We start from the raw sequence: 56,801 nt of genomic DNA, 5'->3' as shown, positions 1-56,801 counted from the left end.
AGCGGATTGCACAAACTCACCTCGCCGCCGACGCGCAACACCGTGCGAAAACCCGGCATCAACGGCAAATCACGCTGCGCTGCTTCCCACGTCTGCACCAACTGGTTGGCAAACACCACAAACGCCTCACCGTCGGCCGTCAACTTGGCACCGGCTCGGTTGCGCACAAACAGCTTGCAGCCCAGCTGACTCTCCAGGTTCTGCACCCGCGCGGTAATGGCCGTTTGCGTCACATGCAACTGCTCGGCAGCGGCCACCAGGCTGCCGCTGCGAACGATCTGCAAGAAGGTGCGGGCGAGTTCGATGTCCATGGGCAGGCTCGGTGGGGAGTGTTGGGCGACATTGTAGAGAGGCCGGTCGGTATTCGGGTACGACCGATCGTTCCCGGCACTGACGACCTTAGCCATTTGCTGCGCTAGTTTCTTCCACGCGAATAAACCCTGGAGCGAACCATCATGCCTACGCAACGTATCCCGAGTGTCGAACAAAGGTACGACGACTTTACGACTGGTGTTGACGAGCTGTTAAAACTGGTCGGCGACGACGAAGACCATCCCCTCGCCAGCCTCGCCTCCAACATCGGCAATCTGCTTGAAGCGTACGACGAGGCCCATCTCCCGATGCCGCCGGTATCTGGAGCCGACGTGCTGCAGTACCTGATGCAAGAACACCAACTGTCGCAAAGCGAGCTGCCGGAAATTGGTGCGCAATCGGTGGTGTCAGAAATTCTGGCGGGCAAGCGGCAATTGAATGTTCGCCATATTCGCGCGCTGGCCGAACGCTTCAATGTGCCGGTAGAGGTGTTCTTTTAGTCGCGATGTTGCCTTCTTGGTGACCGCTCAGCACCGCAAACTCCCCCTTCGCCATGTCCAGCGCGGCGCGAAACGCAGGCTCGGCCTGCAATGCCGCCACTACGGCCGCGCCCATCACCTGGCCTTTGTCCACATCGCTCTGCCAATGCGCCCCGCACACCACGCGGCTAATGCCAAAGTCATACCCACGGCGCAGTAGGTCGTTTTTTCGTGCGGGGTTTATTTCGGTTAATACGAGCGCGGCGGCCAAACCGAACGAGGCGTGCCCCGAGGGATAGGAGCCGGTAGTCGCCAGTTTTTGGTCTTGCTCAGGCGTGCAGGTCGCGTCCTTGTAAAACACAAACGGACGTACGCGGTGGTAGTGGTCTTTGGCCGTGCGCATGGCGTAGTCATGGCTGTCTTGCAGCACCGCCATCAGCAACCGATACAGCGCCGGCGTGTGGGTAGCGGAGATGTTCATTCCGAACGCCTCGGCGAAGGCTTGGCCGACACTCTCGTAATCGGCATCACGCCGGGCCAGGGCGACGCGCGCTGGGTCGCGCAACACGCGGCCGGTCTCGTACTGGGCTTTATCGGTCTGGAAAGCCACCGAGTTTTCTGCCGGGGGCGGCGGCAGTACGGCCAAACTATCGGGAGAGCTCTGCGGGGTTAAAAACCCGCTAGTCTCTTGCGCAGCCGCTGAAGAGCCACACACCCAAGCGCCTACCAACAGCGCCGCCACCACTCTTTTCGACGTCATCATAATCACCTCGCACGTTGAATGAATGACGTAGCTGGCCTGAAAAATAGCGCCGCATTAGAGGACCGCCCGCATAAGCCAATCAGCCGATTCCGGTTTTCCCCTGACAGCGCGCGGCAAATCACTCAGCTAAGGTAATTCGCACCACGCGGCCCAACGGCGGTTGCCACACAATCGGCAGCCATCCAACCACTTGCTCGGATGCACTCTTATGACCGCTCCCGCCTACGACCTCGTCGTATTCGGCGCCAGCAGCTTTGTTGGCCAACTCCTCACCCGTTACCTGGCCGAGTACCTGCCTGGCGAAGCGCCAAATTTGCGCTGGGCCATTGCCGGGCGTTCAGCGGCCAAGCTCGACGAACTCAAGCGCAGCCTCGGTGCTGCCGGCCAAAACCTGCCTACGATCATCGCCGACGCCGCCAACGAAGCTCAGCTTCAAGCGCTGTGCGCGCAAACCCGGGTGATTGTTTCCACCGTTGGCCCTTACGCCCTGTACGGCGAGCCACTGGTAAAAGTCTGCGCGACTACTGGCACCGACTACTGCGACCTCACCGGCGAGGTGCAATGGATCAAACGCATGCAAGACAAATACGAAGCCGCTGCCAAGCAGTCCGGCGCACGTATCGTCCATTGCTGCGGGTTCGACTCGGTGCCGTCCGATATGGGCGTCTACTTTCTCCAGCAGCAGGCGCAACAACAATGGGGGGCGCCGGCCACCCAGGTGAAGATGCGGGTTAGAACCCTGAAAGGTGGCGCCTCGGGCGGCACCATCGCCAGCATTATCAACGTGGCGCAAGAAGCCGCCGCCGACGCCGCACTGCGTAAGGAGTTAATGAACCCCTACTCCATCTGCCCGCCCGGCCATGGCTTTACCGCGCGCCAACACGCCGTGCGGGGCGTCGAGTACGACAGCGACTTTGGCGTGTGGACCGGCCCTTTTCTGATGGCCGCCATCAACGAGCGCGTGGTGCACCGCTCCAATGCGCTATCCGGCAATGCCTACGGCAACACCTTCACCTACAACGAAGCCACCCTGACCGGCCCCGGCCTCAAGGGGCGGCTGACGGCTTTTGCGTTTGTCTTCGGCCTGGGCTTTTTTATGCTCGGGGTGATGATTGCGCCGATTCGCAAGCTGCTCGAACGCTTTGTGCTACCTAAACCAGGCGAAGGGCCAAGCCCCGAAGCGCAGCGGGCCGGGCGTTATGACCTGCGGTTTCTGGGCCGTTCGGCAACCGGGCAGGTGCTGAATGTGAAAGTCACCGGTGACCGCGATCCGGGTTATGGCTCAACCAGCAAAATGCTTGGGCAGGCAGCCATCAGCCTCGCACTCGACCATCCGCAAGCAGCGGGCAAAGGCGGCGGCTTCTGGACGCCGGCAACGTTGTTCGATCAGCGCTATATCGAGCGCCTGACACGGCATGCAGGCTTAGGGTTCGAGGTGGTCTAAAGCCAGCGTAGAAGCGACCTTGGCCGCGATGCCCACCATGCGCCATACGTCCCCCCTCACCCGCCTGCGGGAGAGGGGCTGGGGGTGAGGGGCCGTTGACGTTGATCCGACCACTCCTCAGAAATCACCGCACAGCCCCCCGCCACCCCACCAAAAAACCTGAACCCCCTCCCACCACCCCCAGTCGGAACTAGTACTGGGCGCTCTACCCGCCCGCCATTTTTTTTGCCGGGAGGCCCGCCCATGCTCACCTACCCAACAAAGCCGAGCTAACCCATGGCCGCCATTCGAATCGGGATATCCGGCTGGCGTTACGGCCCCTGGCGTGGCGAGTTCTACCCCAAGGGTCTCGTGCAGAAGAACGAGCTCAAATTCGCCTCGCGTGCCGTCAACAGCATCGAGATAAACGGCTCGTTCTACGCCCTGCAAACTCCCGAACGCTACCGCAACTGGGCCGCCGATACGCCAGACGACTTCGTGTTCAGCATCAAGGCGCCGCGCCTGATCACCCATATCAAACGCCTGCGCGATATCGAAAAACCCCTGGCCAATTTCTTTGCCTCGGGCCTGGGCCAACTCAATGGCCGCCTTGGCCCCATCCTGTGGCAATTCCCGCCAAGCTTTAAATTCGACGCCGCGCTGATCGAGGAATTTTTCCAGCAATTGCCCGCCAGCCGCCGCGCCGCCAAACGCCTGGCCAGCCACAGCGACGAACGCCGTCAGGTTGAAGGTTTTCAGGATTGGCCCGGCAAAGAACCGCTGCGCCACGCCATGGAAATTCGCCACGAAAGTTTTGTGAACGACGCCTTCGTCGACCTGTTACGCCAATACAAGGTGGCCCTGGTGGTGGCCGACGCCGCGAAAAAATGGCCCTACGCCGAAGACCTCACCAGCGACTTCGTTTACATGCGCCTGCACGGCGACAAAAAGCTCTACAGCAGCGGCTATTCCGCACCGGCGCTCAAGCGCTGGCACGAGCGCATCGACGCCTGGAGCCACGGCAAACAACCGGCCGACGCCCACCTCATCAGCCCCGACAGTAAGCCCGCCCGCGGTGCGCGCGATGTGTACTGCTATTTCGACAACGACATCAAAACCCGCGCGCCTTTCGACGCGCGAGCGTTGTTGCAGTCGTTCGACCTCACCGCCGCGCTGGCCACCCGCCCCGGTGAATTACCGCAAGGAATCGAGTTATGAGTACCGTCACCTCCGTGCCCCTACCCGTGAATCAGCTGCGGCCTGCGGTGCACAGCCTGCGCATTCTCACGGTGAACATGCACAAGGGTTTTACCGTGTTCAACCGGCGTTTCATTCTGCCGGAGCTGCGCGACGCGGTGCGCACCATGGAGGCCGATCTGGTCTTTTTGCAGGAAGTGCACGGCACCCACCAAACCCACGCCAAGCGCTACAGCAACTGGCCGCCGACGCCGCAGTACGAATTCCTCGCCGACAGCATGTGGCCGCAGTTCGCCTACGGCCGCAACGCGGTGTACCCGGACGGCGACCACGGCAATGCCCTGCTCTCCAAATTCCCCATCCTGCGCCACGACAACCTCGACGTATCCGTCGGCGTGCACGAGCAACGCGGCCTGTTGCACAGCGTGCTGGACGTGCCCGGTCACCGCGAGGTGCATGCCATTTGCGTGCACCTGGGCCTGCGTGAAGCGCACCGGCAAAAGCAGCTGGAACTGCTCTGCACCCTGCTCGACGCCTTGCCGCAAGACGCTCCGGTAATCGTCGCCGGCGACTTTAACGACTGGCGCCTGCGCGCCGACGCCGTGTTGGCCAAGGCCGGTATGGAAGAAGTGTTTATGCAGCACTACGGCATGCCGGCGCGCAGCTTTCCGGCGCGGTGGCCGCTGCTGTGCCTGGACCGCATTTATATCCGCAACGCGCAAGGCCATGAGCCGCAGGTGTTGTCGACACGGCCGTGGTCGCACTTGTCCGACCATGCGCCACTGGCTGTGGAGATCCGCCTATGAAATACGAGTGGCGCGAAGGCAATGAAGTACAGCTGCTGATCAACGGCGAAGAGTTTTTCCCGCGGGTGTTCGCCTGCATTCAGGCGGCCCGTAAAGAGGTCTTGCTGGAAACCTTCATCATCTATGAAGACAAGGTCGGCAAAGAGCTGCAACAGGTGCTGATCGCGGCAGCCAAGCGCGGCGTGCACGTGGAAGTGACGGTGGACGGCTACGGCACCGCCGACCTTGGCGCGCCGTATGTGGCGGCGCTCGTTGAAGCTGGGGTCAAGCTCAACACGTTCGACCCGCGCCCCCGCGTCATGGGCCTGCGCACCAATCTGTTTCGTCGTTTGCACCGCAAGATTGTGGTGGTCGATGCGGAAACTGCCTTTGTGGGCGGCATCAACTTCTGCGCCGATCACCTGGCCGATTTCGGCCCCATGGCCAAGCAGGATTACGCCGTGCAAGTGCGTGGCCCCATCGTCACCGACGTGCACCGCGCAGCGCTCGATTTGCTTGCCGTGCGCCGTGGCGAGCGGCCCGGCAAACAACCGCTCTCCCCGGCCAACCACTTTCGCGGCAATGTGCGCATGCTGATGGCACTGCGCGACAACGATCAATACCAGGACTGCATCGAAGCCGAATATATGCAGGCTATCCGTTCGGCCAATTACCGGCTGGTGGTGGCCAACGCCTATTTCTTTCCCGGCTACCGCCTGCTGCGTGAACTGCGCAACGCCGCACGCCGCGGGGTGAAGGTGACGCTGGTAATGCAAGGCATGCCCGATATGCCGCTAGTGCGCCTCTGCACTCGCTTGCTCTACAACTACCTGCTGCGTGACGGCGTGGTTATTCACGAATATTGCCAACGCCCGCTGCACGGCAAAGTGGCGCTGGTGGACCACGAATGGGCCACCGTCGGCTCCAGCAACCTCGACCCGCTCAGCCTGTCGCTAAACCTGGAAGCCAATCTGATCATCCGCGACCACACCTTCAACCAGCAGCTTTACAACCACCTCACCGACCTCGGCGCCAACAAGTGCAAGAAGGTGACTCTGGAGCGGGTAATGCGCGGCTACTGGTGGCGCGCACCGATCATCTTTTTAACGTTCCACTTTCTGCGCCACTTCCCCGCCATCGCCGGTTGGTTTCCCGCGCATTCGCCACGGCTTAAACCACTGACCCCGGCCGACGCAGTTGGTGTTGTCGAAGAACCCACCGCCCCCGTCTGCAACGCCGAGGAAAGCCGATGACCGCGCAAAGCGCCGCCGCAGAGCAGGACAAACCGCAACCCGCCTGGAAAATCTGGGGAAAACGGCTGCTGAACATTTTCTTCTTCTGTCTGGTGCCGGTGCTGTTGTATCTGATGGTGCGCAACCTCAACTGGCAAGAAGTGAAAACCGCCCTGCACGCCTACAGCGCGCAAACGCTGCTGCTGGCCCTGGCCGCCAGCGCCGCGAGCTACGCCGTATACAGCTGCTTCGACCTGATCGGCAGCCACTACACCGAACACAAACTGCCGCCACGGCAAACCATTCCCGTCACCTTCGTGTGCTACGCCTTCAACCTCAACCTGAGTTCATGGGTAGGCGGCATCGCCATGCGCTATCGCCTGTATTCGCGGCTGGGGCTGGATGTGCCGACCATCACTAAAGTCATCAGCATCAGCCTGCTCACCAACTGGCTGGGCTATATCCTGTTGGCCGGCGGCGTGTTTTCCCTGCGTCTGGTCGACCTTCCCGAACACTGGAAAATCGGCGAAACCACCCTGCAATACATCGGTTTTGGTTTGCTCGCCGCCGCCTTTATCTACCTGTTCGCCTGCAAATTCAGCAAACGCCGCAACTGGCACTTCGGCAAACAGGAAATCACCCTGCCAAGCCTGCGCATGGCGTCGGCGCAGATCGTACTGGGCACACTGAACTGGGGCCTGATGGCAGCGATGATCTTTATTTTGCTGCCGGACAAAGTGTCGTACTGGGACATTCTCGGCATTCTGCTGATCAGCAGTATTGCCGGCGTCATCACCCATATCCCGGCCGGGCTGGGCGTGCTGGAAGCAGTGTTTCTGGCGCTGCTGCAACACCAAGTAGACAAGGGCAGCATCGTGGCCGCGTTGATTGGCTACCGGGTGATTTACTTTCTGATTCCGCTGGGCGTGGCGGTGATTGTGTATGCGGTGCTGGAAAAGCGTGCCAAGCATATTCGGACGTCGCAGGACGAATAGCCGCGCAACCGCACGGCACACGCGAGGTATCTTCGCCCCCGATACCTCGCATCCCCACTCACGATTGGCCAACTACATCGCCCTTCCTTACCGTGCCCAAAGCTCGGGCCTGCCTGGCCCGCTTTCCTAGGCCCGCATAAGGACAACAACAATCATGTTCCGCTACTTCCCCACTAACTACGTCTGGAACCTCTCGGTCGACCTGGCCATTGAAATGGGCGCCCGCATGGGCGAGATCGAGGAGATGTGCGCGCCGCTGCAAGAGGCCGCCAAGCAGCCCGACGCCGCCGGCACTAAAGCCTTTCGCGAAACCTGGCAGAAGATGGCCTACAAACTCTGTGGCCTGGCCGAAGAAGATGAAGCGGCCGGCCGCCTGCTTTCGGCCGGGGAAAAATACAACCGCGCCGCCACGTACTACCTCACCTGCGAACGCCTGCAAGCCCACGGCGCCGAAGGGCGTACCGCGCTGTACCAAACTTTTCTGCACACCTTCGCGCGTGGCATCGAGCTGTCCAAAGAGAACTGCGAGCGAGTGGAAATTCCGTATGAAGGCAGCGTGATCTCCGGCCTGCTGGTACGCGCCGAAGGCGTAACCGGCCCGCAGCCGATTCTAGTGCAGGTAAACGGCCTGGATTCGACCAAGGAAATGAAATACCGCGTCGGCCTGCCAGCCTGGTTGGCCAAGCGCGGCGTGGCGTCGTTGATCATCGACCAGCCCGGCACCGGTGAAGCGCTGCGCCTGCACAACCTCACCGCCCGCTACGACAGCGAACACTGGGCCAGCCGTGTGGTGGACTGGCTGGAAACCCGCAGTGAATTCGATGCCAAGCGGATTGGTCTGGAAGGTGTGTCGCTGGGCGGTTACTACTGCCCGCGCGCCGTGGCCTTCGAACCGCGGTTTGCCTGCGGCGTGGTATGGGGCGCCAACCACGATTGGCGCGACGTGCAAAAACGTCGGTTGGAAAAAGAAGGCAGCTTCCCGGTGCCGCACTACTGGGCGCATGTGCGCTGGGTATGGGGCGCGAAGGATCAGGACGACTTTATGGCCATCGCCGAAAACGTACACCTGGATGGCGTGCTCGACCGCATCACCGTGCCGTTCCTGGTTACCCACGGCGAGAAGGATTCACAAATCCCCCTCAAGTGGGCACACCGCACCTATGAGCAGCTGGTGAACAGCCCGAAACGCGAGCTGAAAATCTTCACCGAACGTGAAGGCGGTGTGCAGCATTCGAGCTTTGATAACAGCATCAATGCCGGGCAGTACATTGCTGATTGGGTGGCGGAAAACCTCGGTGGAAAAACGGCGTAGGTTGGGTTGAGTAAAGCGAAGCCCAACGCGGTTTATCTATCGATCGCAATGTTGGGCTTCACCTGCGGCTCAACCCAACCTACACCTCGATGTTTTAGGCGGGAGATCGCGTCGCGTGAAACGACGCGATCTGCCAGCCGCTCTCCCCTAATGCCCACACCTGCGTCGCAAACCCCTCCCCTCTGATCGGCTGATCACCGCCGCGCTTCTGCAGCGTGTTGCATTGCGGCCCGGTCATCACCGCCAACCCGTCGCCATAAAACCGCACCTGCAACTCGCCGCGCTCAATCGCCAGGTATTGCACCGCCGTGCGCGCGTAGTCGAGGTAGTCGGTCTTGCCTTGCACCAGGCCCGTGGTGTGCACGTACACCAGGTCGTCGGCAAACAGCTGGGCCACGCTGGCGTGGTCTTCTTCCACCAGCGCGCGACGACGGTCTTGTTCCAGGTCCAGCAGGTGTTGTGTGGTGCTCATGGGTACAGCTCCTTGGTTAAGAGCGCGCACCTTAGGCGCGGCCAGGCGCGTGGAAAAAATCGTGGATCACGATGCCTCGCATCGTCACTTGCGATACCTCCCGCCACTTTCTTTCTTACCGACGCGGCGCCCGCCGCCGTTGCGTTCCACTCGGTATTGAAGCCATCGATACCTGGCCATCGATGCAATCTGTTGGTGTCCAAACCCGGCACTCGGCAGCCTGCCAGCACAACCATAAGCACAGTGACCCAACCGTTATGAGCACCTTGCACCTGCACTGCCAAACCCTATTCGACGGCGCCAGCCTGAACACCCGCCAGCAGCAAACTCTCGTGGTGGAAAACGGCCTGCTCACCTATGTTGGCCCGCGCAGCACCGCTCCGTTGCCGTCGCCCGGCGCGCAGGTGGTGGATGCCGGCGACAACTTCGTCATGCCAGGTTTGGTGGACGTGCACACGCACTTGGCGTTCGGCAACGCGCAGAGCGAAGAAGACATTGATATCTGGACCACCGATGAATTTCGCGCCCTGCGTGGTCTGTTCTTCGCCCAGCATGTGTTGGCCGCCGGCGTCACCAGCATGGTGTGCCCCGGCGACAGCGGCCAACTGAGCATTGCCGTGCGCAACTCGATTGCCGCCGGCATGTTTGACGGCCCGCGTATCGCCGCCAGCAGCCGGGTGATCACCAACCGGCAAAGCTTGAACGACTGGTTTCCCAGCAGGGTCGGCGCCCCCGAATTTTTCACCGCGCGATTGGTCACCAGCCGCAGCGAAGCCATCGCAGAAGTACGCAAGCAGGCCAAAGACGGCGTGGACCTGATCAAGATCGCCATGGACGGCACGCACCGCCGCCCCAATGGCGAAATCATCGCAGCCTTCACCGCCGATGAAACCAAGGAGATGGTCGAAGAAGCCCACCGCCTGGGCTGCAAAGTCGCCACCCACGCCTACGGCCGCGAGGCGGTGATGTACGCCGCCAAAGCAGGCGTCGACCTGGTATTCCACGCCTTCTATATGGACGACGCCTGCATCGAAGCGCTGCTGGAAGCCGGCAGCATTCTCGCCCCGACCATGACGTTTCCACAGAACACCGTGGACTTCTGCCAACCCCACGACCCGGCCATTACCACCGGTTACGCCGGCTACTGCGCGCGCACGCTGGAGGTCGGCAGCCAGGTGCTGAAACGCGCCAAGGCCGCCGGCATTCCATTTGCGTGCGGCAGCGACAGTGGCTTTGCCGTCACCCCCTACGGCGAATGGCATGCGCGCGAGCTGGAACTGTTGGTGACTCGCCTCGGCTTCACCCCGGCCGAAGCCCTGTATGCCGCCACCAACGTCGGCGCGCGCTGCATGCCCCGAGGCGAAACCCTGGGCACGTTGGAAGTGGGCAAGCAGGCAGATTTCCTGCTGCTCGACGGCTCGCCGCTGGACGACATTCGCGTGCTGCAAGACCGCAGCAAACTCAAGGCGGTGTACAAGGCCGGCCTGCCGGTGCGCATGGACAGAAGCCCCTACAACCCCAAGCAGGTGTCGGACTTCAACTCCCTGAAATGGACCGACCTCTACACCCGCGACCGTGTCGCGCAACTGGGCAAATGGAGCGTATGAGCATGGACACACTGACCGTTACCAGCGCCGCACAAATCGCCAGCGTCGCCCTGCAAACGGCCCGCGAGCTGGGCCTTAAACCGATGGCCGCCGCCGTACTCGACAGCGCAGGGCACCCGCTGGCGGTGCTGCGCGATGAGCAGGCGAGCTTTCTGCGCCCGCAGATCGCCACCGGCAAGGCGCGCGGGTGTTTGGGTATGGGGTTTGGGGGGCGCGAACTGGCCCGCCGCGCGCAGGCGATGCCGGCGTTCTTTGATGCGATTAATAGCCTGACTGGGGGTGAGGTAATTCCAGTGGCTGGCGGCGTGTTGATTCGCTCAGGCAGTGGCCAGCTGTTGGGGGCGATTGGGGTGAGTGGGGATACGTCGGATAACGATGAGCGCTGTGCGTTGGCGGGGATAGCTTCTGTGGGGTTGCAGGCTGACTGCGGGGACCCAGTGTAGGAGCAAATGGCCGGCCATCCGATTGGTCGCGAAGCCCGTTGTGCGAAACCCGCAACGGACATCGTTTGCAGGGTTCGCGAGCAAGCTCGCTCCTACAGATTCAATTTTGCCGCCTGCTCCTGCAACACCCCGCGAAACCAACTCAACGCCGGATCCCTATCCTGATACGGATGCCACTGCACCACCTGCGTCGCCGCTGGAAACGCCAACGGCGCCGCCACCACCCGCAGCGGATACCGCTGTGTAAACAGCTGCGCCTGCCGGCGAAACAACGTCGCCACCCGTTGGGTGCCCACAATAAAATCCGGCATCAACGCAAAACTCTCCAGCGCCACCGCCACCCGCCGGGGAATGCCCAGCTCTTCCAGGTGCGCCGCATCCAGGGCCAGATGACGGCCATCGGCAAACTCGCGCACCACATGCTCGGCATCGCAATAAGCGGCCAGGCTCAGGCCGTTGGCATAATCCGGCTGATCGGCGCTCACCAGGCAGCAGAGTTCATCCGTCAACAGCGGCTGATGGGGATAGGCCGTGTTCAGCCGGCGCTGCGGCACGATCACGCAATCACTGCGCCGATAGTCCAGCGCCTCGCTCACCACGTCGCCGTCACGTGGCAATGGCAAATCGCGCAGGGTCAACCGCACCTGCGGCGCCACCCGCGCCAACTCACGGCTCACCGCGGGCAACAAAACGGCGGCCACGTAATCCGACGCCACCAGGGTAAAACGCCGGTCACAGGTGGCCGGGTCGAACAGCACCGGGGCATCGGTGATCTCCCGCGTCAGGGCCAGGGCTTCGCGCACTTTCGGCAATAACGAAAGCCCCAGCGTGGTGGGCTGCAAGCTGCGCCCGACCTGCACCAACAACGGATCATTGAAATGCTCACGCAGGCGACCCAGCGCCGAACTGGTGGCCGACTGGCCCAGGCATAAACGCTCGGCCGCACGGGTGACGCTGCACTCGGTCAGCAAGGCATCCAGGGCAATCAGCAGATTGAGGTCGAGGCGGCGATAACGCATGGGTTCAGCTCACACACAGCGGCGGTAGCTGACCCTAGAGCGCAAGAGGTGAATAGACCAATCGTGATTGGCGTTGGCAGGTATCGGTAACGGCCATAGGCCGCTTCACCTTCAAAAAGTCACGAGGTGCTGGGTGCCGCTCAGTTGAGCGGCACCCAGCGGCGCAAATCAAACGCCCTTGGTCGACGGCAACAGCACCGTCAAAATCCCCAGCAGCGGCAGGAACGCGCAAATACGGAACACGTATTCAATGCCGTGAATATCCGCCAGGTAGCCCAGCAGCGCGCCGCCGATACCGCCAAAGCCGAACATCAAACCAAAGAAAATCCCGGCGATCATGCCGACGTTACCTGGCACCAGTTCCTGGGCGAACACCACAATCGCCGAGAACGCGGACGACAGAATAAAGCCGATGATCATCGCCAGTACGGCGGTCCAGAACAGGTCCACGTAAGGCAGCGCCAAAGTGAACGGGGCCGCGCCGAGGATGGAAAACCAGATCACTTTCTTGCGCCCGATCCGGTCACCAATCGGCCCGCCGAAAAAGGTGCCGGCCGCTACCGAACCCAGGAACAGGAACAGGTACAACTGCGAGCTGGTCACCGACAGGTCGAACTTCTCGATCAGGAAGAACGTGTAGTAGCTGGTCAGGCTCGACATGTAGAAGTACTTGGAGAACACCAGCATCGCCAGCACCACCAACGCGCCAATCACCCGCTGCTTCGACAGGCCATGGGTGGCCACGCCGCCGCTCTTGAGCTTGAACAGAGTGAGGTGGTTGCGGTACCAGCGGCTCAGGCCGTACAGCACGCCAATCGCAAACACGGCGAACACCCCGAACCAGGCGACATGCCCCTGGCCGTAGGGAATCACGATGGCCGCCGCAAGCAACGGACCAAACGCGGTGCCAGCGTTGCCGCCTACCTGAAAGGTCGACTGCGCCAGGCCATACCGACCGCCCGACGCCAAGCGAGCAATGCGCGAGGCTTCCGGGTGGAAGGTTGAGGAGCCCACGCCCACCAAGCCTGAGGCCAGCAGAATGGCCGGAAAGCTACCGACAAAGGCCAGCAGCAAAATGCCCACCAGCGTGCACAGCGAGCCCACCGGCAGCAGCCAGGGTTTCGGGTGGCGGTCGGTGTGGTAACCGACCCAGGGTTGTAGCAGCGAAGCGGTCAGTTGGAACGTCAGGGTAATCAGGCCCACCTGGGCGAAGGTCAGGCCGTAGTTGGCCTTTAGCATCGGGTAGATCGATGGCAGCACGGCCTGAATCAGGTCGTTGATCAGGTGCGCCAGGGCGCAGGCGCCGATCACGCGCATAACCAAGGGGCTGGCTTGTTGGGCAACCGACGGGGCGGCAGCCGAGGGTGAAGCAGTGGCACTGATAGACATAGGGCAGCTTCCTGACATTCAAGACAAGCCACGAAGGCCAGGCGCAGAAACATGCGCTGGCAATTTCGTGGGTCGGCGCTATCCTACGGGGCCACAAAAGCGCCTGTCTCGCGAAATGCAGACAACAACTATCGCAAAACAGACAATGTTCAGACCAATCGATGAACACGTGCGCGAAATCGACGCCGCGGCCTGGCGCGTCAGCAGCAGCGCCAACGACTACCCGGCCGACTGGCATATCCCGCCGCACAGCCACAACAAACACCAACTGATCTACGCCATTGCCGGCGTGATGGTCGTGCATGCGGCGTTGCACCAATGGACGGTGCCGCCCAGTCGCGGCATCTGGATGCCCAGTGGCCAGGAACATGCGATTCGCTGCATCGGCCAGGTGAAGATGCGCAGCGTGTTCGTGCAGCCCGACGACAGCTTCGACCTACCCAACGAAACCAAGGCCGTGAGCATTTCGCCGCTGCTCAGCGAATTGATTCAAACCTCCATCGGCATCGCCGAGCCCTACCCCAGCAACTCGCGGGAAGCGCGGGTGATGAACCTGATACTCGACGAGCTGAAAATCCTCCCCACCCTGCCCCTGCACTTACCGCAACCGGCGGACCCACGCGTAGCAGTGATCTGCACCAGCCTGCAAGACAACCCCGGCGACAACGCCACCCTGGCCGACTGGAGCGGGCGCTTGCACCTGGACGAAAAAACCATCCAGCGCCTGTTCCAGAAAAGCACCGGCATGACGTTCGGCCAATGGCGTCAGCAAGCGCGCTTGTTGCAGGCCCTGGAGCGGATTGCCGTGGGCGAACGGATTATCGACGTGGCCGGCGCGCTGGGGTACGAGAGCCCGAGTGCGTTTGCCACGATGTTTAAAAAGCAGTTCGGGGTGACGCCGAGTCAGTTTTTCAGATGAACGCTTGGATTTGGCGGGAAGACGGAGATTGGTTTTACACCGTCGCCCTCGCGAAGGCGGGGGCCCAGGCTTTTTCCAGGTAACGGCGCTCGTCACAACACTCTGGATCCCCGCCTGCGCGGGGATGACGGAGTGTTATTGAAGAACGCGGCGTTCAGCAATCGCCTGGCAGACGGCTTGGTGCGCGAAGCACACCCTACGGAGCGTTGGCCTTGATGAACTCCACAAACGCCCGCAACGGCGACGGCACATAGCGCCGCCCGGGGTAGTAAAGAAACGGCCCGGTGAACGACTGCCACCAGGGTTCAAGCACCGGCACCAATTGCCCGCTGTCGAGGTACGGGCGCAGCCAGTCTTCAAACAGGTAGACGATGCCCAGGCCATCCAACCCCGCCTGCACCGCCAGATCCACGGCGCCGCCAATTTGCACAATCAATGGCCCGCCAGGATCCAGGCTGAGCACTTCGCCGTTTTTTTCGAAGTCCCATAACGGCATGGCGCCGCTGGGAAACCTGCCGCGCAAACAGGCGTGATTGAGCAAATCGCGCGGGTGTTCCGGTGTGCCATGGGCCGCCAGATACGCCGGCGAGGCCGCCGTGGCGCAGCGCTGCCAGCGCGGGCCGATGGGCACGGCGATCATGTCTTGCTCCAGGCGCTCGTCGTAACGAATGCCGGCGTCGCAGCCGGCCGCGAGCACGTCGACGAAGCTTTCCTCCACCATCACTTCCAGGCGGATGTCCGGGTAGGTTTTCAAGAACGGCGTGATGATCGCCGGCAACACCAACCGCGCCGCACTCAGCGGCACATTAAGGCGCAAGGTGCCGGACGGCCGATCACGAAACTCGTTGACCACATCGAGCGCCGACTCCACTTCGCCCAGCGCCGGCACAATGCGCTCCATCAACCGCGCACCCGCTTCGGTCGGCGCCACACTGCGCGTGGTGCGATTCAACAGACGCACGCCTAGGCTGGTTTCCAGGCGCCGCACCGCATCGCTCAAGCTGGAGGCCGACTTGCCACTGCCGCGCGCGCCCTCGCGAAAGCCGCCGGCATTTACCACCGCGACAAACGCCATCAAGTCCTGAATATCTGCCGCCACTGTTCGCACTCCCGTACAACCCGTGCCGATTGCAGCTCATTATCAGCACAGTGGTCAATGTCTATAGTGCTGGCACCCCCACCCCGCGAGGACCATCACATGAGCAACGCGAACAAAGCCGGCACCTTCCAACTTGGCGAGCGCACCGTAAACCGCATGGGCTATGGCGCCATGCAACTGGCCGGCCCGAAAGTATTCGGCCCGCCCAACGACCCCAAGCAGGCCGTTGCCGTGTTGCGTGCGGCGGTGGAAGCCGGGGTGAACCATATCGACACCTCCGACTACTACGGCCCGCACGTGGTGAATCAACTGATCCGCGAAGCCCTGCACCCCTACGCCGACAACCTGACCCTCACCACCAAAGTCGGCGCCGTGCGCGGTAGCGATGCCTCCTGGAACCCCGCCCACAGCCCCGCCGAACTGACCCAGGCCGTGCACGAAAACCTGCGCAACCTGGGCCTGGAAACCCTGCACGTGGTGAACTACCGCGCCTGGGGCACCGTGCACGCGCCGGGCACCGAATCGATTGCCGAAGGGTTTGCCGCGCTGGCCGAACTGCAACGTCAGGGGCTGATTCAGCATCTTGGTTTGAGCAACGTAAGCGCGCCGCAGGTGAAAGAAGCGCAAGGCATTGCCAAGGTCGTATGCGTGCAAAACCACTACAACCTCACCCACCGCGCCGACGAAGCGTTTATCGCCGAACTGAACCAGCAAGGCATCGCCTATGTGCCGTTTTTTCCGCTGGGTGGGTTTAGCCCGCTGCAATCGGAAACGCTGAGCAAGGTGGCCACGCAATTGGACGCTTCGCCGCTGCGGGTAGCGTTGGCTTGGCTGCTGCAACGGTCGCCGAATATTTTGCTGATTTCGGGTACGTCGAAGGTCGCGCATTTGCACGAAAACCTGAGCGCCAGCGAGCTAGTGATTCCGCCGGCGTTGTTGGCTGAGCTGGATGCTTTGGCCTGAGATCAAAAGCCCCTCACCCCCGGCCCCTCTCCCGCAAGCGGGCGAGGGGTGACGTAGGGCCGAAAACCCAAACCTCACTCGATCTTTTGATCTGCTTTTGATCTGCTTTTGATCGGCTTTTGATCGGCTTTTGATCTTGATCTGGCTTGTGATCTACCCGCCCCTTTAGCGCCAGGCCGAGCGTAGTCGTTGCGTAAGGGGTCGGAGCGGCCGGGAGCCGCGAAGAGGGATGGGGCCATGGATGGCCCTCAGCCCGGCCCCTGGAGTGACGACGTAGCGAGGGGACCCGAAGCGCAGCGTAGGGCCCAGGTGGGGGCGAGATTTTTTGGTTTCTTTTTCATCGACTGGAAAAAGAAACTCGCGCGTAAGGCGCGAAACAAAACGTTCAGCCCACGCGGTAATGAACAAACCCAACGCTCGCCAGAAAATCGCAGGGCCGTTGATGTCGATCCACCTATCCCGTGAGCCCCGTCTACCGCGCCCGGTTAAGCCCCGCAGCGAAATTTCCCGCAGTGCCTTTCACCCCGAAAAAGCCGTTGCCAGCCATCCAAGCCCGCCCTATAGTCCCGCCGTCGCTGCCAACTCAGCGACAGGGTTTGGCGACCCGAAAAGAAATAGCGCGATCACGCGCCACCATCTGAATTGCAGGCGCTTTTTTATGCCCTAGATTCAGCAATGGCGGCTGTGCGTGGGATACCTTCGGGTATGCCGGTTTTTGCGCCGTATTTCGCCGGTTCGCCAACCCACGTACAGCTGCCACCCTTCGTTTGGCGACGAGTTATGGCAGCCTTCTCAACTACTGAAAGGCGCTAACTATGAAAGCAAAATCCAACGTAACAACGTCCCAACCCTTCGACCTAGCAGGCAGCGAACCGCTGTTCCTGGTCAACGCCGGCGCCCCCATCGAAGAAGCGCTCTCCCGAGCCGCCGACCTGATGATGTACGTCGAAACACTGTCCGCAGCCGACTCGCTCATGAACAAAGACCACGAGCGCGCCATCCTGCAAACCCTCAGTGAAATGGCCAAAGCGCTCACCAAAGCGTGCCAAAGCGCCGCTGCCTGACAGGTAATCGCCGCGCGTGCAAAAAAGGAGGCGCAAGCCTCCTTTTCCAAATACCAACCCCTACGCTGTTTCCATTGGTAACCCAGCCGTAACAACCCCGCGAAACTCCCCCACCAACGACAAATCCGGCAACGGCGGCTGCGCCCCCACCAACAAGTGATTTACAAACAGATGAAACAGCTCCGACTGGCTAGAAATGCGCAGCTTGCTGTACAGATGCTTGCGATGGTTTTTCACCGTGCCCTCAGCAATTTCCAGGTGCAGCGCGATCGACACACTCGAGTGCCCGCGCAATATCAAGCTCACAATCGACTGCTCACGCGGCGTTAGCCGATCCGTAGCAAACCCAGCAAACGCCGCCTGTAAATGCTCGGCAATCGTCCGTACACCAGCGCCTTCCAATAGCGGCCGCACCGCCCCGCCGTAGTGTCGCTGCAGATAAGCCTCCAACGCCGGCTGACACAGCTGCAACGCGGCAAATTCCTCTTCGCTAAAAGCCTCTGAACCGTTGCAGCGCATCAGCGAATACGCGGCATAGGCACCGCCGGCCAACGGCGAAATAAACACGACTTCTTCAGCCAATGAACCGGACTCCAGCGAGATACACGGGTGCACATCCGGGGAGTTGAAGTACTCGCCTTCAAAGAAGGCATCCGGCGCCAGATCAACCATGCGATAGAGCCCCGCCGGCTGGCCGTGGGCGCAGGCGGTGTACACCGGGTCGAGTAAATACGTACCGCTGAGGTAGCGCTGCAACGCGCCAGGTTCTGAGATGCCCTGCAGGTTGTTGTGCAAAAACTGCGGCAAGGCGTTGGCGGGGTAAATCAGCACGCAACTCTGGTCGTAGGCCACGATGCTGTGCAGCACTTGGTCCATGCATTCGAGGAATGCCGGGGTGTCGACCGTGGCGATCAGCTGCGGCGTTCTGGCGTGCCAGGTTTCCAGCGCCAACCAGTTTTGCCCATGGGGAAATTGCGCACCGTGTGCCATGTTGCACCTTCTTTTTTGTAAGGCGCCCGACGGGTAAAACCGCCGAGCGCTACGTCACCTCATTCAGTGGGAAATCAAAGCACAACGCTTGCCAGATTGGCGAAAACGCCCCTCAAACTGCTGAAAAACAATTGTCCACGAACAACTGGGCACCGCTGACAAACGACGCATCGTCCGAGGCCAGGAACAACGCGGCACGCGCCACCTCCTCCGGCTCGCACAACCGCCCTTGCTGTATGGCAATCGCGGCTTCGCTGGCATCCACGCCATGGCCTGCAAGTCGTGCAGCTCACGTACGCCGTGAGCCGTGCGAATAAAGCCTGGCGCCACCGCATTGCAGCGAATGCCACGGTCACGAAATTCCACGGCAATGGCCCGCGCGAACATCTGACAGGCGCCCTTGCTGGCGTTGTACACCACCTCACCTGGCGTGGCGTATTGCGCCGAAATGGACGAGGTGCACACGATGCTGCCCTTGCCCTTGGCCAGCATTTGCGGCAACACCGCCTGGGTCATCAGGTACATGCTCTTGACGTTTACCGCCATCAGCCAATCCCACTCGTGCTCCTGCACCTCCAGAAACGGTTTCACGATCAACGTGCCGGCGTGGTTGAACAGCACATCGGCCGGGCCGAGCACTTCCAGCGCAGTGGCCACGGCTGCCTTCACTTCGGCGGCCTGCGACACATCGGCGCCAATGCCAATCGCCCTGCCCCCGTCGGCCTCGATCTGCCGGGCCAGCGCCTCGGCGGCCGGGCCGTCGCGATCGATAATGGCCACCTGAGCCCCTTCGGCGGCGAACAGGCGGCTGGCGGCCTCACCGCAACCGCCGGCGCCGCCGCTGATAATGGCGACCTTGCCGTGCAGGCGCCCTTGCTGTGCAGACATGCGTAACTCCTCGTTATGGGTAGGGATCAATGCGGGTGCGCGTCACGGCCGCCGTTGACGGCAAACGCTTCTTCTGGCGACAGCACCAGGCGGTGGCGGCGATAGAAAGCGAAGTAAGCGATGCCCAGCAAGTACCAGGCCGCTGCACCCAGTGCCGCCCAGCGGTAAAGCGGGTCGAGGAATTGGTACACCAGGGTCAAGGCGGCGATGGCAATCACCACCACGGCGCCGAACACCCCGTACGGGCTGCGATACGGGCGCGGCAGGTTGGCGTGCAAGCGCTTCAGGCGGATATAAGCCACGCTCTGCAGGATGTACGAAATCATCCCGGCGAACACGATCATGCTGACCATGATCCCGCCCATCAGCGCGTTGTTTTCCCGGCCGAAGGTGAACCAGAACACCAGCAGAACGGAGAGTGCCAATGCCGAGCCGGTCACCAGCGCGCGGTTGGGCGTTTTATGTTTCGAGTGAGTGACCGACAGCGCCGTCGGCAAATAGCCGGCGCGCGACAGCGAGTAGATATTGCGCCCGGCGGCAAAGCTGCCGGCCAGGAACGATGCCGCCAGGCCAAGTACGGCAACGGCAGCCAACACCTTGCTGGCGGTATGGCCGAAGATCACCCGGAAGCCATCGAGCAGCGGCTCCGCCGACGCACTCATGGCAAACGCACCGCCACCAATCGAGGCACTGAAATACAACACGCCGAGAGCCAGCGCCGCGAGAATCAGAATGCCAAACACCAGAGCACGCGGCATATGTTTGATTGGGTCGTGGGCTTCTTCAGCGGTCAGCGGCAGCTGTTCGATGGCCAGAAACATATACACACCAAACGGCAGCGCCAGCATCACCCCGGTTAAACCGAAGGGCAGCCACGGGCCATGCCCGCCGGCCACTTCCACTGCTTTGCCGTCGGCATCGGCGGCCAGGTTCAGGGCGTTGGCGGCGAAATCCACATGGGGAATGGCGGTGACGAAAAAACACCAGCAGCACGGCGATGGCCGCCAGGGTAATACCGACCACAATGCGCATCGACATGCCCAGACCACGCACCGACAACAGAAGCATGCAGGCGTAGCCGACGATCCACCACAGCGGTTGCCAGTCCGGCGACGTGCCGAAAATGGCCGATAGGTAGGTGCCCATAAAGAACATGTTGCCGGCCGGCGCCAGGATAAATTCAATGTTCTCCGCCAACCCCGTGCTAAAGCCGCCCACGGCCCGAGGGTGGTACGCGAGAACGAATAGGCGCCGCCGGTGTGCGGCAAGGCGGCCGACATTTCACCTATCGATGAACACAGAAACAGGTACATCACCGCGATGATCACCGTAGCCAGCAGCATGCTGCCAAAGCCCTGAGCCAGACCCAGGTTCCAGCCCGAATACTGGCCGGCAATCACCGCGCCCACGCCCAACACCAGCAGGGTGAAAAATCCGGCATGACGCTGCAGCGTGCGCTGTTCGAAGTAACCGGCATCCACCTGTTGGTAGCTGACACCGCCCGTGGCACCTGACGGTGCGCTTATTGTTGCGATCTTTTCCATCTGCCCCTCCCCTCGCTCATGGTTTTACCTAAGGGTGGATAGTCGCGGCAGCGGAAAAAATTCGGTATGTCCCCAAAGGGACATAGCTCAGTTATCAACCGTCAGTCCGTGGCGCTCGGCAATCGCCTTGTACACGCCATTACGGCGCAACTTAGCCAACGCCACGTTAAAGCGTTCCAGCAATTGCTCGGTGTGCGGGTAATTGCGCGAGGTCATCAGAAAGTTATGCCCCACCGCCAACGGCGTTTCCAGGGTATGGAACCCGCGCTGCTCATCGGCGGAGAAGTTCTTGCGGATCACATCCCAGCCCACCCCCTCCACCGACGGCACCATATCTACCCGACCGGCGCGCAGTTTTTTAAAGCTCGACTCTTCACTGGTGGCCAGGTCCAGGGTCAGCCCGGCTTCGGCGAATAGCGCCTCATAGTAATAACCGCGCACGCCGCCCATTTTGTAGGGCTGCAGTTCGCTCAGCTCGGTAAAGGTTTGCGGGTACTGGCGCTCGTCCTGCTGGTAGTAAAACAGCAGTGTTTTCTTGGCATACAGGGGCTGCGAGAACAGGAATTTTGCGTCGCGCTCGGGGGTGGGCACATAGGGCATGGTGGCCCAGACCTGCAAGGCTTCCACGGCCAGTTCGCAGCGCGGCCAGGGCAGAAAGCGGAACTTGAAGGTCACGCCCATTTCCTTGCCCACCTCGGGCAAGAGCTCGGTGAGAAAACTGCGCGCGGGGTTGGCGCTGACGTAGGGCGGCAGCTCGCTGGTGGCGATGGTGAGTACCGGGGTCGCGGCGTTGGCCTGGCTGCTGAGGGCGGCCAGGCAAAGTACGGCGCAAAGGAGGTGTCTGGTCGTATCGTCCGCCGGGCGTGGGTGATGAGGGGGTTATAGGACTCTAGACAATCCTTGCTCGCCAGACGTTCTGCATTTTCCTGCACGAGTCTGGGTCCCAGCTTTCGCTGGGACGACGGGGGGTGCCAGCACAATCCTCCGTCATTCCGGCGCAGGCCGGAATCCAGAATCTCAAGTCAGGCGCCCCACCCGCCTAAATACACTTCCACCACGCCCCCACTCACCCTCACCGGCCACACCTTGAGTGACTGCTCCGGATACTCCAGGCACGTACCGTCCTGCAGCCGGAAATGCTGCTTATACAACGGCGCAGCAATCACCAGATCACCGGCCAGATTCCCAACGATGCCGCGCCCAATCACATTGGCGCCCGACATCGGGTCACGGTTCTCCACGGCAAACACCTGCTCCCCTTCCGGCAGATAAAACAGCGCCACCTGCACGCCGTCCACCAGCGAAACCACGCCAGAATTAGCCACCAGATCGCCGCGCGCGCACACGGCGGTCCAGCCCTGTTGCTCGATTGCCATGGCCTGCATCACACCACCTCCACTGCGTTGATCAGCTTGAGTTCGTCCAACTGAATTGGGCGGATCTGCCCGCGTTCTTTGACGAAGTGAATATCCGGGTCGCCGCCCTTGGCGTTGACGAAGGTGCGGAAGCGTTTGAGTTTTTCCGGGTCTTTAAGCGCGTTGGCCCATTCGCATTCGTAGCGGTCGACCACCAATTGCATCTGCGCCTCCAGCTCGGCACCCAGGCCCAGGCTGTCGTCGATGATCACGGCCTTGAGGTAGTCCAGGCCGCCTTCCAGGGTTTCGCGCCATACCGAGGTGCGTTGCAGTTTGTCGGCGGTGCGGATGTACAGCATCAGGAAGCGGTCGATGTAGCGGATCAGGGTTTCGTCATCCAGATCGGTGGCGAACAGTTCGGCGTGGCGTGGGCGCATGCCGCCGTTGCCGCTTACGTACAGGTTCCAGCCCTTCTCGGTGGCGATAACGCCGACGTCTTTGCTTTGCGCTTCGGCGCATTCGCGGGTGCAGCCGGAGACGGCGAACTTGAGCTTGTGTGGCGAGCGCAGGCCCTTGTAGCGGTCTTCGATAAACAGCGCCATTTTCACGCTGTCTTGCACGCCGTAGCGGCACCAAGTGCTGCCGACGCAGCTTTTTACCGTGCGGGTTGATTTGCCGTAGGCGTGGCCGGTTTCAAAGCCGGCGGCGATGAGCTCGCCCCAGATATCCGGCAGCTCGTGGAGTTGCGCGCCGAACAGGTCGATGCGCTGGCCGCCGGTGATTTTGGTGTAGAGGTCGTATTTTTTCGCCACGGCGCCGATGGCGATCAGCCCATCCGGGGTGATTTCGCCGCCGGGAATTCGCGGCACCACCGAGTAGGTGCCGTTCTTCTGCATGTTGGCCATAAAGGTGTCGTTGGTGTCTTGCAACGGCACCAACCACGGTTCCTGAATCGGCCGGTTCCAGCACGAGGCGAGAATGGAGCCGATCGCCGGCTTGCAGATATCGCAGCCGACATGGCCTTTGCCGTGGCGGGCGAGCATGTCTTCGAAGGTTTCGATGCCGCCGACGCGCACCAGCGAATACAGCTCTTGGCGGGTATAGGCGAAGTGTTCGCACAGGCTCTTGTCGACCACCACGCCGCGCGCCGTGAGTTCGTGCTCGAACACCTGCTTGAGCAAGCCCGCGCAACCGCCGCAGCCGGTGGCGGCTTTGGTGCTGGCTTTGAGGCCAGCGAGGTCGCTGCAGCCGTTGTCGATGGCGCAGCAGATCGCGCCTTTGCTGACGTTATGGCACGAGCACACGGTGGCGGTGGCAGGCAATGCGTCCACGCCCAAAGCCGGCGCGGCGCTGCCTTGCGGCAAAATCAGTGCGGCGGGGTCGGCGGGCAGCGCGATGCCGTTCTGCACGTATTGCAGCAGCGTGTCGTAGTAGCTGTTGTCGCCAACCAGCACCGCGCCGAGGGCTTGTTTGCCGTCGGCGGAGACGATCAGGCGGCGGTAGGTGGACGTGGCTTCGTCGATAAACCGATAGCTGCGTGCACCAGCCGTGGCGCCGTGGGCATCGCCGATGGAGCCGACGTCCACGCCGAGCAGCTTGAGCTTGGTGGACATATCGGCACCGAGAAACGGCGCGGCGCTGTCTTCACTCAAGCCGGCCAGATCGCATAACTGCGCGGCCACGCTGCGGGCCATTTGGTAGCCCGGCGCAACCAGGCCGAAGATGCTGCCGTTCCAGGCCGCGCATTCGCCGATGGCGAAAATGCGTGCGTCGCTGGTGCGGCATTGGCTGTCGATGGCGATGCCGCCGCGGGCACCGAGGTCCAGTTCGCAGGCTTTGGCCAGCGCGTCTTGCGGGCGGATACCGGCGGAGAAAACGATCAGGTCGGTTTCCAGAAACTCGTCGCCGGCGAAGTTCATGCGGTAGCGGTAGTCGCTGCCCTTGGTGATCGACTGAGTGCCGCGCGACAGGTGCACGCTCACTCCCAGTTCTTCAATCCGCGCTTTCAGGGCCTGGCCGCCGTTGTCGTCCAACTGCACGGGCATCAATCGCGGGGCGAACTCGACCACGTGGGCTTCGAGGCCAAGGGACTTGAGCGCATTGGCCGCTTCCAGACCGAGCAAGCCACCGCCGACTACTACACCGCGGCGGGCGTTTTTCGCGGCGGCCTGAATGGTGTCGAGATCGGCCAGGGTGCGGTACACCAACCGCGAATCACCGGCCGCGCCTTCAATCGGCGGCACGAATGGATAAGAGCCGGTGGCGAGCACCAATTGGTCATACGGCACGCAACCATTGGCGGTGATCACCTCGTGCCGGGCGCGGTCGATTTCCAGCACCGGTACGCCCAGGTGCAAGGTGACGCCCGGCGTCTGATACAGCGCCGCTTCGCCAAGGGCCAGCGACTCGGCATCGCGGCCGCCGAAGTACTCGGAGAGGTGCACGCGGTCATAGGCGCGCAGTGGTTCTTCGCTGAATACGTGAATGCGGTAATGCGCCAGTGCGCCCCGCTCCACCAACTGCTCCACGCAGTGATGCCCCACCATGCCGTTGCCGATTACCACCAGGGTTTGCAGATCATTTGTGCTGTTCATGTGTGCACCCGCCAAGGTCAATCCGGTTTTGTCGAAGCAAAAAAAAAGCGCCCGGAACCAAAAAGGTTCCAGGCGCCTTTGCCTGTTCGTGCTGCCGGCCCATAGGCCTGACGCAGTCATGTGTACCCGGGCCGTTTGCGGCCAGATGATCGCCATTGATCAACAGGGCATCCCACACGCTGCAACGCGGCGGGTTGGTTGGGCGTATGCAGTGGTTGTGCCAGAAGGATTTAAAGGGGGGTGTAGAGGCCGGGGTTGGCGGGTTTGTGGTGTCGGCGGCGGTCGCTGGGAGCCAAATGAATCAGGACCAAAACAGTGCGAGCACAGTGCACGGCGCCCCAACGTGACGCGAATTTTGCGGGCAATAACATCTGCGCACCTGGATTCCCGCCTTCGCGGGAATGACGGTGAAGGCCCGGAAAACCTGCGTCGTCCTCACGCGAGCAACGCGTTGGCCCAGCCATTGCTACACACACGCAAAGGCCATCAACGACGATGGCCACCTTTACAGGCAAAGGCGCCATGCAGCTTCCGTTGAAAAACGGTGCAGTTGCATGGCGCCTTTTTCGTTTCGGCGGGAAAAGCATGGTCGAGTTAGCGACGAGCAAAACAGTCCGCAGCGTGTGCCCTTATTGCGGGTGGGCTGCGGCATTGTCATGCAGGTGGAAAACAACCTGATCGTCAAAGTCTCGGGCGATAAACAGCACCCGAGCAACGCCGGTCGCCTGTGCACCAAGGGCAGCACCTGCGGCCAGGCGGTGGCTAACAGCGGCCGGATGGAACATGCCTTTATGCGTCAGGAGCGCAATCGCGACCCGGTGCGTGTCGGCATCGAACAGGCTATCGAAGCTACCGCCAGCCGTCTGCGCGCGATCATCGATGAGCATGGGCCGGACGCCGTGGCGCTGTATGTGTCCGGGCAAATGTCGCTGGAGGCGCAGTACCTGGCCAACAAGTTGACCAAGGGGTTTATCCGCAGCCGGCATATCGAATCCAACTCGCGGCTGTGCATGGCCAGCGCTGGCAGCGGTTACAAGCTGTCGCTCGGCGCCGATGGCCCGCCCGGTTCTTACGATGACTTCGACCACAGCGACCTGTTTTTGGTGATCGGCGCGAATATGGCCGACTGTCACCCGATTCTGTTTTTGCGCTTGCTGGACCGGGTGAAGGCTGGCGCCAAGCTGGTGGTCATCGACCCACGGCGCAGCGCCACGGCCGACAAGGCGGATCTGTTTCTGCAAATCCGCCCCGGCACCGACCTCGCCTTGCTCAACGGTTTGCTGCACCTGCTGGTGAAAAACGGCCATACGGATGCTGCGTTCATCCAGTCGTTTACCGAAGGCTGGGAGGTGATGGAGGATTTTCTGGCCGTCTATACGCCAGAGCATGTCGCCGAGATTACCGGCTTGAGCGAGGCCGATATTCGCCAGACTGCGGAGTGGATCGGCGCCGCGCAAAACTGGATGAGCTGCTGGACCATGGGCCTCAACCAAAGCGTGCACGGCACCTGGCACACCAACGCGCTGTGCAACCTGCACTTGGCCACCGGCGCCATCTGCCGTCCTGGCAGTGGGCCGTTTTCCCTTACCGGCCAACCGAACGCCATGGGCGGCCGCGAGATGGGCTATATGGGGCCCGGTTTGCCCGGCCAACGTTCGGCATTGGTTGCCGAAGACCGCGCCTTTATCGAACAACTTTGGAACCTTGAGAGCGGCAGCATTCGTGCCGAAGCCGGCGATGGCACCGTGGCCATGTTCGAACAGATGCGCGCTGGCCACATCAAGGCGTGCTGGATTATCTGCACCAATCCGGTGGCCAGCGCGCCCAACCGGCAAACCGTAATCGAGGCGCTGCAAGCCGCCGAACTGTTGATCACCCAGGACGCCTACCTGGACACCGAAACCAACCGCTACGCCGACATCCTGCTGCCCGGCGCGCTGTGGGCCGAGGCCGAAGGGGTGATGATCAACTCCGAGCGCAACCTCACCCTGATGCAACCCGCCGTGCAGGCGCCTGGCGACACCCTGCCCGACTGGCAATTAATCGCCCGCGTGGCGTGCTCCATGGGCTACAGCGAGGCGTTCACCTATGCAAATGCCGAGCAGGTGTTCGAGGAAATCAAACACGCCGCCAACCCGAAAACCGGCTACGACATTCGCGGCGCCAGCTACGCCCGCCTGCAACAGGCGCCGCTGCAATGGCCCTGCCCAAGCGTCGCCGGCAGCGCGCGCAACCCCATCCGCTACCGCGACGAACACACCACCCGCTTTGCCACCGACAGCGGCAAGGCACAGTTTTTCGCCCGCCCCTATTTGCCGCCCGCCGAGTTGCCGGATGACGACTTTCCGCTGGTGCTCAACACCGGCCGCCTGCAGCACCAATGGCACACGCTGACCAAGACCGGCAAGGTGCCGACCCTGAACAAACTCAACCCCGGCCCGTTTGTGGAAATTCACCCCAGCGACGCCACGCGCCTGGGCGTTGCTGAGCGTAGCCAGGTGGAAATCCGCTCGCGCCGTGGCCGTGCCGTATTGCCGGCGGTGATTAGTGACCGGGTGCAACCGGGCAATTGTTTTGCGCCGTTTCATTGGAACGATGTGTTTGGTGAAAACCTGGCGATCAATGCCGTCACCAGCGATGCCATCGACCCGATTTCGCTGCAGCCTGCGTTCAAGTTTTGCGCGGTTGCCCTGCTGCCCATCGCACCGCCATCCGCCAAGGAATCTGCTCCGATGACCCTCGATGCGCTCGCCCGCCAGCTCAACCTCGACACCCCGGCACCGCTCGCCCTGAATGCTGATGAGCAGCTGTATATGCAGGGGTTTCTGCTGGGCCTGCGTAGCGTGGATGCGCGCGAGGGTGGCGTGCCTACGCTGCCGGCCAGCGCGCCAATTGCTCCCGGTAAACGGCTGCTGGTGGATGGCCTGCTGGCGGGCATGTTTTCCCGCGCGGGCAACGCGTCCGCGCCGCTGGCGTTGGTAGAAAACCATCAACCCGAATGGCTGGTGCTCTGGGCCTCGCAAACCGGCAACAGCGAAACCCTGGCCGCCACCTGCGCCGCGCGCCTGGGCAGCGCCGGCCAACGCGCGCGCTTGCAGGCGATGGACGAGGCCAAGCTGGATGACCTGCGCAATGCCGCCGGCGTACTGCTGGTGACCAGCACCTTTGGCGACGGCGACCCGCCCGATAACGCCAGCGATTTCTGGCACAGCCTGCAAAGCGCCGATTCCCAGGCCTTGGCCACCAGTCGCTTTAGCGTGCTGGCGTTGGGCGATTCGAGTTATCAGCAGTTCTGTGGCTTTGGCCGCAAGCTCGATGAACGCCTGGCCGCCCTGGGCGCCGAGCGTTTACAGCCGCGGCTGGACTGCGAGCCGGATTACCAAGGGCCGGCCGAAAAATGGCTCAACGAGTTGTGCAGCCGGTTTGGCGGCGAACTTGAACCGGCGGCGCTGTTGCGCCCGGCACCGGTGGAAAGCAGCACCTATAACCGCGCCAATCCGTTGCGTACTCGCTTGGTGCATAACCATGTGCTCAACAGTCCCGGCGCGGCAAAGGAAACTCGCCACCTGGCGTTTGACCTCAATGGCCATGACTTCCCGTACCAGGCCGGCGATGCCCTGGGCGTATGGCCGAGCAACGATGCCGCGCTGGTGGACGAACTGCTCGCCACGTTGCGCCTGGAGGGCGACAGCCCTGTCGAACTGGACAATCAGCCCACCCTGCCGCTGCGCGAAGCCCTGACTGAACACCTGGAAATCGCCCGCATCAGCCCAGACCTGCTGCGCCGTGTAGCCGGCCACAACGGCAGCCCATTCCTCGACGAGTTGCTGCACGAAGGCAATCAAGCGGCGTTGCAGGACTGGCTCTGGGGCCGGCAAGTGCCAACCCTGCTGCGCGAATTCCCCATCGCCCTGGATGCCCAGCAACTGGCCAGCCTGCTTAAACCGCTGCAACCGCGCCTGTATTCGATCAGCTCCAGCCCGAAGGTAACGGCCAACGAAGTGCACCTGACCGTCGCCATCGTTCGCTACCAGCACCAAGGCCAGGCGCGTGGCGGCGTGTGCTCTACCTTCCTGGCCGACCGCGCAGCCAACAGCGGCGTACGGATTTTTCTGCAACGCTCCACCCACTTCCGCCCGCCGCAGGATCCGACCACGCCGCTGATCATGATTGGCCCCGGCACCGGCATCGCGCCGTTTCGGGCGTTTTTGCAGGAGCGTCAGGCGCAAGGTGGCGGCGGCAAGAACTGGCTGTTTTTCGGCGAACAACGCGCCGCGAGTGACTTCTACTACCACGACGAACTGCGCGCCTGGCAACGCAGCGGCTTGCTCACCCGGCTGGACACCGCGTTTTCCCGCGACCAGCAGGAGAAAATCTACGTACAGCAACGCATGCTCGAAGAAGGCGCGGCGCTCTGGCAGTGGCTGGAGCAAGGTGCCTATGTGTGCGTGTGTGGCGATGCCAGTCGCATGGCCAAGGACGTGGATGCGGCGCTGAAGAAGATTGTGCAGGTGCACGGCAAGATGAGTGCGGGGGCGGCGACGTTGTATGTGAGTGGGATGAGCAAAGACCGGCGCTATCTGCGGGATGTGTATTGAAGTCACGATTCTGGATCCCAGCCTGCGCTGCGGTCCGACGATTCGGGATGACGGGGGTTTGTAATTCGTCTACCGTCGCCCCAGCGCAGGCTGGGGCCCAGAATTTGTCAGGACTCCGCCAATCAACGGCACACCATTTGCTCATCAAACCCCAAAGGCCCCCTTCCAACGCTGGAACACGGCCGCAACTGACATGACAATGGCGTCGTGCTCGACTGGCAATAGGCCGGGAGACACGGCGTTTTTTTTGCAAAACGGTTTGGGAATACGCGGCATGAGCGACCACAGCAACTCCCTGGATGCACTCCACGCCCTGGCCTGGGTGGCCGGCAGCGACGCGCCGGAAAAGAACGTGCTGAACCTGGGTTTTATGCCGCTCAGCGACTGCGCTTCCGTCGTAGTCGCCGCCACACAAGGCTTTGCCCAGCCGTATGGCCTGACCCTGAACCTTAAACGCCAGAGCTCCTGGGCCGGCCTTAGCGACAAATTGCTGAGCGGCGAACTGGATGCCGCCCATGCGCTATACGGCATGGTGTACGCCATTCAACTGGGCATCAGCGGCGCGCCAGCTAGCGACATGGCCGTGCTGATGGGCCTGAACCAGAACGGCCAGAGCATCAACCTCTCACAGCCGCTGAAAGACGCGGGCGTGACCACTGGCAGTGCACTGCAACAGCGCGCGCACCAAAGCGATTCGAAACTGACCTTCGCCCAAACCTTCCCCACCGGCACCCACGCCATGTGGCTGTATTACTGGCTAGCCAGCCAGGGCATTCACCCGCTGGCCGATGTAAACAGCGTGGTGGTGCCGCCGCCGCAAATGCTCGCGCATCTGCAAGCCGGGCGTATCGATGGCTTTTGCGTGGGCGAACCCTGGGGCGCCCATGCCATTGCCGAGGGGCAAGGCTTTACCGTAAGCACCAGCCAGGCGCTGTGGCCAGACCACCCGGAAAAAGTGCTGGCCTGCACCCGCGAATTCGTTGAGCAAAACCCCAACACCGCGCGTGCCTTGGTGATGGCCGTGCTGGAAGCCAGCCGGTTTATTGAAGAAAGCCCGGAGAACCGCCGCAGTACCGCGCAGCTGCTCAGTGCCAGCGAGTTTCTGGATGCGCCGGTGGCGAGCATCGAGCCGCGCCTGCTCGGCCGCTACAGCGACGGGCTCGGTAATAGCTGGCAAGACCAACACGCCCTGCGCTTTCACGCCAAAGGCGCGGCGAACTACCCGTACCTGTCCGACGGCATGTGGTTTATGACCCAGTTCCGCCGCTGGGGCTTGCTGCGTGAAGAGCCCGATTACCTGGCCGTGGCGCAGCAAGTGCAACAATTTGAGCTGTACGCCCGCGCTGCCGGCAGCCTGGAAATCGCCCTGCCCGCCTCGCCGCTGCGCAGCAGCACCTTGCTCGACGGCAGCGTGTGGGACGGCAGCAATCCCGCCGCCTACGCCCGCAGTTTTGCCCTGCATGCGTTGCAGTAAGGAGTCGCTGACCATGTTGCGCATCCTGCTGATCAACGACACCTCCAAGAAGGTCGGGCGCCTACGCGCCGCCTTGAGCGAGGCCGGTTTTGAAGTGATTGACGAGTCCGGCCTGACCATCGACCTGCCCGCCCGCGTGGAAGCCGTGCGCCCGGACGTGGTGCTGATCGACACCGAATCCCCCAGCCGTGACGTGATGGAGCAAGTGGTGCTGCTGAGCCGCGACCAGCCACGGCCCATCGTGATGTTTACCGACGAGCACGACCCGGCGTGATGCGCCAGGCCATCAAATCTGGGGTGAGCGCTTATATCGTTGAAGGCATTCATGCGCAGCGCTTGCAGCCGATCATGGACGTGGCCATGGCCCGCTTCGAAAGCGACCAGGTGCTACGCGCCCAACTGCACGCCCGCGACCAGCAGTTGGCCGAGCGCAAGCGTGTGGAATTGGCCAAAGGGCTGCTGATGAAGATGAAAGACTGCAATGAAGAAGAGGCCTATACCCTGATGCGCCGCCAGGCGATGAGCCGGCAGCAGAAGTTGATTCAGGTGGCGGAGCAGATTATTGCGATGAGTGAGATGTTGAATTAGCGCGTCACTGTTATTCGACTACTTCGAAATTCTGGATCCCAGCCTGCGCTGGGATGACGGAGGTGTTTGGGAGGACACCGTCATCCCAGCGTAGGCTGGGATCCAGAATCCCCAGGCGTACGCGATGGTGCGCACAACACCCTCCACGCGCCATAACGCAGCACAACCCCCCTCCCCAACCACCTCATAAACGCCAAACCCCTTGATCTAGAGCCTCCCACCCAACCTGGCACACAACCTGCTCATACATTCCTACAGGTAGCCAACGGCGGTTGCCCCACCACGACAAAGACGTCGCTATTCCCTAGGCCAAGTGCCCGGAGGAAGGCGGCGTTTTTTGCGTTTTCGGCCTCGGAAACGAGGGGGTGGGTTAGCCGGTCTGGCTACTCCGCCTGCAAACAAACTTTTTTGCAGATGAGGTGTTGAATGAACAACAACAGTTTCTGGAAAGCCGGGCACACCCCCACGCTGTTTGCCGCGTTCCTGTATTTCGACTTGAGCTTTATGGTCTGGTACCTGCTCGGCCCCATGGCCGTGCAAATCGCCACCGACCTGCAACTGACCACCCAGCAACGCGGCTTTATGGTGGCCACACCGATTCTGGCCGGCGCCTTTCTGCGCTTTCTGATGGGCATGCTGGCGGATCAGCTGTCGCCGAAAACCGCCGGCATCTTCGGCCAGATCGTGGTCATCAGCGCCTTGGCGGTCGCCTGGAAGCTGGGCATTCACAGCTATGAACAAGCCCTGCTGTTGGGCGTGTTCCTCGGCATGGCCGGCGCCTCGTTCGCCGTGGCCCTGCCGCTCGCTTCGCAGTGGTACCCGGCCGAGCACCAGGGCAAAGCAATGGGCATTGCCGGTGCGGGCAACTCGGGCACGGTGATCGCTGCCTTGGCTGCGCCGGTGCTCGCTGCCGCCTTCGGTTGGACCAACGTGTTCGGCCTGGCGCTGATTCCGCTGTTTCTAACCTTGCTGGCCTTCAGTCTGATGGCGAAAAACGCGCCAAACCGCAGCAAACCCAAATCCATGGCCGACTACTTCAAGGCTCTGGGCGACCGGGACAGCTGGTGGTTTATGTTTTTCTACAGCGTCACCTTCGGCGGCTTTATGGGCCTGGCCAGCGCCCTGCCCGGCTACTTCCATGACCAGTACGACCTCAACCCCGTGACTGCCGGTTACTACACCGCCGCCTGTGTGTTCGGTGGCAGCCTGATGCGCCCGTTGGGCGGCGCGCTGGCCGATCGGTTTGGCGGCATTCGCACCTTGCTGGGCATGTACGCCACGGCGGCCGTGTGCATTGCCATCGTCGGTTTCCACCTGCCGAGTTCGTTTGCTGCGTTGGCGCTGTTTGTCGTCGCGATGCTCGGTCTGGGTGCTGGCAATGGCGCGGTCTTCCAACTGGTACCACAGCGCTTCCGTAAGGAGATCGGCGTAATGACCGGTTTGATCGGCATGGCCGGCGGCATCGGCGGTTTCCTGCTGGTGGCCGGTCTGGGCGCGATCAAGCAAAACACTGGCGACTACCAGCTCGGCCTGTGGCTGTTCGCCAGCCTGGGCGTCATCGCCTGGTTCGGTCTGCATGGCGTTAAACGCCGCTGGAGAACCACCTGGGGTTCGGCTGCCTTCACCGCTGCTCGCGTGTAAGGGCCAACCATGAGCCTGCAATTGAGCTACGCCGAAGCCAGCGCCAGCGGGCCACGGGCGGAGAATCAAGACGCTGTGCGCCTGGTCACTCCGGCCCCGGCCCTGGCCGCCAGCAAGGGCTATCTGTTTGCCCTGGCCGACGGCGTAAGCCAATGCGCCGACGGCGGCCTGGCGGCGCGTTCAACCTTGCAGGCCCTGGCATTGGATTACTACGCCACCCCGGAAACCTGGGGCGTGGCGCAGGCGCTGGATCGTTTGCTGTTGGCGCAAAACCGTTGGCTGCATGCCAACGGTGGCGGGCAACCGTTGCTCACCACGCTCAGTGCGCTGGTGGTGCGCGGCAAGCAATTTACCCTCGCCCATATCGGCGATTGCCGGGTGTACCGCTGGTTCGCCGGCCAGTTGCAGCGCATCAGCGAAGACCACGTGTGGGGCCAGCCAGGCATGCAGCATGTGCTCAAGCGCGCCATGGGGCTGGAACAGCATCTGGTGGTCGATTACCTGGATGGCGAGTTGCGCCAGGGCGAGAGTTTTTTGCTGGTGAGCGATGGCATTTGGGCGACCCTCAGCGAGGCGTCCATCGCCGGCATTCTGCGTGACGAAACCCAGCTGCAAGCGGCCAGCCAGGCGTTGGTCAGCGCCGCCCACCAGGCTGGCAGCCAGGACAATGCCAGCGCCGTACTGGTGCGCGTCGATGAGCTGGGTGAAACCGGCCTCGGCGATGTGCTCGGGCAAATCGAACAATGGCCCCTGCCACCGGCGCTCAAGCCGGGGCAACAGTTTGAAGGCTGGCAGGTGGAGGCCGTGCTTGGTCAAAGCCGTCAGTCGCTGCTTTACCGTGTTACCGACACCCAGCAACAACCCTGGCTGCTGAAAACCCTGCCAGCCAGTCGGGAAAGTGACAGCAACGCCGGGCAAGCCCTGCTGCAGGAAGAATGGTTTTTGCGCCGGGTGGCCGGCCGTTACTTTCCCGAGGTGCACCACGCCAACCAGCGTCAGCACCTGTATTACCTGATGCGCGAACACGACGGCATCACCTTGGCCGCGCACCACCACATGCACGGCAACCTCGGCCTTAACCAATGGCTGGACATTGCCTCGCGCCTGCTTCGGGCGCTGGGCATGTTGCACCGGCGCAATATCCTGCACCGGGACATCAAACCGGAAAACCTGCTGCTGGGCAGCGACGGTGAACTGCGGGTGCTGGATTTCGGCCTTGCCTATTGCCCTGGCCTGTCGCGCCAGGACGACGGCGAGCTGCCCGGCACCCCAAGTTTTATCGCCCCGGAGGCCTATGCCGGCGCCGCACCGAGTGTGGCGCAGGACCTTTTTAGCGCCGGTGTGACGCTCTACTTTCTGCTCACCGGCCACTACCCCCACGGCGAAATCGAAGCCTTCCAGCGCCCGCGCTTCGCCACCCCGATTGCCGCCAGCCGCTACCGGCCCGATGTGCCGGAATGGCTGGTGCACAATCTGGAAAAAGCCCTGGCCACTGACCCTGCGCAGCGCTACGAGACGGCCGAAGAATGGCTGTTGGCGTTGCAGCAAGGTGAGCACCAACCGGTGGCAAGGCCTCGGCCGTTACTGGAGCGCGAACCGTTGAAAGTGTGGCGCGGGCTGGCCCTCGCTTCGCTGCTGATAAATGTGATTGTGCTCGCGTGGCTGTTGCACGCATGACACCGACCAAGGAGACACCATGAGCGCAAAAGTCTGGCTGGTTGGCGCAGGCCCCGGCGACCCGGAACTACTCACCCTCAAAGCCGTGCGCGCGCTTAATGCGGCGCAGGTGGTGATGATCGACGACCTGGTGAACCCGGCCGTTCTCGAACACTGCCCCGGCGCCAAAATCATCCCCGTCGGCAAACGCGGCGGCTGCCGTTCCACGCCCCAGGAATTTATCCACCGCCTGATGCTGCGCTACGCCCGCCAAGGCTATTGCGTGGTGCGCTTGAAAGGCGGCGACCCGTGCATCTTCGGCCGCGGCAGCGAAGAAGCAGACTGGCTGCACGCCCACGGCATCGAGGTGGAGTTGGTCAACGGCATTACCGCAGGCCTGGCCGGCGCCACCCAATGTGGCATTCCGCTCACCCTGCGCGGCGTCGCCCGTGGCGTTACGTTGGTAACCGCCCACACCCAGGACGACAGCAGCCTCAACTGGCAGGCGCTGGCGCAAAGCGGCACCACGCTGGTGATCTATATGGGCGTGGCGAAATTGGAGGAAGTGCAACGCGAATTGCTGGCCGGCGGCCTTCCAGCCAACACGCCAGTGGCGATGATCGAAAACGCCTCGCTGCCCCAGCAACGCGAATGCCGCAGCAGCATGGCGACCTTGCGCGAAGACGCGCTGGCGTTTGCACTCAAAGCGCCAGCGGTGTTGGTGATTGGTGAGGTGGCGGGGTTGGGCCAGATGGCCGCCGTGCCGCGTGGGCAGACGGCCGTAATCGCTTAAGCCTGTGCCTGGCGAGCCAACTTAATGGCTTTGTTTGCGTCGTAAGTGGAGCGATACAGTACGTACAACGCCAAGATAGGCACCAGGGAAATAAACACCCGAAAGCAGGCATCGAAGAGCGAGTTGATGCGTTTATTCAGCAGGAAAATAAAGGTCAGCTTCGAAATCCATAAGGTCACGACGACAATTCCGAGTAGCCCTTGGATCCACTCGTGTTTGTCGATGTCTGGAACCAGCCCCGTCACGACGAAGGCGACGATGAAAATCGAGAAGAAGGAATACAGCATTCCCTTCTTTAACCGGGTAATTCGGGCAATGGATTCGTTGCTTGGCTGGGTATTCAGGCTTGCAGAAGGCGGTGCATAAACGTCGGTCAGGTCGACAGCGTTCATATCGCCAATTTCAATATCCCTATCTCTCATCGTGGCATCCCTTGCTAGAAAATGAGTAATGGCTAACTGCAGGCACATTACCCAGGCGGTTGGGGAATGTCACTAGCGAAAGCATCGAGGCTGAAGCCTCTCCCACTGGGTACGGTGATCTCCTGTGGGAGAGGCCGGTCCGGCGCTCCGGTTAGCCTCGATTGGACCTCACACCACACGCATCGACAGCTCCACATCCTCAGCAAACGGAATGGACAAATAACCGCTCTCCACCGACCGCACGCGCTGCAAATACTCGGGGCTGTAATCGGCGTTATCGGCAACGATCAACGCCCCCGGCCGCAAGCGGCTTTCGAGCAGCGCCAGCACTTGCGGGTACAGCGCTTTGGCGCCGTCAAGTAGCACCAGGTCGATGCTCTCCGGCAAATCCACCGCCAACGTTTGCAGCGCATCGCCCTCGCGGATCTCCACCAGATCCAGCAACCCGCCCTCTTGCAGATGGCCACGGGCCTTGGTCACTTTCGAGGCTTCGAATTCGCTGGTGATCAACCGGCCGCCGCCGTTATCACGCAGCGCTGCCGCCAAGTGCAACGTGGAGATACCGAACGAGGTACCAAACTCGACGATGCTCTGCGCCTTGCAACTGCGCGCCAACATATAGAGCAAGGTGCCGGTGGCTGGCGACACGGCCAGCGGCAGGTCTTTAAGCCGTGCGTAAAAATCCTGGTACTCGGTTTTGCTGTGCATCAGGCGGGTAAGTTCAGTACGGGAAAAACTGTCGAAAACTGGGCTGCTGCTGGTGGCATCGGCTTCGCTAAATAGGCGCTGCAACAGGCTGGCGACAGGTTGGCTGGTAAGGGTGGTCATGGGGGCTCCAGAAGCTCGTTTGAACGCTTGATTGCGCCTCGCTAGAATGCGAGCAATCACTCGCGTTTTACTATTCGCATTGCCCGAGGCCGCCATGACCGAACGCCAAAGCCCGCGTATTTCCTCGCGTAAACAGCCTAAACAGGCCCGTTCTGCGGAGCTGGTAGCGACCATTTTGCAGGCCGCTACTCAGGTTTTGGCCAAAGAAGGTGCGGCGCGTTTTACCACTGCGCGGGTGGCCGAGCGCGCCGGCGTGAGCATTGGCTCGCTGTATCAGTATTTTCCCAACAAGGCGGCCATTCTGTTTCGTCTGCAACGGGATGAATGGACGCAAACCACCGACCTGCTCGGCGCCATTCTCACCAACACCACGCAGCCGCCGCTGCAGCGTATTCACACGCTGGTGCATGCGTTTATTCAGTCCGAATGCGATGAAGCGCAAATGCGCGTAGCCCTGAATGACGCCGCCCCGCTCTACCGCGATGCGCCGGAAGCGCAGGCCATCAAGGCCAACGCCGAGCAGACCATGCGCACGTTTATGCAGGAGGCATTGCCGGCGGCCAGCGACGCCGCGCGCGACCTGGCCGGGCAGTTGATCACCGACACCATGAGCGCCGTCGGCAAACAGTTTTCTGAAACCCCACGCACGCCAGCCGAGGTGAACACCTATAGCGAGGCCATGGCGCAGATGTTTTGCAGCTACCTGCAGCAGCTCACTGATACGCCGCCAGCTTCGCCTGCCAAACGGGGTCGGCGCTCAGCGAGTCAATAGCGCGGTTCAACTCCGCCAGCACGCGCGTATACGCGGTGGGCACCAGGAAATGGCGGCGGTAGGTGTACAGCGCAGGCTCGGCGGCAAATACGTGATCGCGCATCGACGGCTCGGTGTGCAGGTAAAACGCCAAGGTGCGTGTGCCGACCACGGTGGCATCTATCCAGCCGCGCTGCAGGCGTTGCAGGTTCACAGTTTCGCTCACGCTGTCTTCGCGGCTGACTTTGCCGGTCAGCAGCCAGGCGTCCAACTCGGGGAACTGATGCCCTGCAACCAGGCCCAGGCGATGGCCGGCCAGGGTGTCCAGGGTTACGCGGCTGACCTCGCCGCTATTGCGCGACACCAGCACGTTGGCGTCTTCAATAAACGGCTGGCTGTAGGTGTACGTCGGCGAATCGCCGAACCAGCCGGGATTTACGCCTAACACCAGACCGTGCAGCTCACCGGCGGCCAGCTGGCGATCCAGGCGGCGCCGGGGAATGTCGCGAATGGAAAAATGGTAGGCCGGCAGCAGATCATTCAGCCGCTGGGTCAGGTCGAAATACAGCCCTTTCTCGTCGTCGAAATCGACCACATAGGGCGACTGCTGCTGATAACAGAACAGCGTTATTTGCTCGACCGCCTGCGCGGCAGCCACGTGACACAGCCAGATAACGCCACACCAGAACGCTCGCACCCGCGCACTCCCTTTTGGAATCCCCACGGCAAACTATAGAGCATGCGCCAGCGGCTTTTTTGCCGTGAAGGTTGGAGCGCAACAATGCAGACGGTATAACGAACGCCAGAACGTTTAGCGTGGATAAAACAGATGGCGCAGTGGCTCAAAGGTGACGAGCAGATGGTGGAGCGGATTCGGGCCTACGACTGGGCCGCGTCCCCGTTGGGCCCGATCGACAGCTGGCCTGATGTATTGAAAACCACTGTGGCCCTGAGCCTGGGGTCGAGCTTCCCGCAGGCGATTGTCTGGGGCGACAGCCTGACCACCCTGCACAACCAGGCCTTTAACGAGTTGCTGGGCGATAAACCGTCGGCCATCGGCCGGCCCTTCAGCGACGTGTGGAGTGAGGCCTGGAGCGATATCGCGCCAATCGCCGCCGCCGCATTCGCTGGCCAGCCTACCTACCTGCAAGACTTCCCGTTGGTTATCGAGCGCAGTGGTGTGCCGGAACAGGCGTATTTCACGTTCTGCTACAGCCCGATTCGTGACCACACCGGCCAGGTGGTGGGCATTCTCGACACCGTGACCGAAACCACCGCCACCGTGGTGGCTAACCAGCGCCTGGCCTTTCTCGACGGCCTGGGCCGCGCGGTGGCCACGGCCACCAGCGCGGATGTGATTCTGGCCGCCACCACCCGCATGCTGGCGCAACAGCTCGGCCTGTCGAACTGCGCCTACGCCGATATGCATGCCGACCAGGACGGCTTCACCATTCGCGGCGACTGGGCCGCGCCTGGCTCGCCACATATTCTCGGCATCTACCAGTTGGCCGACTTTGGCGAGCTGGCGGTGCGCAACCTTGGCGCCGGGTCACCGTTGATCATCAACGATAACCTCAGCGAGCTGCCGGCCCACGAGGCGGCGGCCTATCAAGCCCTGGGCATCACCGCCACTATTTGCATGCCGCTGATCAAGGACGGCCGCCTCACCGCGCTGATGGCCATTCACGACAAGGTGCCGCGGCGCTGGACCGAAGCGGACCTGGGCCTGCTGCGCGAAGTCACCGAGCGCTCCTGGGCGCATATCGAGCGGGTGCGCGCCGATGCCGAACTGCGCGAAGCCATCAACGCTCTCGCCGCCCTCAACGGCAACCTGGAGCAGCGGGTGCAGGAACGCAGCGCGCGGCTGGTGGAAACCGAAGCCGAGTTGCGTCAGGCGCAAAAACTCGAAGCCATCGGTCAGCTCACCGGCGGCGTGGCCCATGACTTCAACAACCTGCTGACCATCATCCGCTCGTCCATCCATTTTCTGCGCCGTGGTGATCTCGCCGCTGAGCGCCGTAACCGCTATATCGACACCATCTCCAACACCATCGAACGTGGCGCCAAGCTCACTGGCCAACTGCTCGCTTTCGCCCGCCGTCAGCCGCTGAACCCGGAAGTGTTTGAGGTGGGCCAGCGGCTGGAAGCGTTGCTGGACATGCTCGACTCGGCCGCCGGCTCACGGATCAACGTGGTGCTGGAGCTGCCGGGGCAAGCCTGTTTTATTCGCGCCGACCTGAGCCAGCTGGAAACCGCGCTGATTAATATGGCCATCAACGCCCGCGACGCCATGGGCGGCGAAGGCCAACTCACCGTGCGCCTGACCTGCAACCAGCGCATGCCGGCCGCCAGCGAGCCCGCTGCACAGGCCGGATTGCTGGCGGCCATTGCCGTCACCGATACCGGCGCCGGCATTAGCCCGCAGGTGTTGGGGCGCATCTTTGAACCCTTCTTCACCACCAAGGAAGTGGGCCAGGGCACGGGGCTGGGGTTGTCGCAGGTGTTCGGCTTTGCCAAGCAGTCGGGCGGCGATGTGGATGTGTATTCCGTGCCCGGCCAAGGCACCACCTTCACCTTGTTTCTGCCCCAGGTGGACGCCGAGGTGCAAACGCCACACCTGGCTGTCAGCGCCGCTCCACAGGTGCCTGCCGGCGAGCGGCAACGGGTGCTGGTGGTGGAAGACAACCGCGAAATCGGTAGCTTTGCCGCCGACATGCTGCAAGACCTGGGTTACGACGTGACCTGGGCCAGCACCGCCGAAGAAGCTCTGCAACGCATGGGCCCCGATGCGCTGGAGTTCGACGCGGTGTTTTCCGATGTGGTGATGCCGGGCATCGGCGGCGTACAGCTGGCCAAGGAACTGCGCCGACGCCGCGCCGCGCTGCCGATCATCCTCACTTCCGGCTACAGCCAGACGCTGTCGGATGACGGTTTTCAGGGGTTTGAATTCCTGCACAAACCCTACTCCGCCGAGCAGGTCGCACAGATGCTCGGCAACGCCTTGCGCCGGCCCTCAACGAAAGATTGAACACGCCAGCGGCGCCTAGCTCTACCAGTAACAGGATGTGACACCCCGGTTTTTTGGGTGTGTTGAGGGCACAGGGCCGCGCCCACTCCGTCGTTATATCTGGTGAGGCCAATCATGCGATTCAGTCGGTTTTCTCAAGCCCTGTCGCGCTGGGCGGGTGAAGCGCGAACCTTTCAGGCGGCGTTGCTGTTGTTGTTTATCTGGGCTTGCAGCGGCCCCTACTTTCACTTCAACGATACCTGGCAGCTGATCATCAATACCTCGACCACGATCATCACGTTCTTGATGGTGTTCCTGATTCAAAACACCCAGAACCGCGACAACGATCTGCTGCATATCAAGATCGATGAGTTGCTGCGCGTGACGAAAAACGCCAATGACGCGCTGCTGGATCTGGACAAGCTGACAGCCGACGACCTCAAAACCTTGCGCAAGCGGTATGCCGAACTGGGGGATATGCCGGGCGGCGCCGAGGGCTTGCAGCAGCTGTGTGACAACGTGCAGGAGGTAGGTGAGCAAACCCGCTCTTCAGGCGTTTGATTTTGGCTCTATCCGAACTGCTCCAGCATCTCCCCCAACCGGTCAATGGTGAACGGCTTGCGCAGCACCGTAGCGCCACTGCCAACGGCGGCTTGCAACTGCGCAGTGTCGGAGAACCGCTGATAAAGATCAGCGGCAAATCCGGGTGTTTCTCGCGGAGCAACTTCGCCACTTCGGCGCCGTTCAAATGCGGCATCGCAAAGTCCAGCAGCACGATATCCGGCACCTGCACGTCGATCAGCTTTAGTCCTGCCAGGCCGCTGTCTGCCTCGCGTACCTGATGGCCGAGCACTTCCAGCATATCGATCACCACGCGGCGCACGTCGTGGTCGTCGTCGATCAGCATCACCCGTTTGCCGTGTAGTTGCGGCGCGCTGGCAACCGCATGGACGGATTTCTCTACGTGCTCGCCTTCCTGGGTATAGGGCATGGTGAGGAACACCTGGGTGCCCGCTCCAGGGGACGACATCAACTGCACCCAGCCGTTGGATTGCTCGACGATGCTTTGCACCTGGGCCAAACCCAACCCCGTGCCGGCACCAATGCCTTTGGTGGAGAAGAAAGCGTTGAACGCTTTTAGCCGCACCTCTTCGCTCATGCCCACGCCGGTATCGGCGATGCAGATCTGCATCAGGCCATGGGGCGCGCCCTCGGCGGGCTGCGGGTGGTGTTGGGTGGTGATATTCAGGGTGCCGCCGGTGGGCATGGCGTCGCGGGCGTTGAGGGCCAGGTTGAGAATGGCCAGCTCAAGCTGCGTGGGATCGCTGAGCACCAGTTGATCGGAGGTTTCCAGGTTGAGCTTGATGCGCACCGAGGTGCCGATGGTGCGCACCAGCAGATCGGTCATATCGCGGATCACGGAGTTGATGCGCAGCGGTTGCAGCTCGAGCTTCTGCGAACGGGAAAACGCCAGCAGTTGCGCGGTCAGCTTGGCGCCACGGTCGGCGGCTTTCAGGCCGGCCTCGGTCCACTTCACCACTTTTTCAGAATCGGGACGCCGGGCAATCAGATCGAGGCTGCCTTTGATGCCTTGCAGCAGGTTGTTGAAGTCGTGGGCCAGGCCGCCGGTGAGTTGCCCCACCGCCTCCATTTTCTGCGCCTGGCTCAGCCGCGCTTCAAGCAGCCGTTGCTCGGTAAGGTCGGTGACCACACCGCAGATAATCGGCTCTTCGCTGCTGTCCAGGGCCAAGGCGCGGAAGGACAAATAGGCGGGAAACAGGTGGTCATCTTCGGAGCGCAAATTGAACTCCGCGCGTACCGCTTCTTCGGCGCTGTCGGCGAGGAATTGGCGGAAGCGTTCGCGCTCGGCGCTGGCAATAAATTCGCTGAAGTCGCGCGCGACCACTTTTTCCAGCGGCCGGTGCACGATCTCGCCGAGCCGCTCGTTGCCGTACAGCACAAAGCCGTCGAGCGACAAGGTGACGGCGCCTTCCTGCATCTGCTCGATCAGCGTGCGGTATGGGCGGTCGGCGCTTTCCAGGGTGTAGACGCTAACGCCCTCCCCGGTGTCGATAAACAGCGCGTCCACGGCGCCGGTGCGAATGGCTTCCAGCGTCTCTTCGGCCTCGCGCAGTTTGCCCGTCAGGGCCTGAATATATTGCTCGTCGGTCAACCCTTCTTCGCGTTCGATCATAGGCAGGACCTCACTCGATACCCAGGGCGCTACGCAGGGTAGCGGTATCGGACAAATCACCAATCAGTAAACGTACGGGCATGGGCTTGAGCTTCATCAACGTAGGCACCGCAATGATCTGCGCGTCACGCGCGGCGCTGGGGTTTTGGTAGATGTCGATCACTTCCAGCGAATAGGCGCCGGCCAGTTCGCTGTCGCAGACGTTGCGCAGGTTCTGTATGGCCCGCGTAGAACGGGTGGTGTTGCCGGATACATACAAACGCAGCTCACAAAATTCCGTTTGGGTGTTTCCACCGTCGGTTTGCGGTGTGGATGACTGTTGCGGTTCGTGCGGCAGTTGGCTCAATTGTTCGGCTCTGGGCGAATGTCCAAGCCGACCAATACTTTGTCGGTGTTGGACAAGTCGCCAATGATTTTGACCAGCGGCGTAGCAAGTGCCGCACTAAGGTCGGTAAGGCGAGTATCTGATCGCCTGCCGCCAGTTGGGGGGTTACGCGCAAGTCGATCACTTCAATGCTGTACACCCCTGCCAGGTATTCCTCGCAGATGCGCTGCAGGTTGCGCAGCGCCGTGACGGATTTCGGCGTCTGCCCGGCGATGTACAGGCGCAGGGCGTAATGCCCTGGCTGGCCAAGGCGTGACGGTCGATGGGTTGGGCTTGTTGCGCCTCGGTCGTAGTCATTCGACGACTCCTCGTGCGTGTGCCAGTTGCTGACGCATGTCATCGTCACTTTGCAATTGGCGGCTTTCATCACCGTCCAGCAGCGATTCTTCCTGCTCCTGGGCGTCCAATGCAGCGCGCATTTCGGCGATCTTGCGTTCCAGCTCGTTGCGGTTTTTCTGTTTCTCGCGCTTGCGCTGCTCGATCAGTTGTTTACGCAGTTCGGCTTCGCGGCGTTCACGGGCTTCCTGGTTCAACCGGGCAGAACCGGTGAGTACGCCATGGGGGCCGATTAGGGTGAGACCAACGTAATGCCGCGTTGATCGATGTGGTATTCGCGCACCTGGTTGGAGTGCCCCATGCCACGGGCCTTGAGCACATACAGCAGGCTGTTGTATTCGCCATCGGCCTCGACGCTGGACAGCGACACCCAGGTGTCCATCAGCGAGGAAATCGCCCGATCCAGCTCGCCACGGATGGTTTTCGCATCGCTCAGGCTGGTGAAGATGGCGGTGATATTGCGCTGCTTCAGCAGGTCGACCAGGCGCAGCAAGGTGGCGTGCACTTCCGACTGCGGACCGTGGAACGCCGAGATCGGGTCGATGATCACGGTGTGCGGTTTGAACTCGCTGATTTCCCGTAAATTGCGCGCCAGGTGCACTTCGAGGCCATAAAGGCTCGGCCGTGCCGACTCCACCCGCAGCAGATCCTGGTCGATATAGCCCTTGAGCTTCAGGCCCACCGAGCCGAGATTGCGCAGCAATTGGCTCTCAGCTTCCTCGAAGGAAAACATTAGGCAGCGCTCGCCACGTCGGCAGGTGGCATTTACGAAGCTGGCGGCGAAGGTGGTTTTACCCGTACCGGCCAGGCCCGAGACCAGCACGCTGGAGCCACGGAAATAAACCGCCGCGATCCAGCATACGGTCCAGCCCCTCAATACCCGTAGGTACGATTTCTTCCAGGGCCAGGTGATCCAGGCCAGCGGCGGTGATAGGCATCACCGTCAGGCCTTGCTCGTCGATAAAGAACGGATATTCGTTGGTGCCATGGGACGAGCCGCGGTACTTGATCACCCGCAGGCGGCGCGTGGTGATCTGATCGACTACGCGGTTATCCAGCAGAATCACGCAGTCCGACACGTACTCTTCAATGCCGTAACGGGTGAGCAGCCTTCACCGCGCTCGCCGGTGACAACGGCCGTTACGCCGCGTTCTTTCAGCCAGTAGAACAGTCGACGCAGTTCGGCGCGCAGCACGGCGGCGTCTTTGAAGCTGGAGAACAGTGCTTCGATGGTGTCGAGCACCACGCGCTTGGCGCCGATGCTGTCGATGGCGTAACCCAGACGGACAAACAGCCCTTCGAGGTCGTACTCGCCGGTTTCCTCGATTTCGCTGCTGTCGACGTACACGTGGTCGATGGCCAGCAGGTTCTGGTCTACCAGGGCTTGCAGGTTGTAATCCAGGGAGCCGACGTTTTCGATCAGGTCCTGGGTGCGCTCCTCGAAGCTCATAAATACGCCGGGCTCACCGTATTGGGTGGCGCCGTTAACCAGGAAGCTCATGCCAAACAGGGTTTTGCCGCAGCCGGCAAAGCCGCAGATCAGCGTGGGCCGCCCTTTTGGCAGGCCGCCCAGGGTAATTTCGTCGAAACCGGTAATACCGGTGGCCACTTTCTTCAGTGTGGCGGGTTGCGCAGTGGCAGATGGCGTCTCGGCCAATTCAGATCACCTTTGTAATCGTGAGTGATGGCTGCATACGCAACGGCATACAGCTTCCTATGCACTCCGACTGCAAGGTTTTGAAAAGGTCGATATTTCTTATAGCAATTTGATGGCAAAACCGTCTTTGTCCGTCAATGCTCGCAGCCCGCCCGGGCTTCGCTGTCGCTCGGTGAGATCGCAGCGGATTGTCGGACCGCTCCCCACCTTCCTTTCGAACCGTCTGGCTGCGGCGCGCAGCTATTGCAGGCTCTACTCGGCAGCACGAATCAAGGACGTATTCCTCCCCTCCCCTTGGCTCGACGCCGCCAACGTGGTGGCGGTTATTTCCGCCCTGTGCCGAGGTTTACATGCCGAAAAAAACACCCCCTTTTATCTCCTTCATTGCGTGTGACATTCCCACAGCAACGCTGTGCTGCCAGGGAGGAACATGCATGAATCCCGCGCTAATCACCGCCTGGTTCGACCTGATGCAGCAAGACCGCACCCACACGCCAGACACAAACCTGTTTTTATATTTGACCAGGCCTGCAGCCCCACTCCGATCTGGACCACCATCACCAGCGTGATTTCCCCGCAGGCCGTTCATTCACTGTTTACCGGCTTGCCTGAAGCCCACCTAATCGACCTGGCGCCCTTGTTGATTCAAGTCGACCTGTGCGACCCCATGCAGCAGTTTTGGCTCGAAAACCTGCTTACCACCTTGGAACCCTGCTCAGGCGTGCTCGCCCTGCATTCACCCTGGCCATTCAGCGACCTGTGCGTATTTTTCGGGCACTGCATGGAGGCTCGCTTCGGCGGCGCTATCGGCCTTTTCCGCTACTACGACCCGCGAACTTTTCCCCTACTGATGCGCGATGTACTTGAACCTCGGCAACAGCAGCGGCTACTGCGGCCCGTTGTCAGCTGGAGCTGGCTTGACCGCGATGGAATACCGCAACGCCTGGCAGGGGTGGCGGGGCCGCCGGAGTTCGCCGACAAGCAGAACCCGTTCGAGCTAACTGACGCGCAGTTGGAAATCCTGGGCTGCGCATCTGATGCCACCGTGGCGTTAAGGACGTTCGACGATGTGTTAGCTGACTGCAAGTCCGAGCAGAACTTCCAGCGGTGCTACGCCGCGATGCGGGAGGCCACGCGAGTCGGGTTGATTGTCGACAGCCAGCGGCAAGCCTTCGCGCTGGAGCAACTGCGCAAGGGGGACCCGGTATGAAATCTGAAACTAGGGGTTTTGCCGGTGTTGTTGGTGCGGCAGTTGGCTGTGTGCTGGGCACGGGGCTGTTCGTTGGGGTGGTCCAGGCTGGCGCGCTGTATGGGATCAACCATACGCATTGGGCAATTAACCGGTTTAGCGTGGATGGGAATCCGGCTTATGACGTGGTCGGGCCGTATCAACGGGGCGGCGGCGGATGGGGGTATTCGCGCCGGCGCGGTGGGTGCCGGGGATGACGGTGCGGGTGGATTGGGAGACGGGGGTGGCATATGCCGAGGCGTCTCCTGTTATGCCGACTGGCCCAAATACCTTAAATGGGTTGAAAAAATAGACGCGCAAACGCGCAAACATTCAAAGCTGGTTCCAGTCCCGAATTACACCGACCAGAAAGTATGCGGCATGACTGTCCACTTTTTGCCTTGCGATGAACTGCGCGTCACCACTTCCTGCTTCGCCTATGGCAGCCCCGAATACCCGATAAAAACCGCGCTGCAACTGCCGGAGCCTACGTCATGCCCACAGTGACTCATTCGCCGGTTTGCTATCCGCCACAATTCCCTTTGTTGGGTCGCTTGCCCAGACGTCCGCAACAGGTTTCGAAAATATTCGAATGCAGGAACAGATGTGCGTCGACTACCACGATTCCCTGTGCATCGCCGCGGGCCGTCGCGTGTTGCGACCCTGCAGCGAAACCTTGCATGTCAGCCTGTTTTTCGACGGCACGGGCAACAACCTGTTCAACGACCTCTATCGCTCCACCGTCCCGAATCCCACCAATATTGCTCGGCTATTTCGCGCCACTATCGGCAATGGGTATGCCGGTGGTGCAGCAGGCGTCGAAGGCTGGTTGACCCACCTGGCACCGGGCTTAACAACTACTTCAAGTACTACATGCCAGGCGTGGGTACGCCCTTTCCGGAAGTTGGTGACTTTGACTATACGGCCACGGGCTTGGCGTTTGCCCGGTACGGCGAAGAGCGGATCAATTGGGGTTTGCTGATGGTGCTGGACGCGCTGCGCCAGCTAGTGGAGCTACCAAGGCTGGACGATGCCGCGCTCTTGAAATCGGTCCAGGCCATGGGCGACATAGCAGGTATGCAGGGCCTTACTCGTCGCCGAAATGAGTTCAAGCGTCAATTGCAGGCAATGGCAACGCCCTTGCGAATCGCCATCCAACAACCCAGCCTGGGCAGGCCCAAATTGGTGGGGCTTCGTCTGTATGTGTACGGGTTTTCACGCGGGGCCGCTGGCGCCCGCGCGTTCGTTAAATGGCTTCATGAGCTGCTTGACCATGAAGACCCAACCCAGCCGGCGATAGTGCTGGACGGCATCGCCTGCCAGTTCAGGTGCAGTACCTGGGGCTGCTGGATACCGTGGCCTCTGTGGGAATGGCCGACCCGATACCCGGTGCTAATGGCCAGATGAGCTGGGCGGACAACACGCAGCAATTGCCCGGCGGTAACTATCTGGTTAAGCGTTGTTTGCACCTGGTCTCTGGCCATGAGCAGCGGTTGTGTTTTCCGTTGGACTCCATTCGCCGTGAAACGGGGGGTATCCGGTTAACAGTCAGGAAGTGATTTATCCGGGTGTGCACTCGGATATTGGCGGTGGGTATCCGCCTGGGGATCAAGGCAAGGCTTTTAGTGGGGGTAATTTTGAGGGAGACGCCCTCTTGCTTTCGCAAATTGCCCTGCATGATCTCTACGCTGATGCTTTTTCTAATGGTGCGCCACTGAAGGTTCCAAGTGACGCCGTGCCAGAAAATCTACAACACCAAAGGTGGCGTTCCATGGAAGCTGATGTTGAAAAAGCTTTCGGTGCTTCCCCAGTGCTCACGGATCGCTTCAACGCCTGGCGCCACGTAACCCTCGGTCTTCCCACAGCAGCCGAACCCCTCCCCCAAAACGAAACCGAGCACTACCACCCCATCCTCGCCACCGACACCCTCGAACAAGCACACAAACACCAACTCGGCTGGTTAACCGCCTGGCGCATCGATCGCTACGCCTTCGCCAGCCTAGAACAAACGCCGTTCTATCGTCTGGCATCCGATACCCATAGCGACCCCGTGGCACTGGCTCAAGCCCGGGAAGCGCGTAAAAGGGCGCAGAAAGAGGTCGAGGAAACTCGTAAAGGTGCTGCCGAGATTGCGGTATTCCTCCGCACGGAGCCCAAGCTTCCTGAGCCGGGCGTCAAAGACTTCGATCCGGACCTGGGCAAAACTCAACTGCGTGAAGCGGCGCGAGAGTTTGGCCAAGACTTTCGTAACCCTGAGCACCTGCGCTTTGTGATCGACCGCCTGATACCCGCCTATATGCCGCCCGTTAACGTGTACGACGTTATCCACGTCGATGCCGGCGTCGAATGCCTGCATATGAAGGCGGCAGGTCGAGCGCGCGTCGGCCAGCTCTTTCCACCACCGGACGGCTTTTACAACCATATGGACGACGACCACCGCGGACGGGTGGACGAAGCCCTCAACGCCAACCAACCCACAGGCCTGCTTCGAGCCTTGTTTGACGATCAGGTGCACGACTCCAGAGCCTGGTTTTTCTACTCGTGGGGGCGCGAGCCTATGGGCAGTTATTTCCGTGAGCGAATGGTGTTTTTTGGCGAACCGAACCGGCGTGAGCTGGCGATAAACGCTCAGCAAGACCGCGCACTGCTCGCCGACCACCTGATGCCCAATCCATTACCGGAACTGACCCCTGAGCGTCTGGCCCAGATACAGGAAGAGTCAGCAGAGCGTTATCGCCTCTATCTGGCATCGCTTGTGGAGGGTGCCGATGAGTCCGTTTAAGTGTCGTCGCAATCACATAAGTCCGACGCCTAGCGGCGTTGCATCGGTAAGGGCCCTCTGCATGACGGCGCTACTGCTGTCATCAGAAGCGGCGACAGCGGGCGCCCTCTACGGCATCAACCATACGCATTGGGCAATTAACCGGTTTAGCGTGGATGGGCAGCCAGCCTATGACAGTATCGGCCCCTATCAACGTGGCGGCGGTGGATGGGGCTACGCCGCACCGGCGCGTTGGATGCCGGGGATGACGGTGAAAGTGGATTGGGAAACGGGGGTAGCATATCCAGATGGGTTTCCTGGATATGCTGACCGCCCGAAATATTTAACGTGGGTGGAAAAGAATGACGCATTGAAACGCCAACACTCCAAACAAGTCCCCATCCCCGACTACACCGGCCAAAAAACCTGCGGCCTAACCGTCCATTCCTGCCCTGCGACGAAATCCAGGTCACCACCTCCTGTTACGCCTACGGCCAACCCGAATACCCCATCAAAACCCCGCTAAACCTCCCCATCCCCGCCACCTGCCCCGCCCCCGCGTTGCAATAACGCCCCTGCGAAACTTGCAGATTGCATGCAGCCACCCCGGCCACCATGCAGTCTGCAAATAGCATGGTGATATCAGCGAAACCTATCTAATTGATTTTATTAGACTTAAACGAATTTAAAAACCTGGCACGCCAGCTGCTCTCTGTTTGCATCTCAAAAAACAAAACGGAGCGAACAACCATGCAACTGGCGATCAACTACCTGTTTCAATCCTTCCCTGGCCAGGAAGTAGCCGTAACTCCTCGTCCGGACGGCACCTTGGTGCTGGCCCTGAAATGCGGCGAACACCAGATCACCAAGGTGATCGCCAGCGAAGCGGTATTCAACGAAGCGAAAATCAAGGACGTGGTGCGCGATATCCAGCGCGATATGAAGCTGGCCTCCGGCGAGCTCTCCTGGAAAGGCGCCGGCGCCCAGTGGGTATGGCAACGCCTGCCCACCTATGAAGGCCCGATTCACGTCACCAAAGCCAAACGCCTTTCCCAGCGTCCCCTGGCCCATGTGCGTCCGCATCTAAATGCCGCCATGTCGGCATGACCCCCGATTTACCCTCCCAGCGACAGACTTGCCCGGCTCCGTAAGGCGCCGGGATTTTTTTGCTGGTCGTTCCTCTCGATGGAGCACTCCCGATGCGCGCACTCACTTACCACGGCAGCCATAACGTTCAGGTCGATACCGTTGACGACCCGGTCATCCAGGAGCCGGACGATATTATTTTGCGGGTCACCGCCACCGCCATCTGCGGTTCCGACCTGCACCTGTATCGCGGCAAGATTCCCCAGGTAAAACACGGCGATGTGTTTGGCCACGAATTTATGGGCATCGTCGAAGAAGCCGGCAGTGCGGTAACGGCGGTGGCCAAGGGCGACCGTGTGGTGGTGCCGTTCGTGATCGCCTGCGGCAGCTGCTTTTTCTGCGAGATGAACCTGCAGGCCGCCTGCGAAACCACCAACCCCGGGCGCGGCGCCATTCTGAATAAAAAACAGATTCCCTCCGGCGCGGCGCTGTTCGGCTATAGCCATTTGTACGGCGGTTTACCGGGCGGCCAGGCGGAGTTTGTGCGGGTGCCCAAGGCGAATGTCGGGCCCTTTAAAATTCCGGATGAACTGGACGACGAGCGCGTGCTGTTTCTCTCCGACATTCTGCCCACCGGTTACCAGGCGGTGATCAATGCGGGCGTAAAAGCCGGCAGCAGCGTGGCGATTTTCGGCGCCGGGCCGGTGGGGCTTATGGCAGCCGCGTGCGCGCATATGCTCGGCGCCGACCAGATTTTTATGGTGGACCAGCACGCCTATCGCCTTGAGTATGCGGCGCGCACCTATGGGGTCATTCCCATCAATTTCAGCGAAGTAGACGACCCGGCTGCCGCCATCATCGAGCAGACCATGGGCTCGCGCGGTGTGGACGCAGTCATCGACGCTGTCGGCTTTGAAGCCAAAGGCAGCACCACCGAAACCGTGCTCACCGCGCTGAAGCTGGAAGCCAGCAGCGGCGCCGCTTTGCGCCAATGCATCGCGGCAGTACGGCGTGGCGGCACGGTGAGTGTGCCGGGTGTGTATGCCGGCTTTATTCACGGGTTTCTGTTCGGCGATGCGTTCGACAAAGGCATTACCTTCAAGATGGGCCAGACCCATGTGCATGGCTTGCTGCCGACCTTGCTGGAGCATATTCAGGCGGGCGAACTGCGTCCGGAGATCATCATCAGCCACCGCATGCGCCTGTCTGACGCCGCCGAGGGCTACAAGATCTTCGACAAGGCAGACGACGAGTGCCGCAAGGTCATTCTGCGGCCGTAAGGAGCACCGACGTGGCCAACCTGCGTATTGCCACCTACAACCTCAACGGCATTCAAACCCGCTTGCCCGCCCTGCTCGCCTGGCTGGAGCGGGAGGCGCCGGACATCGTCTGCCTGCAAGAGCTGAAAACCGCCCATAACAAATTCCCCGCCAGCGCGATTCGCGATGCCGGGTATGGCGTGGTGTGGAAAGGCCAATCGGCTTGGAACGGCGTGGCCATTCTGGCCAAGGGCATGGAGCCGTTGCAGGTGCGCGATGAGTTGCCGGGTGATGCGCAGGACAACCAGAGCCGCTATATCGAAGCCGCCGCCCATGGCGTGCTGGTGGGGTGTTTGTACTTGCCCAACGGCAACCCGCAACCGGGGCCCAAATTCGAGTACAAGCTGGCGTGGTTCGAGCGCCTGTTGGCTCACGCCGAAGGCCTGTTCGCCAGCGGCCATCCGGTGGTGCTGGCCGGCGATTACAACGTGGTGCCCACCGACTTCGATATCTACAGCCCCAAGTCCTGGCTCAAGGATGCGTTGCTGCAACCGGAAAGCCGTGAGTGTTATCAGCGGTTGTTAAAACAGGGCTGGACCGATGCGTTGCGCGCGCAGTTTCCGGATGAGCAGGTGTTTACGTTCTGGGACTATTTTCGCCAGCACTGGCAGCGCAACTCGGGGCTGCGGATTGACCATCTGCTGTTGAGCAAAGGGTTGAAGAAGAAGCTGGTGAATGCCGGGGTAGACCGTTGGGTGCGGGATCAGGAGCACGCGAGTGACCATGCGCCGACGTGGATCGAGCTCAAGCCGTAACCCTCTTTTGCAGGAAATCGCCACACCTTGTGGGAGAGGCTTCAGCCTCGATGCTTTTGGTGCCCGCGCAGGCTAATTGCTCTCTGTTGGAATAATCGAAATCTTGCCGTTCTTCTCCACAATGGCGAACTTGATCTGGTCCAGCCGCTCCAGCCCCTGCTTTTCCCGCGCAGCTTCCATGATGTCTTCCACGCGCATATGCATGGCCTTCAGGCGCCCGTCCAGGGCCACGCCGTTCTCCACCACAATGGTCGGTGAGCCTTCCATCCAGGTGTCGAACTGCGGCCAACGCCATTGCAGCCGCGACAGCACCACGTCGATGGCGACCAACGTGACGATCACCAGCGCCGCATTGGTAAAGGAAAAGTCATCGCCCAGCAGCGCTTGCTGCGTGGCCTCGCTGATGATCAGCAAGAGAATGAAATCGAAGATGGTCAGCTCGGACAACGACCGCCGCCCGGCGAATTTGAAGATCACCAGCAGCACCAGATAAATACCAACCGCGCGCAACACTGCGTCCATTAAAGCCTCGGCGTCAGGGATAGATAAATTGGTTGAGTGCCAGGCGCTGGCCGCTGGCGGCGAGTACCGAGTGGTAGCGGCCCAGGCCATCGGCGCGTACTTCCAGATGCACCCGCGCGGTGCCCTGTGCATCGGCCTTCAGCTGTAGCTGCATGCCCGACTGGGCGTAGGTGGCGGCGTGTTCTGCGGGCGGCGTGATGCCTTCTACCGACAGGCCATCGAGCAGTTCGCCTTCGATAGTCAGCGTCAGTTCGCTGCCCGGTTGGCCGTGCAGCTCAATCGTCATGCTGGAACTTGCGCCATTGCGCAGAAAGCGTTCGTAGTCCACGCGCAACTGGCCCTGCGCGCTGGCCTGGTGGGTGGTGCTCAACAGGCCATGGGAAAACAGCCCCAGCAGCGTGAGCAGCACCACCGCCAGCATCCACCAAAGGCCCTGACTCTCCGAGCGCCACAAGCGCTGTTGCACCGGCATATTTTCCTGCACCGGTTCACTGCGGCTACGCGCCTCGTCTTCGGTCAGCTTCATGCCCCACTCCGCGTTTGCCAATGAGTGGTGGACTCAAGCGAAGCGGCATTGGTTCGAGGTGTTTGTGTGTCCGCACTCAGCTCAGCTGTTTACGCCACTGCTGAATCTGCTCCAGGGTCGCCGTCGCGCCGCCACACACGATCACCAACGGGCGCTGGAAGTCGCCGGTCAGCTCGGCATCGGCGCTATACAACGCAGCCAATGCGGCGCCGCACGCAGGCTCGACCACTACGCGGTGGTCGTGGAGGAATTGTTCGCAGGCTTGCACGGCTTGCAGGTCCGTCACGGTGGCGCAGCGGATGTTATGAGTCTGCGTAACGGCAAAGGCGTTTTCGCAAACGGCCTTGGCGCCCAACGACGTGGCGATGCTGGTGATGGCCGGCAGCTCGATGCGTTTGCCGGCGGCCACCGATTGCGCCAGCGAATCGGCGCCGTGGGTTTCCACGGCCAGTACCGGCAGTTGGCCCAGGCCATTGCGGTCAAGGCCGGCGATTACGCCGGACAACAAACCGCCGCCGCCCACCGCCACAATCACCGAATCAAAGTCGATACCGGCGCTCACCACTTCGTCGATGAGGCTGCCGTGGCCGGCCCACATCTCGGCGTTGTCAAAGGGGTGGATAAACGCGGTGTTGTCATCGAGCAGCGATTGAGCCAGCGCATTGGCTTCCATCCACGAGGCGCCGTGCACAATCACGTCGGCGTTCTGCTGTTCGATCAGCGCTTTGGCGCGTGCGGTGGTGGTTTCAGGTACGACCACGGTGACTGGAATATTCAGCTGGCGGCCGGCATAGGCCGCGGCGATACCGGCATTGCCGCCGGAGGAAGACACAAAGCGGGTTTTACCCTGAGCTGCGTAGGTTTCGCAGACTGCGCCAATACCGCGAATCTTGAACGACCCCACAGGCTGCAACGCTTCCATTTTGAGCCACACGGTTTTACCGGTTTGCAGGCTGAGCGGGCGTGATTGCAGCAGGGGCGTTTGGATATGCAGCGGCATGGAAAAACCTCGGGTAGAAAAAAACGAGGGCCGCAGAATAACCGTAGGGCGAATATTCGCAATGCGAATATCCGCCGTTTCCCCTTACCCCAAGCTTCCCAGCCGCGGCGAGGACGGTGCGATTTCGCCGATTTTTTCCAGCCGCGCCCGCACGATATTGCGGCTGATATTCAGCAGTCGCCCGGTCTGCAATTGGTTGCCATGGCAGAAGCGGTAGGCGGTGCGAAAGATGGTTTCCTCGATGTGCTCGTACAGGTCGGGATGGTTGCGTTCGAACAACTCGATCAACGCCGCTTCCAGATCCGCCGGGCCCGCCGCAACCGGCGCCGGGGCTTGGCTGAGCGCAGCAGGCACTGCTGCCTCGTGACGAATGCCGGCGGAGCGCATGTCCACCAGGTGCAAGTCGTTGGGCTGCACCCGTTCATTGCGGCATACCAGCAACGCGTGGTGAATGGCGTTTTCCAGTTCACGAATATTGCCCGGCCAGCTGTGGCTCAGCAGTTTGCGCTCGGCCTCCTCGCTAAGGCTGGCGCGTTTGTAGCCCAGGCGCTGGCAGTGTTCTTCCATGAAGAATTCGGCCAGCGGCATGATGTCGCCCGGCCGTTCGCGCAGTGGCGGCAGGCGGATGGTGGCGACGTGCAGGCGGTAAAACAGGTCTTCGCGAAAATGCCCGGCGACCACCGCGTCCGCCAGGTTGACGTTGGTGGCAGCCACCAAACGCACGTTGATGGGAATGGGTGTACGCGAGCCCAGGCGCACCACTTCGCGCTCCTGCAGCACCCGCAGCAATTTCACCTGCATGTTCAGCGGCAGGTCGCCGATTTCATCGAGAAACAGCGTGCCGCCTTTGGCCGCTTCAAACCAGCCAGCCTTGCTTGTGGTGGCGCCGGTAAAGGCGCCTTTCTCGTGGCCGAACAGTTCGCTTTCCACCAGGGTTTCGGCGAAGGCGCCGCAGTTCACCGCCACAAAGGGTTCTTTGCTGCGGTTGCTGAGGTTGTGGATATGCCGGGCGACCAATTCCTTACCGGTGCCGGTCTCGCCAATGATCAGCGCATTGGCCTCACTGGGGGCCAAGCGCTCGATACGGCTGAGCAATTCCTGTGAGCGCGGATCTTTGAAAACCAGCACGGTGGCACGCACCGATTTAGTCAGTTCGCGGGCATTGGGATGGGTGAGCAACGACATAGTGCATACCTGGCAGGCAAAGGGCGCTGCGGCAATCATGCACGAAGGAGGCATAGATAAAAAAATTATTAATTAATCTTTATATATTCGATTTGTATCTATGAAGAAACACTGCTGCTGGAGCAGCAACCGGTCAGCAATCGTTGCGCGACCACCAGCATAAAAAGCCTGACTGCCCCCCACTGCATCGCTACAACCTCCTGTTTACGGGCCTTGCGGCGCCTGGCATGCATTCTGCTCTGGGCCCTTAAAGCGCGGATGTTCCGCCGCAAGGAGAGCAACATGAACAGACTTTGGCGTAACGGCCTTGCAGCGCTGGCGACCCTGGCCTTCAGCCTGGGCGTGGTGGCTGCGGAAAAACCCACCTCGGTAAAAATTGCCATCGTGGCGTTTACCCAGGGCGGTAAACCGACCTTCGGCGGCATTCCCGGCCGTGTGATTGAAGAAGGCTGGCTGGAACAGGAGCTGGCCAAACAAGGCATCAAGATCGACTGGATCGCCCTGCCCCACGCCGGCGCCGGTCCGCAGATCAACGAAGGTTTTACCAACAACAGCATCGACTTCGCCGTACGCGGCGACCTGCCCTCCGTCATCGGCGGCGCCGGTGGCGTGCCAGGCAAACTGATCGTGCCCGGCGGCAGCGGCAACAACGTGTACCTGGTGGTACCGGCCGGCTCCACGGCCACCAGCATCGAACCTCAAAGGCAAACGCGTGGCCCTGCACCGCGGCCGGCCGTGGGAGTTTGCATTCACCAACTTTCTGGCCAGCAAGAACCTGAGCCTCGCTGACTTCAAAATCGCCAACCTCAACCCGCAAGTGGGCGCGGCTGCGGTGTCGGCTGGCAAAGTGGATGCCGCCGTCTTGCTCAACGACGCCTATGCCCTGGAAGACAAAGGCGTGGGCAAGATCATCTGGTCGACCAAACAGGGCGACAACTCCTGGCGTCTGGTCTCGGATCTGTGGGGCACCGATGACTTCGTGCAGCGCTACCCGGACGTGACCCAGTTGCTGGCCACCGCGTGGGTAAAAGCGGCCTGGTGGATTTCCCAGGAGCAGAATCGCGACGCGTACTACACGCTGTCGTCCAAAGCTGGCACCGCTGAAAGCGTATTGCGCCGAGACGACCAAGGCGACCCCGTGGCCTGGAAGATCGCTGGGCGCCAAAAAGCGATGCGCAGCTCAAAGCCCACTACCAGGCTCTTTCCCACTACGCCTTCGAAAACAAGCTGATTCGTGAAGAAGTG

At 61.4% G+C, this 56,801-nt stretch carries 49 protein-coding genes and 7 pseudogenes (1 of these 56 running past the window's edge); 30 read left to right on the top strand and 26 right to left on the bottom strand.

Annotated elements, in window-relative coordinates; translation table 11 throughout:
* Positions 1 to 311 carry the beginning of a LysR family transcriptional regulator gene (locus AC0V2S_RS20730; protein WP_475511366.1) on the bottom strand. It extends 550 nt beyond the left edge of the window, so only the first 311 of its 861 coding nucleotides appear in the window; its start codon is at positions 309 to 311; the stop codon falls past the left edge of the window.
* Positions 312 to 455: 144 nt separating this feature from the next.
* Here AC0V2S_RS20730 and AC0V2S_RS20725 point away from each other — a divergent pair, with 144 nt between their 5' ends.
* Entirely contained in the window at positions 456 to 812 is a 357-nt protein-coding gene (locus AC0V2S_RS20725; RefSeq protein ID WP_475511365.1) for a helix-turn-helix domain-containing protein, read from the top strand.
* Here AC0V2S_RS20725 and AC0V2S_RS20720 read toward each other — a convergent pair.
* Positions 784 to 1,551, bottom strand: a complete 768-nt coding sequence (locus AC0V2S_RS20720) for an acid phosphatase (RefSeq protein ID WP_475511364.1) — start codon at positions 1,549 to 1,551, stop codon at positions 784 to 786. The two genes, AC0V2S_RS20725 and AC0V2S_RS20720, sit on opposite strands and share 29 nt — an antisense overlap.
* A gap of 211 nt (positions 1,552 to 1,762) precedes the next feature.
* Here AC0V2S_RS20720 and AC0V2S_RS20715 point away from each other — a divergent pair, with 211 nt between their 5' ends.
* The 6 genes from AC0V2S_RS20715 (at position 1,763) to AC0V2S_RS20690 (ending at position 8,498) form a co-directional block, all read left to right on the top strand.
* On the top strand, positions 1,763 to 2,998 hold the full coding sequence (locus tag AC0V2S_RS20715) for a saccharopine dehydrogenase family protein (protein WP_475511363.1): 1,236 nt from the start codon (positions 1,763 to 1,765) through the stop codon (positions 2,996 to 2,998).
* A 276-nt stretch (positions 2,999 to 3,274) separates the two neighbouring features.
* A complete protein-coding gene (locus tag AC0V2S_RS20710; protein ID WP_475511362.1) occupies positions 3,275 to 4,195 on the top strand; it encodes a DUF72 domain-containing protein in 921 nt (306 codons plus the stop codon).
* Positions 4,192 to 4,980 (top strand): endonuclease/exonuclease/phosphatase family protein, encoded by a 789-nt coding sequence (locus tag AC0V2S_RS20705; RefSeq protein ID WP_475511361.1) that lies wholly within the window; start codon positions 4,192 to 4,194, stop codon positions 4,978 to 4,980. Before AC0V2S_RS20710 ends, AC0V2S_RS20705 begins: the two co-directional genes overlap by 4 nt.
* On the top strand, positions 4,977 to 6,212 hold the full coding sequence (clsB, locus tag AC0V2S_RS20700) for a cardiolipin synthase ClsB (protein WP_475511360.1): 1,236 nt from the start codon (positions 4,977 to 4,979) through the stop codon (positions 6,210 to 6,212). Before AC0V2S_RS20705 ends, clsB begins: the two co-directional genes overlap by 4 nt.
* Positions 6,209 to 7,186: a lysylphosphatidylglycerol synthase domain-containing protein gene (locus tag AC0V2S_RS20695; protein ID WP_475511359.1), complete on the top strand. Its 978-nt coding sequence runs from the start codon at positions 6,209 to 6,211 to the stop codon at positions 7,184 to 7,186. Before clsB ends, AC0V2S_RS20695 begins: the two co-directional genes overlap by 4 nt.
* Positions 7,187 to 7,340: 154 nt before the next feature.
* Positions 7,341 to 8,498, top strand: coding sequence for an alpha/beta hydrolase family protein (locus tag AC0V2S_RS20690; RefSeq protein ID WP_475511358.1), 1,158 nt, complete (start codon positions 7,341 to 7,343; stop codon positions 8,496 to 8,498).
* Between the two features lie 94 nt (positions 8,499 to 8,592).
* On the opposite strand, the gene AC0V2S_RS20685 is transcribed toward AC0V2S_RS20690, so the two are convergent.
* Complete coding sequence (locus tag AC0V2S_RS20685) at positions 8,593 to 8,970, bottom strand: nuclear transport factor 2 family protein (RefSeq protein WP_475511357.1); 378 nt, start codon at positions 8,968 to 8,970, stop codon at positions 8,593 to 8,595.
* Between the two features lie 257 nt (positions 8,971 to 9,227).
* On the opposite strand from AC0V2S_RS20685, the gene AC0V2S_RS20680 reads away from it, so the two are divergent.
* The gene (locus AC0V2S_RS20680; RefSeq protein ID WP_475511356.1) at positions 9,228 to 10,577 is read left to right on the top strand and encodes a metal-dependent hydrolase family protein; all 1,350 of its coding nucleotides are present in this window, start codon (positions 9,228 to 9,230) and stop codon (positions 10,575 to 10,577) included.
* Positions 10,578 to 10,579: 2 nt separating this feature from the next.
* Positions 10,580 to 11,020, top strand: coding sequence for a GlcG/HbpS family heme-binding protein (locus tag AC0V2S_RS20675; protein WP_475511355.1), 441 nt, complete (start codon positions 10,580 to 10,582; stop codon positions 11,018 to 11,020).
* A 92-nt stretch (positions 11,021 to 11,112) separates the two neighbouring features.
* Here the strand turns inward: AC0V2S_RS20675 and AC0V2S_RS20670 are convergent, their stop codons facing one another.
* Both AC0V2S_RS20670 and AC0V2S_RS20665 read right to left on the bottom strand, forming a co-directional pair.
* Complete coding sequence (locus AC0V2S_RS20670) at positions 11,113 to 12,039, bottom strand: LysR family transcriptional regulator (protein WP_475511354.1); 927 nt, start codon at positions 12,037 to 12,039, stop codon at positions 11,113 to 11,115.
* Positions 12,040 to 12,207: 168 nt separating this feature from the next.
* Positions 12,208 to 13,428: an MFS transporter gene (locus tag AC0V2S_RS20665; protein WP_475511353.1), complete on the bottom strand. Its 1,221-nt coding sequence runs from the start codon at positions 13,426 to 13,428 to the stop codon at positions 12,208 to 12,210.
* A 145-nt stretch (positions 13,429 to 13,573) separates the two neighbouring features.
* Here AC0V2S_RS20665 and AC0V2S_RS20660 point away from each other — a divergent pair, with 145 nt between their 5' ends.
* A complete protein-coding gene (locus AC0V2S_RS20660) occupies positions 13,574 to 14,347 on the top strand; it encodes an AraC family transcriptional regulator (protein WP_475511352.1) in 774 nt (257 codons plus the stop codon).
* Between the two features lie 196 nt (positions 14,348 to 14,543).
* On the opposite strand, the gene AC0V2S_RS20655 is transcribed toward AC0V2S_RS20660, so the two are convergent.
* Entirely contained in the window at positions 14,544 to 15,446 is a 903-nt protein-coding gene (locus AC0V2S_RS20655; protein ID WP_475511351.1) for a LysR family transcriptional regulator, read from the bottom strand.
* 99 nt (positions 15,447 to 15,545) lie between these two features.
* Here AC0V2S_RS20655 and AC0V2S_RS20650 point away from each other — a divergent pair, with 99 nt between their 5' ends.
* Positions 15,546 to 16,409 carry an aldo/keto reductase family oxidoreductase gene (locus AC0V2S_RS20650; protein WP_475511350.1) on the top strand — a complete coding sequence of 288 codons (864 nt, stop codon included), beginning with the start codon at positions 15,546 to 15,548 and terminating at the stop codon, positions 16,407 to 16,409.
* 815 nt (positions 16,410 to 17,224) lie between these two features.
* A complete protein-coding gene (locus AC0V2S_RS20645) occupies positions 17,225 to 17,473 on the top strand; it encodes a DUF3077 domain-containing protein (RefSeq protein ID WP_475511349.1) in 249 nt (82 codons plus the stop codon).
* 60 nt (positions 17,474 to 17,533) lie between these two features.
* Here the strand turns inward: AC0V2S_RS20645 and AC0V2S_RS20640 are convergent, their stop codons facing one another.
* From AC0V2S_RS20640 to nirB, 6 genes and pseudogenes are all read right to left on the bottom strand, one after another.
* On the bottom strand, positions 17,534 to 18,463 hold the full coding sequence (locus tag AC0V2S_RS20640) for a LuxR C-terminal-related transcriptional regulator (RefSeq protein ID WP_475511348.1): 930 nt from the start codon (positions 18,461 to 18,463) through the stop codon (positions 17,534 to 17,536).
* A gap of 112 nt (positions 18,464 to 18,575) precedes the next feature.
* Positions 18,576 to 19,351, bottom strand: a pseudogene (locus tag AC0V2S_RS20635) (SDR family NAD(P)-dependent oxidoreductase).
* Positions 19,352 to 19,377: 26 nt separating this feature from the next.
* Entirely contained in the window at positions 19,378 to 20,895 is a 1,518-nt protein-coding gene (locus AC0V2S_RS20630; RefSeq protein ID WP_475511347.1) for an amino acid permease, read from the bottom strand.
* Between the two features lie 87 nt (positions 20,896 to 20,982).
* Positions 20,983 to 21,648, bottom strand: a complete 666-nt coding sequence (locus AC0V2S_RS20625) for a substrate-binding periplasmic protein (RefSeq protein WP_475511426.1) — start codon at positions 21,646 to 21,648, stop codon at positions 20,983 to 20,985.
* Positions 21,649 to 21,917: 269 nt separating this feature from the next.
* Positions 21,918 to 22,280 carry a nitrite reductase small subunit NirD gene (gene nirD, locus AC0V2S_RS20620; RefSeq protein ID WP_475511346.1) on the bottom strand — a complete coding sequence of 121 codons (363 nt, stop codon included), beginning with the start codon at positions 22,278 to 22,280 and terminating at the stop codon, positions 21,918 to 21,920.
* Positions 22,280 to 24,844, bottom strand: coding sequence for a nitrite reductase large subunit NirB (gene nirB / locus AC0V2S_RS20615; protein WP_475511345.1), 2,565 nt, complete (start codon positions 24,842 to 24,844; stop codon positions 22,280 to 22,282). The genes nirD and nirB overlap by 1 nt, the downstream gene beginning before the upstream one ends.
* 585 nt (positions 24,845 to 25,429) lie before the next feature.
* Between nirB and AC0V2S_RS20610 the strand changes: the two are divergent.
* The 6 genes and pseudogenes from AC0V2S_RS20610 to cobA all read left to right on the top strand — a co-directional run bounded on the left by AC0V2S_RS20610 (position 25,430) and on the right by cobA (position 35,594).
* Positions 25,430 to 29,442 (top strand): annotated as a pseudogene (locus AC0V2S_RS20610) (molybdopterin-dependent oxidoreductase).
* Between the two features lie 274 nt (positions 29,443 to 29,716).
* On the top strand, positions 29,717 to 30,916 hold the full coding sequence (locus AC0V2S_RS20605; RefSeq protein ID WP_475511344.1) for a CmpA/NrtA family ABC transporter substrate-binding protein: 1,200 nt from the start codon (positions 29,717 to 29,719) through the stop codon (positions 30,914 to 30,916).
* A 13-nt stretch (positions 30,917 to 30,929) separates the two neighbouring features.
* Positions 30,930 to 31,504: pseudogene (locus AC0V2S_RS20600) on the top strand (ANTAR domain-containing response regulator).
* Between the two features lie 426 nt (positions 31,505 to 31,930).
* Positions 31,931 to 33,145 (top strand): nitrate/nitrite transporter, encoded by a 1,215-nt coding sequence (locus AC0V2S_RS20595; protein WP_475511343.1) that lies wholly within the window; start codon positions 31,931 to 31,933, stop codon positions 33,143 to 33,145.
* Between the two features lie 9 nt (positions 33,146 to 33,154).
* Positions 33,155 to 34,822, top strand: a complete 1,668-nt coding sequence (locus tag AC0V2S_RS20590) for a bifunctional protein-serine/threonine kinase/phosphatase (protein WP_475511342.1) — start codon at positions 33,155 to 33,157, stop codon at positions 34,820 to 34,822.
* Between the two features lie 19 nt (positions 34,823 to 34,841).
* A complete protein-coding gene (gene cobA, locus AC0V2S_RS20585; RefSeq protein WP_475511341.1) occupies positions 34,842 to 35,594 on the top strand; it encodes a uroporphyrinogen-III C-methyltransferase in 753 nt (250 codons plus the stop codon).
* Here cobA and AC0V2S_RS20580 read toward each other — a convergent pair.
* Together AC0V2S_RS20580 and AC0V2S_RS20575 are read right to left on the bottom strand one after the other, a co-directional pair.
* Positions 35,591 to 35,986 (bottom strand): hypothetical protein, encoded by a 396-nt coding sequence (locus tag AC0V2S_RS20580; protein WP_475511340.1) that lies wholly within the window; start codon positions 35,984 to 35,986, stop codon positions 35,591 to 35,593. The genes cobA and AC0V2S_RS20580 overlap by 4 nt on opposite strands.
* A 198-nt stretch (positions 35,987 to 36,184) precedes the next feature.
* On the bottom strand, positions 36,185 to 36,844 hold the full coding sequence (locus tag AC0V2S_RS20575) for an O-methyltransferase (RefSeq protein ID WP_475511339.1): 660 nt from the start codon (positions 36,842 to 36,844) through the stop codon (positions 36,185 to 36,187).
* A gap of 94 nt (positions 36,845 to 36,938) precedes the next feature.
* Here AC0V2S_RS20575 and AC0V2S_RS20570 point away from each other — a divergent pair, with 94 nt between their 5' ends.
* Positions 36,939 to 37,616, top strand: a complete 678-nt coding sequence (locus tag AC0V2S_RS20570) for a TetR/AcrR family transcriptional regulator (RefSeq protein WP_475511338.1) — start codon at positions 36,939 to 36,941, stop codon at positions 37,614 to 37,616.
* On the opposite strand, the gene AC0V2S_RS20565 is transcribed toward AC0V2S_RS20570, so the two are convergent.
* Positions 37,558 to 38,292, bottom strand: a complete 735-nt coding sequence (locus tag AC0V2S_RS20565; protein ID WP_475511337.1) for a substrate-binding periplasmic protein — start codon at positions 38,290 to 38,292, stop codon at positions 37,558 to 37,560. The two genes, AC0V2S_RS20570 and AC0V2S_RS20565, sit on opposite strands and share 59 nt — an antisense overlap.
* Before the next feature lie 132 nt (positions 38,293 to 38,424).
* On the opposite strand from AC0V2S_RS20565, the gene AC0V2S_RS20560 reads away from it, so the two are divergent.
* Both AC0V2S_RS20560 and AC0V2S_RS20555 read left to right on the top strand, forming a co-directional pair.
* On the top strand, positions 38,425 to 40,623 hold the full coding sequence (locus AC0V2S_RS20560; protein WP_475511336.1) for an ATP-binding protein: 2,199 nt from the start codon (positions 38,425 to 38,427) through the stop codon (positions 40,621 to 40,623).
* A gap of 114 nt (positions 40,624 to 40,737) precedes the next feature.
* Positions 40,738 to 41,163, top strand: coding sequence for a low affinity iron permease family protein (locus AC0V2S_RS20555; RefSeq protein ID WP_475511335.1), 426 nt, complete (start codon positions 40,738 to 40,740; stop codon positions 41,161 to 41,163).
* 124 nt (positions 41,164 to 41,287) lie between these two features.
* On the opposite strand, the pseudogene AC0V2S_RS20550 reads toward AC0V2S_RS20555, so the two are convergent.
* The 7 genes and pseudogenes from AC0V2S_RS20550 to AC0V2S_RS20520 form a co-directional block, all read right to left on the bottom strand.
* Positions 41,288 to 42,796 (bottom strand): annotated as a pseudogene (locus AC0V2S_RS20550) (hybrid sensor histidine kinase/response regulator); the annotation flags it as partial.
* A 10-nt stretch (positions 42,797 to 42,806) separates the two neighbouring features.
* The gene (locus AC0V2S_RS20545) at positions 42,807 to 43,142 is read right to left on the bottom strand and encodes a circadian clock KaiB family protein (protein WP_475511334.1); all 336 of its coding nucleotides are present in this window, start codon (positions 43,140 to 43,142) and stop codon (positions 42,807 to 42,809) included.
* On the bottom strand, positions 43,063 to 43,521 hold the full coding sequence (locus AC0V2S_RS20540) for a circadian clock KaiB family protein (protein ID WP_475511425.1): 459 nt from the start codon (positions 43,519 to 43,521) through the stop codon (positions 43,063 to 43,065). Before AC0V2S_RS20540 ends, AC0V2S_RS20545 begins: the two co-directional genes overlap by 80 nt.
* Complete coding sequence (locus tag AC0V2S_RS20535) at positions 43,475 to 43,714, bottom strand: hypothetical protein (protein ID WP_475511333.1); 240 nt, start codon at positions 43,712 to 43,714, stop codon at positions 43,475 to 43,477. The genes AC0V2S_RS20540 and AC0V2S_RS20535 overlap by 47 nt, the downstream gene beginning before the upstream one ends.
* Before the next feature lie 35 nt (positions 43,715 to 43,749).
* Positions 43,750 to 44,340, bottom strand: coding sequence for an ATPase domain-containing protein (locus tag AC0V2S_RS20530; protein WP_475511332.1), 591 nt, complete (start codon positions 44,338 to 44,340; stop codon positions 43,750 to 43,752).
* The gene (locus AC0V2S_RS20525) at positions 44,309 to 44,596 is read right to left on the bottom strand and encodes an ATPase domain-containing protein (protein ID WP_475511331.1); all 288 of its coding nucleotides are present in this window, start codon (positions 44,594 to 44,596) and stop codon (positions 44,309 to 44,311) included. Before AC0V2S_RS20525 ends, AC0V2S_RS20530 begins: the two co-directional genes overlap by 32 nt.
* Positions 44,581 to 45,174: an ATPase domain-containing protein gene (locus tag AC0V2S_RS20520; RefSeq protein WP_475511330.1), complete on the bottom strand. Its 594-nt coding sequence runs from the start codon at positions 45,172 to 45,174 to the stop codon at positions 44,581 to 44,583. The genes AC0V2S_RS20525 and AC0V2S_RS20520 overlap by 16 nt, the downstream gene beginning before the upstream one ends.
* Before the next feature lie 430 nt (positions 45,175 to 45,604).
* Between AC0V2S_RS20520 and AC0V2S_RS20515 the strand changes: the two genes are divergently transcribed.
* From AC0V2S_RS20515 to AC0V2S_RS20480, 8 genes and pseudogenes are all read left to right on the top strand, one after another.
* Positions 45,605 to 46,384, top strand: coding sequence for a DUF4123 domain-containing protein (locus AC0V2S_RS20515; protein ID WP_475511329.1), 780 nt, complete (start codon positions 45,605 to 45,607; stop codon positions 46,382 to 46,384).
* Positions 46,381 to 46,909, top strand: a pseudogene (locus AC0V2S_RS20510) (DUF3304 domain-containing protein). Before AC0V2S_RS20515 ends, AC0V2S_RS20510 begins: the two are co-directional and overlap by 4 nt.
* Before the next feature lie 375 nt (positions 46,910 to 47,284).
* On the top strand, positions 47,285 to 47,809 hold the full coding sequence (locus tag AC0V2S_RS20505) for a hypothetical protein (protein WP_475511328.1): 525 nt from the start codon (positions 47,285 to 47,287) through the stop codon (positions 47,807 to 47,809).
* A 364-nt stretch (positions 47,810 to 48,173) separates the two neighbouring features.
* On the top strand, positions 48,174 to 49,184 hold the full coding sequence (locus tag AC0V2S_RS20500; RefSeq protein ID WP_475511327.1) for a T6SS phospholipase effector Tle1-like catalytic domain-containing protein: 1,011 nt from the start codon (positions 48,174 to 48,176) through the stop codon (positions 49,182 to 49,184).
* A gap of 61 nt (positions 49,185 to 49,245) precedes the next feature.
* Positions 49,246 to 49,733, top strand: a pseudogene (locus AC0V2S_RS20495) (DUF3304 domain-containing protein).
* A gap of 180 nt (positions 49,734 to 49,913) precedes the next feature.
* Complete coding sequence (locus tag AC0V2S_RS20490) at positions 49,914 to 50,270, top strand: hypothetical protein (protein WP_475511326.1); 357 nt, start codon at positions 49,914 to 49,916, stop codon at positions 50,268 to 50,270.
* A 92-nt stretch (positions 50,271 to 50,362) separates the two neighbouring features.
* A complete protein-coding gene (locus AC0V2S_RS20485; RefSeq protein ID WP_475511325.1) occupies positions 50,363 to 51,529 on the top strand; it encodes a zinc-dependent alcohol dehydrogenase in 1,167 nt (388 codons plus the stop codon).
* Positions 51,530 to 51,540: 11 nt separating this feature from the next.
* Positions 51,541 to 52,323, top strand: a complete 783-nt coding sequence (locus AC0V2S_RS20480; RefSeq protein WP_475511324.1) for an exodeoxyribonuclease III — start codon at positions 51,541 to 51,543, stop codon at positions 52,321 to 52,323.
* Between the two features lie 72 nt (positions 52,324 to 52,395).
* Here the strand turns inward: AC0V2S_RS20480 and AC0V2S_RS20475 are convergent, their stop codons facing one another.
* From AC0V2S_RS20475 to AC0V2S_RS20460, 4 genes are all read right to left on the bottom strand, one after another.
* Positions 52,396 to 52,845, bottom strand: a complete 450-nt coding sequence (locus AC0V2S_RS20475; RefSeq protein ID WP_475511323.1) for a DUF421 domain-containing protein — start codon at positions 52,843 to 52,845, stop codon at positions 52,396 to 52,398.
* A gap of 13 nt (positions 52,846 to 52,858) precedes the next feature.
* Positions 52,859 to 53,371 (bottom strand): hypothetical protein, encoded by a 513-nt coding sequence (locus tag AC0V2S_RS20470; protein WP_475511322.1) that lies wholly within the window; start codon positions 53,369 to 53,371, stop codon positions 52,859 to 52,861.
* Between the two features lie 76 nt (positions 53,372 to 53,447).
* A complete protein-coding gene (locus tag AC0V2S_RS20465; protein WP_475511321.1) occupies positions 53,448 to 54,371 on the bottom strand; it encodes a pyridoxal-phosphate dependent enzyme in 924 nt (307 codons plus the stop codon).
* 84 nt (positions 54,372 to 54,455) lie between these two features.
* On the bottom strand, positions 54,456 to 55,556 hold the full coding sequence (locus tag AC0V2S_RS20460) for a sigma-54 interaction domain-containing protein (RefSeq protein WP_475511320.1): 1,101 nt from the start codon (positions 55,554 to 55,556) through the stop codon (positions 54,456 to 54,458).
* Positions 55,557 to 55,838: 282 nt separating this feature from the next.
* Between AC0V2S_RS20460 and AC0V2S_RS20455 the strand changes: the two are divergent.
* Positions 55,839 to 56,801 (top strand): annotated as a pseudogene (locus AC0V2S_RS20455) (ABC transporter substrate-binding protein); the annotation flags it as partial.

It is taken from the genome of Pseudomonas sp. CC11G, assembly GCF_056174845.1.
The sequence above is the reverse complement of the archived record's forward strand: the minus strand, read 5'-3'. Positions and strand labels throughout refer to the sequence as shown.

What these genes read in the sequence shown, in the direction of transcription:
- AC0V2S_RS20725 (WP_475511365.1), top strand. Translation starts at nt 456, where the DNA reads ATGCCTACGCAACGTATCCCGAGTGTCGAACAAAGGTACGACGACTTT.
- AC0V2S_RS20720 (WP_475511364.1), bottom strand. Translation starts at nt 1,551, where the DNA reads ATGACGTCGAAAAGAGTGGTGGCGGCGCTGTTGGTAGGCGCTTGGGTG.
- AC0V2S_RS20715 (WP_475511363.1), top strand. Translation starts at nt 1,763, where the DNA reads ATGACCGCTCCCGCCTACGACCTCGTCGTATTCGGCGCCAGCAGCTTT.
- AC0V2S_RS20710 (WP_475511362.1), top strand. Translation starts at nt 3,275, where the DNA reads ATGGCCGCCATTCGAATCGGGATATCCGGCTGGCGTTACGGCCCCTGG.
- AC0V2S_RS20705 (WP_475511361.1), top strand. Translation starts at nt 4,192, where the DNA reads ATGAGTACCGTCACCTCCGTGCCCCTACCCGTGAATCAGCTGCGGCCT.
- clsB (WP_475511360.1), top strand. Translation starts at nt 4,977, where the DNA reads ATGAAATACGAGTGGCGCGAAGGCAATGAAGTACAGCTGCTGATCAAC.
- AC0V2S_RS20695 (WP_475511359.1), top strand. Translation starts at nt 6,209, where the DNA reads ATGACCGCGCAAAGCGCCGCCGCAGAGCAGGACAAACCGCAACCCGCC.
- AC0V2S_RS20690 (WP_475511358.1), top strand. Translation starts at nt 7,341, where the DNA reads ATGTTCCGCTACTTCCCCACTAACTACGTCTGGAACCTCTCGGTCGAC.
- AC0V2S_RS20685 (WP_475511357.1), bottom strand. Translation starts at nt 8,970, where the DNA reads ATGAGCACCACACAACACCTGCTGGACCTGGAACAAGACCGTCGTCGC.
- AC0V2S_RS20680 (WP_475511356.1), top strand. Translation starts at nt 9,228, where the DNA reads ATGAGCACCTTGCACCTGCACTGCCAAACCCTATTCGACGGCGCCAGC.
- AC0V2S_RS20675 (WP_475511355.1), top strand. Translation starts at nt 10,580, where the DNA reads ATGGACACACTGACCGTTACCAGCGCCGCACAAATCGCCAGCGTCGCC.
- AC0V2S_RS20670 (WP_475511354.1), bottom strand. Translation starts at nt 12,039, where the DNA reads ATGCGTTATCGCCGCCTCGACCTCAATCTGCTGATTGCCCTGGATGCC.
- AC0V2S_RS20665 (WP_475511353.1), bottom strand. Translation starts at nt 13,428, where the DNA reads ATGTCTATCAGTGCCACTGCTTCACCCTCGGCTGCCGCCCCGTCGGTT.
- AC0V2S_RS20660 (WP_475511352.1), top strand. Translation starts at nt 13,574, where the DNA reads ATGTTCAGACCAATCGATGAACACGTGCGCGAAATCGACGCCGCGGCC.
- AC0V2S_RS20650 (WP_475511350.1), top strand. Translation starts at nt 15,546, where the DNA reads ATGAGCAACGCGAACAAAGCCGGCACCTTCCAACTTGGCGAGCGCACC.
- AC0V2S_RS20645 (WP_475511349.1), top strand. Translation starts at nt 17,225, where the DNA reads ATGAAAGCAAAATCCAACGTAACAACGTCCCAACCCTTCGACCTAGCA.
- AC0V2S_RS20640 (WP_475511348.1), bottom strand. Translation starts at nt 18,463, where the DNA reads ATGGCACACGGTGCGCAATTTCCCCATGGGCAAAACTGGTTGGCGCTG.
- AC0V2S_RS20630 (WP_475511347.1), bottom strand. Translation starts at nt 20,895, where the DNA reads ATGGAAAAGATCGCAACAATAAGCGCACCGTCAGGTGCCACGGGCGGT.
- nirD (WP_475511346.1), bottom strand. Translation starts at nt 22,280, where the DNA reads ATGCAGGCCATGGCAATCGAGCAACAGGGCTGGACCGCCGTGTGCGCG.
- nirB (WP_475511345.1), bottom strand. Translation starts at nt 24,844, where the DNA reads ATGAACAGCACAAATGATCTGCAAACCCTGGTGGTAATCGGCAACGGC.
- AC0V2S_RS20605 (WP_475511344.1), top strand. Translation starts at nt 29,717, where the DNA reads ATGAGCGACCACAGCAACTCCCTGGATGCACTCCACGCCCTGGCCTGG.
- AC0V2S_RS20595 (WP_475511343.1), top strand. Translation starts at nt 31,931, where the DNA reads ATGAACAACAACAGTTTCTGGAAAGCCGGGCACACCCCCACGCTGTTT.
- AC0V2S_RS20590 (WP_475511342.1), top strand. Translation starts at nt 33,155, where the DNA reads ATGAGCCTGCAATTGAGCTACGCCGAAGCCAGCGCCAGCGGGCCACGG.
- cobA (WP_475511341.1), top strand. Translation starts at nt 34,842, where the DNA reads ATGAGCGCAAAAGTCTGGCTGGTTGGCGCAGGCCCCGGCGACCCGGAA.
- AC0V2S_RS20580 (WP_475511340.1), bottom strand. Translation starts at nt 35,986, where the DNA reads ATGAACGCTGTCGACCTGACCGACGTTTATGCACCGCCTTCTGCAAGC.
- AC0V2S_RS20575 (WP_475511339.1), bottom strand. Translation starts at nt 36,844, where the DNA reads ATGACCACCCTTACCAGCCAACCTGTCGCCAGCCTGTTGCAGCGCCTA.
- AC0V2S_RS20570 (WP_475511338.1), top strand. Translation starts at nt 36,939, where the DNA reads ATGACCGAACGCCAAAGCCCGCGTATTTCCTCGCGTAAACAGCCTAAA.
- AC0V2S_RS20560 (WP_475511336.1), top strand. Translation starts at nt 38,425, where the DNA reads ATGGCGCAGTGGCTCAAAGGTGACGAGCAGATGGTGGAGCGGATTCGG.
- AC0V2S_RS20555 (WP_475511335.1), top strand. Translation starts at nt 40,738, where the DNA reads ATGCGATTCAGTCGGTTTTCTCAAGCCCTGTCGCGCTGGGCGGGTGAA.
- AC0V2S_RS20540 (WP_475511425.1), bottom strand. Translation starts at nt 43,521, where the DNA reads ATGACATGCGTCAGCAACTGGCACACGCACGAGGAGTCGTCGAATGAC.
- AC0V2S_RS20515 (WP_475511329.1), top strand. Translation starts at nt 45,605, where the DNA reads ATGCATGAATCCCGCGCTAATCACCGCCTGGTTCGACCTGATGCAGCA.
- AC0V2S_RS20500 (WP_475511327.1), top strand. Translation starts at nt 48,174, where the DNA reads ATGGAAGCTGATGTTGAAAAAGCTTTCGGTGCTTCCCCAGTGCTCACG.
- AC0V2S_RS20490 (WP_475511326.1), top strand. Translation starts at nt 49,914, where the DNA reads ATGCAACTGGCGATCAACTACCTGTTTCAATCCTTCCCTGGCCAGGAA.
- AC0V2S_RS20485 (WP_475511325.1), top strand. Translation starts at nt 50,363, where the DNA reads ATGCGCGCACTCACTTACCACGGCAGCCATAACGTTCAGGTCGATACC.
- AC0V2S_RS20475 (WP_475511323.1), bottom strand. Translation starts at nt 52,845, where the DNA reads ATGGACGCAGTGTTGCGCGCGGTTGGTATTTATCTGGTGCTGCTGGTG.
- AC0V2S_RS20470 (WP_475511322.1), bottom strand. Translation starts at nt 53,371, where the DNA reads ATGAAGCTGACCGAAGACGAGGCGCGTAGCCGCAGTGAACCGGTGCAG.
- AC0V2S_RS20465 (WP_475511321.1), bottom strand. Translation starts at nt 54,371, where the DNA reads ATGCCGCTGCATATCCAAACGCCCCTGCTGCAATCACGCCCGCTCAGC.
- AC0V2S_RS20460 (WP_475511320.1), bottom strand. Translation starts at nt 55,556, where the DNA reads ATGTCGTTGCTCACCCATCCCAATGCCCGCGAACTGACTAAATCGGTG.